Raw genomic sequence first — 57,671 nt, 5'->3', positions numbered from 1 at the left:
GCGAGAACATCCCGGAGCCGGGCGTGCCCGAGTCGTTCCGCGTGCTCATGAAGGAGATGCAGTCGCTCTGCCTGAACGTCGAGGTGCTCGGTGCCGACGGTAACGCCGTCAGCCTGCGCGACAACGACGACGAGGCGCACCGCACCGCCGAAGAGCTCGGTATTAACCTGTCAACCCGCTTCGAGGCAGCCTCGGCTGACGAGATCTAAATTGATCGGCGCCCCGCGATAGCGCGGGGCGCACAGCCGGTCTGATTTTTTTAAGTTTTCATACCAAGGAGAACAATTTGCTCGAGGGTACGAGTTTCAATGAGCTGCAGATTCGTCTGGCGACCGCCGACGACATCCGTGGCTGGTCGTTCGGCGAGGTCAAGAAGCCGGAGACCATCAACTACCGCACGCTGAAGCCTGAAAAGGACGGTCTGTTCGGCGAACAGATCTTCGGCCCCAGCCGCGACTGGGAGTGCGCGTGCGGCAAGTACAAGCGTGTGCGCTACAAGGGCATCGTGTGTGAGCGCTGTGGCGTTGAGGTCACGAAGTCGAGCGTGCGCCGCGAGCGCATGGGCCACATCGAGCTCGCCGCTCCCGTGACCCACATCTGGTACTTCAAGGGCGTGCCGTCACGCCTCGGGTACCTGCTCGACATGGCGCCGAAAGACCTCGAGAAGGTCATCTACTTCGCTGCGTACATGATCATCGACATCGATGAAGAGGGCCGCCACGAAGACATGGCCGAGCTTGAGGCCGAGCTGCGGCTCGAGCTGAAGGCGCTCTCTGACCAGCGCGACATCGCTGTTGCTCAGCGCCAGCAGCAGGCCGAGACCGACCTGGCAGCGCTCGAGGCAGAAGGGGCGAAGGCTGACCAGCGCCGCCGCGCCGAGGCCTCGGCCGAGAAGGACATGACGCTCATTCGCCGCGGCTTCGACGACGACATCGCTCGTCTCGAGCGCGTGTGGGACGACTTCCGCAGCCTGAAGGTTGGCGACCTCAAGCCCGAGGACGCGGTGTTCGCAGACCTCATGGATCGCTACGGCGATTACTTCGAGGCCTACATGGGCGCAGAGGCCATCAAGAAGCGCCTCGAGGCGTTCGATCTTGAGGCCGAGGCCGAGCTGCTGCACCTGCAGATCGCCGAGGGCAAGGGTCAGAAGAAGATTCGTGCGATCAAGCGCCTGAAGGTCGTCAGCGCCTTCCTGCAGACCGGCGCAAGCCCGGCCGCGATGGTGCTCGACGTCGTTCCAGTGATCCCGCCCGAGCTTCGCCCGATGGTGCAGCTCGACGGTGGCCGCTTCGCGACCTCTGATCTCAACGACCTCTACCGTCGCGTGATCAACCGCAACAACCGTCTCCGCCGCCTGCTCGATCTCGGTGCTCCCGAGATCATCGTGAACAACGAGAAGCGCATGCTCCAGGAGGCAGTTGACGCGCTGTTCGACAACGGCCGCCGCGGCCGCCCCGTGACGGGCACCGGTAACCGTGCGCTGAAGTCGCTCTCTGACATGCTCAAGGGCAAGCAGGGCCGCTTCCGTCAGAACCTGCTCGGTAAGCGCGTTGACTACTCGGGCCGTTCGGTCATCGTTGTCGGCCCGCAGCTCAAGCTGCACCAGTGTGGCCTGCCGAAGCAGATGGCGCTCGAGCTGTTCAAGCCGTTCGTCATCAAGCGCCTCATGGATCTCTCGCACGCACAGAACGTGAAGGCCGCAAAGCGCATGGTCGAGCGTTCGCGCAGCGAGGTCTGGGACGTGCTCGAGGAGATCATCCGCGAGCGCCCCGTGATGCTGAACCGTGCACCTACCCTGCACCGCCTCGGTATTCAGGCGTTCGAGCCGCAGCTCGTTGAGGGCAAGGCGATTCAGCTGCACCCGCTCGTCTGTGCTGCGTTCAACGCTGACTTCGACGGCGACCAGATGGCAGTGCACCTGCCGCTGTCGGTCGAGGCTCAGGCCGAGGCGCGCGTGCTCATGCTCGCGTCGAACAACATCTTGAAGCCGTCTGACGGCCGCCCGGTGACCCTGCCGTCGCAGGATATGATCATCGGCCTGCACCACCTCACCACGGTGAAGAAGGGCGCAGTCGGCGAGGGTCGCGCGTTCGGCTCGATCGCTGAGGCAATTCTCGCTATGGACGAGCACACGCTCGACCTTGGCGCGATGGCCAAGATTCGCCTCACCGGGTACACCGACGCTTCGGGCGTTACCTCGGAGAAGCCCGTGCTCGTCGAGACCACGCTCGGCCGTGCGATCTTCAACGAGGCGCTGCCCGCTGACTACGTGTACTTCGAGCAGGTCGCCGACAAGGGCACGCTCTCGACGCTTGTCAACGACCTCGCCGAGCGCTACCCGAAGGTTGAGGTCGCTGCGACCCTCGACCGCATCAAGGACGCCGGCTTCCACTGGGCGACCCGCTCGGGCGTGACCGTTGCGCTGTCTGACATCGTGACCCCGTCGAACAAGGCCGAGATTCTTGCGGCGCACGAGAAGGACGCGGCTGCGGTGCAGAAGCGCTTCGACCGCGGTCTCATCACCGAGCAGGAGCGTCACGCCGATCTCGTGAAGATCTGGACCGAGGCGACCGACGAGGTTGCTCAGGCGATGCGCGAGGCGTTCCCCGAAGACAACACCATCTTCCGTATGGTGTCGTCGGGTGCCCGTGGTAACTGGCTGCAGATCCGTAACATCGCGGGTATGCGTGGCCTCGTGTCTGACCCGAAGGGCGAGATTATTCCCCGCCCGATCATTAACTCCTATCGCGAGGGCCTGTCGGTGGCTGAGTACTTCATCGCGACCCACGGTGCGCGTAAGGGCCTGGCCGATACCGCGCTGCGTACCGCTGACTCGGGTTACCTGACGCGTCGTCTCGTCGACGTCTCGCAGGATGTCATCATCCGCGAGGAAGACTGTGGCACCCGTCGCGGCCTCGATCTGCCGATCGCGGCTGAGGTTGACGGCGTCATCGTGCGCGACGAGAACGTCGAGAACTCGGTCTACGCCCGTACCCTCGCAGCCGACGCAGTGAACGCTGCTGGCGACGTCGTCGCCGCGGCTGGCTCCGATGTTGGCGACGTCGCGATCGACCTGCTCGTCGGCGCCGGCGTCACCGAGATCAAGGTGCGCTCCGTGCTCACCTGTGAGTCGGCTGTCGGCGTGTGCGCGACCTGCTACGGCCGCTCGCTCGCGACCGGTCAGCGCGTCGACATCGGCGAGGCCGTTGGCATTATCGCGGCGCAGTCGATTGGTGAGCCGGGAACCCAGCTCACGATGCGTACGTTCCACACCGGTGGCTCGGCGTCGGCAGACGACATCACGCAGGGTCTGCCCCGCGTGCAGGAGCTCTTCGAGGCCCGCACCCCGAAGGGTGCGTCGCCGATCGCTGAGGCCGCAGGCCGCATCACGATCGAAGACACCGAGAAGAGCCGCCGCCTGATCCTCACGCCAGACGATGGCACCGAGGAGAAGCAGTACCCCGTGCTGAAGCGTTCGACGCTCATCGTCGAAGACGGGCAGCACGTGCAGCTCGGCCAGCCGTTCATTCAGGGCACGCTCGACCCGAAGGACATCCTGCAGGTCGGCGCAACCGAGAACGACAAGCACATTCCGGGCGAGCGTGCCGTGCAGAAGTACCTCGTCGAGGGCGTGCAGGGCGTGTACCGCTCGCAGGGCGTGCCGATCCACGATAAGCACATCGAGGTCATCGTTCGCCAGATGCTGCGCAAGGTCACCGTCGTCGACCACGGCGAGACCGAGCTGCTCCCGGGCGAGCTCGTCGACCGGTCGCGCTACCAGCGCATCAACCGCGAGGCGCTCGTCGACGGCAAGCGCGCCGCGACCGCGCGCCCCGAGGTCATGGGTATCACCAAGGCGTCGCTCGCGACCGAGTCGTGGCTCTCGGCGGCCTCCTTCCAGGAGACCACCCGCGTGCTCACGCAGGCAGCGATGGAGGGATCGAAGGATCCGCTCGTCGGCCTCAAGGAGAACGTCATCATCGGTAAGCTCATCCCGGCCGGCACCGGCCTGGGCGTGTACACCGACGTTGATGTTGCCGCGACCGAGGAGGCTCGTGCAGAGCGCTACCCGAACCGCATGTACGCGGGCGAGGGCACGTTCGACGAGAACGACTTCTCGTTCGTCGACTTCGACACCTTCACCTCTGACGAGTTCAACCCCGGCAACTACAGCTAGCGGGTTCGGCGGCCCGCGAGAGCGGGGCGCCGGTCAGACAGTGGCGCGGGCCTCCACCTTCGGGTGGGGGCCCGCGCTCGTGTGTGCGGGCCTGGCTCAGGCACGGCCTCGGGGCTGCTCGGGCCTGGCTCGGGCACGGCCTCCGGGCTGCTCGGGGGAGGGGGCGGTGTGCGTTGCGGATCCGCACCCCGCGCGCAGCGGCCCTTCGATCGGAGATCTGCGCTCACACGCGCGCACGCCGCGCTGCGGCACCGATAGACGGCAGATCTGCCGGAGTTGCGCAGCGAGCGCCGAGCGGCCCGGCGCGCGGCGGGCAGTTTCGCGCCACACTTCCGCGCGGGATAGCGCATTTTTGACGCATAGCTTGTATCGTGGCGACTGAACGCAAGGCAGTCGAGAGGTAGACCCATGAGCGATGAGCGCGAAACTCCCGTCGATCCCGGCGCGCCGGTAGAAGAACAGGCGGCAAGCGAGGGCCAGGTGCAAGACGCCGTAGACCGGGCGACAGGCATCGTCGACGAGCCCGCGGGCGAGGTCATCGTCGTCGACGCGAGCGGCACCGTGGTCGACCCCGCGCCAGTGAGCGCAGTGAGCGGCGCTGACGCCGATACGACGGCCGTCGCAGCCGGCGCCGAGGCGCTCGCCGAGCGGGCACACCGTGAGCAGGCAGCGAGCGTCGACACCCAGCTCGACCTCGATACACCCGCGGGCAAGGGCCCGCGCATCGCGGCATTTGACGAGACTCCGTCGGCCGCGGCCGAGACCGTTGTCGCTGACGCGGCGCAGCTCGCAGACCCCGCCCGCGACGGCGAGATTCGCATCAGCGCAGACCACCCGATGGCTGCGCTCTACATGCAGTCGCCCATGCCGCCAGACCTCAAGGGCAACCGCGGCGCAGGCGTGCTCATCGCGCTGCTCGGCACGGTCGCGTTCGCGGCGTTGTACGCCGGGCTCATCTCGGCGATGATCGCCCGCGACTTCCCGCCGTCGACGTTTCTCAGCGAGGGGCTGCTGCCGTGGGTGACCTCGTGGGGCTTCATCGCTGGGGTTGCAGCGTTCTTCCTCGGGCTCACCATTCTCGTGCTGATCTTCGGTCGTGCCGGGTGGTGGGCGTACGTGATCTTCAGTTTGTTCGTTGGCGTGATCGTGTGGGTCGCCACGACCGCAACCTTCGCTCTCGCTGGCAGCCCGGTGGCTGACCTCGAGGGCGCCACCGGATTCCTCGCGACCGCGCGCTCGTTGGCCTTCACGCTGCCAACGCTGGGAGCCGCGATTCTGGGGCGCGAGGTCGCGATCTGGTTCGGCGCGTGGATCGGGGCCCGCGGGCGCCGCGTCACCGCGAAGAACGCGGAACTGCTCGCCGAGTACGAGACCGCGCTGGCCGAGGTGCGGGCGAAGCAGTAATGGTCGAGGGCGCGAAGCGGGGAGTCACTCGGGGGTATGTCCTCGGGCTCCTCGGTGCGACCCTGGTCGTGGCCGCCGCCCTCGTCGTCGCCTCGTGGGGCCTGCTGGGCTTCGCGCTCGGGCGCGAGCCCATCGAGACCGAGAACGTTCCGCTGTGGTTCGGCGTGCTGAGTATTGGCCTCGGGCTCGGCATGCTCGGGGTGATGCTGTGGCGGCAGGCGCTGTCGCTGCTGCGCGGTCGGAAGAGCCCAGTTGCCGGGATAGTGCTTGGTGCCGCCTTCGGCATCTACCTGCTCTGGGGCCTCGCGGGCATCGCGGCCGGCCTGAGCATTCGCGAGACGTGGCTGAGCCCGTTCGCGCTGATCTTGATGCCCGTCTGGGCGATCGCCGTGGTGGTGTTCTGGCTCGTGCTCGCCAGGCGCATCTACACCGATCGGCCGACACCGCAGTGGCCGTGGGAGCGGCGCGAGGAGCGGGAGTGAACCTCGTGGGCGTAATCGATAGGCGCGTCAACACCGCGGTTGAGGCGTGGCTTGCATGGCTGCCGAAGTGGGAGCCAGCCGCCTACCGCGCGCGCAGTCGCATCTGCCGCAGGTGCACGGGCTCGCCGGTGCTCGTCGCCTCCGGCATTCCAGACGCCACGCCCCACCAGGTGAAGCACGCGCTCGTTTCGCGGGTGCAGCGCATCGTCGATCGGCTCGTCGATGACTACACGCAGGAGAATTTGCCGATGCTCCACGCGGAATTGACGGGGGCGGATCTGTGGCGCGTTGGCGGCTACGACCCCGCGGCAGGGCTCGACCCCGAGTTCGACGGCCTCGACCCCGACCCTGAGCCGGTGGCCGACGACCAGCCGTTTCTGTTCACGATGGCAGGCCTAGCCGAGGAGTCGAGGCCCGACCCGCCGCTGCCACGGCCGCCCCTCAGCGCCGCTGAGAAAGATCAGTTGCGGCGCGAGATACAGCTTGCCGACCTGCGGGCCGCCGATGTTGGCAACGAGGTCTGTTTCGCGCTCATGGGGCATCGCCCGCGAATCTCGGCGGCGATCGATAGGTTCGTCGAGCCGCAGGTGCGTGCGATGCTCGACGAGCTGTCGCGTCAGCTCGAGCCGCCGGCCTAGCGTGCGGCGCCGGCCTAGCGTGCGGCGCCGGTGCGACCCCCGCGCGGGGGCGCCACCCTTGCGCGGAGGCGCCACAGCGCGTAAAGTTATTCCTTGGTGCACTCCACCTCGTTCGCGCCTGCGCGAATTCGGGGGAGAGCTCCGAGGGTCACTCGCTCCCAGAGCTGATACCCCCACGGCATAGCTGCACTCGGATTCGAAGCCCAGGCCGAGAGTCCAGCAGCTCCGCGCGTGCGCAAGCTCGCGCAAATGCTCGCCCATTTGAAGCATTCCTGTCACCGTGCAGGACTACTAGGAGAATCAGTGCCTACTATTCAGCAGCTGGTTCGCAAGGGGCGGTCGCCGAAGGTCACTAAGACCAAGGCTCCCGCACTGAAGGCGAACCCCCAGCAGCGCGGTGTGTGCACCCGTGTGTACACCACCACCCCGAAGAAGCCGAACTCGGCGATGCGTAAGGTCGCTCGTGTGAAGCTTTCCAACGGAACCGAGGTCACGGCCTACATCCCCGGTGAGGGCCACAACCTGCAGGAGCACTCGATGGTGCTCGTGCGCGGCGGTCGTGTGAAGGACCTCCCCGGTGTTCGTTACAAGATCGTGCGCGGCGCACTCGACACGCAGGCGGTCAAGGACCGCAAGCAAGCTCGTAGCCGCTACGGTGCAAAGAAGGTGAAGTAATGCCCCGTAAAGGTCCTGCTCCCAAGCGTCCCGTAGTTGCCGATCCGGTATACGGCGCACCCATCGTCAGCCAGCTCGTCAACAAGATTCTTGTTGACGGCAAGAAGGGCCTCGCAGAGCGCATTGTGTACAACGCGCTCGAGGTCGTTGCTGAGAAGAGCGGCCAGGATGCCGTGGTCGTACTCAAGAAGGCGCTCGATAACGTGCGCCCCACCCTTGAGGTTCGCTCACGTCGTGTTGGTGGCTCGACCTACCAGGTGCCCGTAGAGGTCAAACCGCACCGTGCGAACACCCTCGCACTGCGCTGGCTGACCAGCTACGCAAAGGCCCGTCGCGAGAACTCGATGACGGATCGCCTCACCAACGAGATCCTCGACGCATCCAACGGCCTTGGTGCCGCTGTGAAGCGCCGCGAGGACACGCACAAGATGGCAGAGTCGAACCGCGCGTTCGCTCACTACCGCTGGTAGTCATCTGAGTGAGGGGCGGGTCGGAACCCGACCCGCCTCTCACTTGCGGGTTCGCCCGCGACCCACACTCTTACATCCCCACCCCGGAGGAGACCCCCGTGGCACAAGACGTGCTCACCGACCTGAGCAAGGTCCGCAACATCGGCATCATGGCCCACATCGACGCCGGCAAGACCACCACCACCGAGCGCATCCTGTTCTACACGGGTGTGAACCACAAGCTGGGCGAGACCCACGACGGTGGCGCGACGACTGACTGGATGGAGCAGGAGAAGGAGCGCGGCATCACGATCACGTCGGCCGCCGTGACCTGCTTCTGGAACAACAACCAGATCAACATCATTGACACCCCCGGCCACGTTGACTTCACCGTCGAGGTGGAGCGTTCGCTCCGCGTGCTCGACGGCGCCGTCGCCGTGTTCGACGGCAAGGAGGGCGTTGAGCCCCAGTCCGAGACCGTCTGGCGTCAGGCCGACAAGTACGGCGTTCCGCGTATCTGCTTCGTCAACAAGATGGACAAGATGGGCGCCGACTTCTACTTCACCGTAGAGACCATCGTCAGCCGCCTCGGCGCGAAGCCGCTCGTCATGCAGCTGCCCATCGGCTCCGAGAGCGACTTCGTCGGCGTTGTCGACCTGCTCACGATGAAGGCATTCGTCTGGGAAGGCGACTCGAAGGGCGACGTGACCCTCGGCGCGAACTACGAGACTCAGGAGATTCCTGCTGACCTCGTGGAGAAGGCCAAGGAGTACCGCGAGAAGCTCGTCGAGACCGTCGCTGAGACCGACGACGCGCTCCTCGAGAAGTTCTTCGGCGGCGAAGAGATCAGCATTGATGAGATCAAGGCCGGCATTCGCAAGCTCGTCGTGAACAACGAGATCTACCCGGTCTACTGCGGCTCGGCATTCAAGAACCGCGGCATCCAGCCGATGCTCGACGCGGTTGTCGACTTCCTGCCGAACCCGCTCGACGTCGGTGCCATCGAGGCACACGACCCGCGCGACGAGTCGGTCATCATTGAGCGCCTCCCGAAGTCGGATCAGCCGTTCTCGGCGCTCGCCTTCAAGGTTGCCGTGCACCCGTTCTTCGGTCGCCTGACCTACATTCGCGTGTACTCGGGTCAGGTCGAGTCGGGCGCCCAGGTCGTGAACTCGACCAAGGGTAAGAAGGAGCGCATCGGAAAGATCTTCCAGATGCACGCCAACAAGGAGAACCCGGTTGACGACCTCATGGCCGGCAACATCTACGCCGTGATCGGCCTGAAGGACACCACCACCGGTGACACCCTCTCAGACCCGAACAACCAGGTTGTGCTCGAGTCGATGACCTTCCCCGAGCCCGTGATCGAGGTGGCTATCGAGCCGAAGACCAAGGGCGACCAGGAGAAGCTCGGCACCGCGATTCAGAAGCTCGCCGAAGAAGACCCGACGTTCCGCGTCAGCCAGAACGAGGAGACCGGCCAGACCGTTATCGCTGGCATGGGCGAGCTGCACCTCGACATTCTTGTCGATCGCATGAAGCGCGAGTTCAAGGTTGAGGCTAACGTGGGCAAGCCCCAGGTTGCGTACCGCGAGACGATCCGCAAGGAAGTTGCGAAGTACGACTACACCCACAAGAAGCAGACCGGTGGCTCCGGTCAGTTCGCGAAGGTGCAGATCTCGCTTGCTCCGCTCGAGGTCGAGGGCGACAAGGTCTACGAGTTCGAGGACAAGGTGACCGGTGGTCGCGTGCCGCGCGAGTACATCCCGTCGGTCAACGCCGGTATCCAGGACGCGATGCAGTACGGCATCCTCGCGGGCTTCCCCGTTGTTGGCGTGCGCGCACAGCTGCTCGACGGCCAGTACCACGATGTTGACTCGTCTGAAATGGCGTTCAAGATCGCGGGCTCGATGGCATTCAAGGAAGCGGCTCGCCAGGCGCAGCCGGTCATCCTTGAGCCGATGATGGCCGTTGAGGTTCGTACTCCCGAGGAGTACATGGGCGACGTGATCGGCGACCTCAACTCCCGCCGTGGCCAGATTCAGGCCATGGAGGATGGCAGCGGTATCAAGATCGTTCGCGCTCTCGTTCCGCTTTCAGAAATGTTCGGGTACATTGGTGACCTGCGGTCGAAGACCAGCGGTCGCGCAGTGTTCTCGATGACCTTCGACTCCTATGCTGAGGTGCCGAAGGCCGTGGCCGATGAGATCGTTCAGAAGGCTAAGGGCGAGTAACATTGCCCCTCGATCTGCGGCGGGGCCAGCCCCGCCGCAGATCACCCGGCTCAGGTCGCGCAGATAGGCCAGAGCTTGTAACATTAAGTACACACCCTGTGCTCGCACCCTCTCGAAACCGTCAAGAGGATTGCAGTGCATGACTGTCCTGAGGAGGACCATAGTGGCGAAGGCCAAGTTCGAGCGGACCAAGCCGCACGTAAACATCGGAACGATCGGTCACGTTGACCACGGTAAGACCACCCTTACCGCAGCAATCTCGAAGACGCTTGCCGACAAGTACCCGTCGGACACCAACGTGCAGCGCGACTTCGCGACGATCGACTCCGCACCCGAGGAGCGCCAGCGCGGCATCACCATCAACATCTCGCACGTCGAGTACGAGACCCCGAAGCGTCACTACGCTCACGTTGATGCACCAGGCCACGCTGACTACATCAAGAACATGATCACCGGTGCTGCTCAGATGGACGGCGCGATCCTCGTGGTTGCCGCTACCGACGGCATGATGGCTCAGACCAAGGAGCACATCCTCCTTGCGAAGCAGGTCGGCGTTCCCTACCTCCTCGTTGCACTGAACAAGTGCGACCAGGTCGACGACGAGGAAATCCTCGAGCTCGTCGAGATGGAGGTCCGCGAGGAGCTCTCGAAGCAGGGCTACCCCGGAGATGACGTTCCCGTCGTGCGCGTTTCGGGCTACCAGGCACTCCAGGGCGAAGAGAAGTGGGTTAACTCCGTTCTCGAGCTCATGGAAGCTGTCGACGCGAGCGTTCCGGACCCGGTTCGCGACCGTGACAAGCCGTTCCTCATGCCTGTTGAGGATGTCTTCACGATCACCGGTCGTGGCACCGTCGTTACGGGCCGCGCCGAGCGTGGCACGCTGAAGATCAACTCCGAGGTCGAGATCGTTGGTCTGCGCGACACGCAGAAGACCACCGTGACCGGTATCGAGATGTTCCACAAGCAGCTCGACGAGGCATGGGCCGGCGAGAACTGTGGCCTCCTGCTTCGCGGCACCAAGCGCGAAGATGTTGAGCGCGGCCAGGTTGTCGTAGCCCCCGGCTCGATCACCCCGCACACCAACTTCGAGGGCACCGCCTACATCCTCAAGAAGGAAGAGGGCGGCCGCCACAACCCGTTCGAGACGAACTACCGCCCGCAGTTCTACTTCCGTACGACTGACGTGACCGGTGTTATCACGCTGCCCGAGGACAAGCCGATGGTTATGCCCGGCGACACCACCGACATGACGGTCGAGCTCATCCAGCCGATCGCTATGGAAGAGGGCCTCGGCTTCGCCATCCGTGAGGGTGGCCGCACCGTCGGCGCCGGCACGGTGACCAAGGTTATTGCCTAGGTTTAAGCCGCGTAGTCTCTGACTACTTCGTAGCCTCGGCTACACCGAGAACCCCGGAGGGAAACCTCCGGGGTTCTTTGCGTCTCACGGGGCGTGCAGCCCGTGCGGCCCTTGCCGCGCGCTATCCTTGAGGATGTTCATAACGTTCGGGTTACGCCGGGCGTTCCGGGGCGAGGGCCCAACCAAGCGAGGGAGAGCGCGTGCGGAAGCCTGCGAGTGGCAGATTTGCACACTTCGTCGAGACCTACGGAGGGCTGTACCTGCTCGACGTGATGGCTTGGGCAGTCGGCATCATCATCGCGCTCGTGCTGCGCTTCGACTTCGTCTACACCCGCATTCACTGGGGGTGGACGCTCGCGGTGATCGGTGTTGCGGCGGCGCTTCAGTTGCTGTTCGGCTGGCTGTTCTGGCTCTATCGCAGTCGCTATCAGATCGGCAGCTTCGACGAGGTGCGCACCGTCGTATTCGCCGTCACCGCGGTGACGCTGGTGACGTGGGTCTTCGCGTTCTACGCCGGGTACGGCAACGGCATCCCGCGATCCACCCTGGTCATCGCCGCCCCGATTACGTTCTCGTTCATGGGCGTCGTGCGCTATCTGCTGCGCACTCTCCAGGAGCGCAGCCTCAAGCCGGCGAAGGCTGAACGCGTGCTGCTCTACGGCTCCGGCTATCTCGGCGTGCAGACCGCGAAGCGCCTGCTCACCGATGCGAAGTCGGAGTACCTGCCCGTTGGCTTTCTCGACGACGACCCGGCCAAGAGTAACCAAGAGGTGCGCGGGGTGAAGGTGCTCGGCGGTATTCAAGACCTCGAGCAGGCGGTTCGCAAGACCGGCGCAACCTCCATTCTCGTGTGCATCGGCGACGCCGACGCTGGCATGCTGCGCAGGCTTGATAGCGACGCCGACAAGCTGGGTCTGAACGTCATGGTGCTGCCGCCGCTCAACCAGCTGCTCGATAACTCCGCTGCGATCTCGAACGTGCGAGAGCTCTCGATCGAAGACATCATCGGCCGTCACCCCGTGCGGCTGAGCACCGAGTCGATCGCCGACTACCTGCAGGGCAAGCGGGTGCTCGTCACGGGCGCCGGGGGCTCGATCGGCTCAGAGCTCTGCCGGCAACTCGTGAACTTTGCGCCGAGCGAGCTCATCATGCTCGACCGCGACGAGACGGCGCTGCAAGAGGTGCAGATCTCTATCGCTGGGCACGGCCTGCTCGACACGAACGACGTCGTGCTCGCAGACATTCGCGACGCGGAGTCGCTCAGCGAGATCTTCCTTGAGCGAAAGCCCGAGGTCGTGTTCCACGCCGCCGCGCTGAAACACTTGCCCATGCTCGAGCAGTACCCTGACGAGGCGTGGAAAACAAACGTGCAGGGCACGCTCAATGTGCTCAACGCCGCACGCGCCGTGAACGTCGGAACGTTCGTGAACGTGTCGACCGACAAAGCTGCGAACCCGACGAGCGTGCTCGGCCACTCCAAACGCGTCGCCGAGAAGCTCACCGGGTGGATGGCGGAGCAGACGGGTGGCAGGTACCTGTCGGTGCGGTTTGGCAACGTCATCGGGAGCCGCGGCTCGATGCTACCGACGTTTCGCAACCTCATCGAGAAGGGCGGCCCGATCACGGTCACCCACCCCGAGGCGACCCGGTTCTTCATGACTATTCCGGAGGCCTCGCAGCTCGTCATTCAGGCGGGGGGCATCGGCCGGCCCGGCGAGGTGCTCATTCTTGATATGGGGGAGCCGGTGCGCATTCTCGACGTTGCAAAGCGGCTCATCGCCCAGTCTGGCAAAGATATCGAGATCGTCTACACGGGGCTGCGCCACGGCGAGAAGCTGCACGAGGTGCTCACGGGTGACGGGGAGGGCAACGAGCGGCCCTTCCACCCGAAGATCTCGCACGCCCACATCGGGGTGATCAGCCCCGACATTCTCGACCACGACGGCTGGGTCGCCCGGCTCGACCTCACCCGCGAGGCCGAGGGGCGCGTGCAGTGACCGCGCTCATTGGTGCGGCTGCGCTCGCGCTCTCGCTCGTGCTGCCGTTCGCGGTGAAGCCGCTGCTCGTGAAGCTCGGCGTGATGGATGTGCCGAACGAGCGCTCCTCGCACGAGAAGCCCGTGCTTCGCGGTCTCGGCCTCTCGGTGCTGATCGCCATCGTCGTGGTAGAGACGGTAGCGGTCGTCAACGTGTTTGCGGTCGACTCCGAGAGCTTCTCGTGGAAAATGCTCCTCGTCATTCTGCTCGGCACGCTCGCGGCTGGGCTGCTTGGCCTCGGCGAAGACCTCAAGGGCGTGAGTGTGCCGGTGCGTAGCGCGCTCCTGCTTGTCATCGCGGCATCAACCTCGGTCGCGCTGATCTGGGTCGTGCGCGCTTACTTTGGCGCGGGCCCCTACTTCGGGTGGAATGCTTCGCAGGGAATGCCAGCACAGGTGCCGTGGGTGAGCCTCATGCCGGCGTGGGTGCTCGTGCTGCTCGCGGTGTACGGCGTGCTGTTCATCTCGAGCTATATCAACGTCGCAAACTTCATGGACGGGCTCAATGGCATCAGCGGGCTCCACGGCGTCATCGCAGGCCTAGCCTTCGCCGCGGCCGGCTACTTCTGGATGGGCGGGGGCTGGCTCACCATCGCCGGCCTCGTGCTCGCGGCCGGGTTTGCCGGCTTTCTGCCCTGGAACCTCACGAAGCCCGGAGCGTTTCTCGGCGACGTCGGCAGCTATCTCCTCGGCGGCGCCGTCGCGGTCACGAGTTTCGCAGCGTTCATCGCCGGCGTCCCGGTGCTCGCCGCTATCGGCCCGACGATCATCTACTTCGGCGATGTCGGGGTGACCCTCGTGAAGCGAGTGCGCAACGGACACAAGTGGGACGAGCCACACAAGGAGCACGCCTACCAGCGGCTGCACCAGCTCGGCATGCCCCACATCGCCGCGTCGGGCATCAACGCTGCGTTCACGCTCGCGGCGTCGCTGCTCGGGCTCGCGTCTATCTTCGTCGCGCCGGTCTGGTGGCTCGTGCTGCTCGTGCTCGGCCTCGCACTCGTGGTCGCGTACCAGCTGCTGCCCGGCGCGCTCGGGCGACGCAGGGCGTCCCGCTAGCGCCCGGTGGCGCCCGCGAGCGCCCGCTAGCGCCCGCTAGAGCCCGCTAGCGCCCGCTAGAGCCCCGCGCACGCCCGGGGCTGAGCGCCGTGAACCCTTGCCTCACCTCCGAGATCGGCACCTGTTTCGCGATGCGAGTGGGTGTTCTCGGAGGCAAGGGTAGGGAAGACGGGCGTGCCGCGGGCCCGAGACCCCGGGCAGCGTGCCTCTATGATGAACCTGTGAGCGAAACCAGGGGATCAGTTTCAGAGCGCCTCGACGCGCTGCCGTTTACCCGCAAGCACCTGCGCGTGCTATCTGGCTCGGGCCTGGGCTGGGCGCTCGACGCGATGGATGTCGGGCTCATCTCGTTCATCATCGCGGCGCTCACGCAGCACTGGGGGCTGACGAAGGGCGAGGGCGGGCTCATCGCCTCGGTCGGCTTCCTCGGCATGGCGATCGGCGCGAGCCTCGGCGGGCTCCTCGCCGATCGCATCGGGCGCAGGCAGGTGTTCGCGCTGACGCTGCTGATCTATGGGCTTGCCACCGGCGCGAGCGCCCTCGCCGGTGGGCTCGCGCTGCTGCTAATCTTCAGGTTTGTCGTTGGCCTCGGGCTGGGTGCCGAGCTGCCTGTCGCGTCAACCTACGTGTCGGAGTTCGCCCCGGCGCGCATTCGCGGCCGCATCATCGTGATTCTCGAGGCGTTCTGGGCTGTCGGCTGGACGGCCTCGGCGATCATCGGGTACTTCGTCGTGCCCGCCTCCGAGAACGGTTGGCGCTGGGCCTTTGTCATCGGCGCGGTGCCGGCGATCTACGCCCTGGTCGTGCGCCTGGGCCTACCGGAGTCGCCGCGCTGGCTCGCCGCGCGGGGGCGCACCGCCGAGGCCGAGAAGATCGTCGCGGGCTTCGAGGCGTCAGCGGGGCTTTCGGCACCCGGCGGCAAGCCGGCGGGTGCGCTCAGGCCCGAAGGCGGCGCGGCCGCGGGCGGTGGCGGATCCGCAACTGCTGTCGGATCCACCGCGGCCGTCGCATCGACCGCGGGCGCGCAGGCCCCCGTTCGCAACCGGCTCGCGGCGATCTGGGCGCCGGAGTACCGCACGCGCACCGCCGCGATCTGGGCGGTGTGGTTCTGTGTGAACTTCGCCTACTACGGCGCGTTCATCTGGATCCCGAGCATTCTCGTCGACGCGGGTTTCGGCCTCGTGCGCTCCTTCGGGTTCACGCTGCTCATCACGCTCGCGCAGCTGCCGGGGTACGCCGTCGCCGCCTGGCTCATCGAGAAGTGGGGCCGCAGGCTGACGCTCTCAGTGTTTCTCATCGGATCTGCGGCATCGGCGATCGCCTTCGGCACAGCGACCACCGAGGGCGCGATCATCGGCGCTGGCATGGCGCTGTCGTTCTTTAACCTGGGCGCGTGGGGCGCGCTGTACGCGGTGACACCGGAGATCTACCCGACCTCGCTGCGCGGAACCGGCGCTGGCTGGGCTGCCGGCTTCGGCCGAATAGCGTCGATCATCGCACCGCTGCTCGTGCCGGTGCTGCTCGGCGCCGGGGGAGCCGGGCTCACCTTCACCGTTTTCGCCGTGTTCTTCATCGTGGCCGCCGCCGCGGCCTGGGGGCTCGTCGAGTACCGGGGGAAGACACTCGACGAGAGCTGAGCTCGGCGGGGTTCGACCCGCGGTCGGGCCGCCGGCGGTCGGTCGATCGCCGCGGGTCTTCAGCCGGGGCTCGCTAGCGGCGGGTCGCCGCGTCTCACGTGACCGGACGCGTTACCCGCGAACCGCCTCGAAGGTGACGACGCGCGTGCTCTCGCTCGGGGCACTGTCGCGCTCGTAGTCGGCGTGCACGCGCACCTCGGTGAACCCGACGGCTTCGAGCAACAACAGCATCTCATTGACGCCCCAGAGCCTCAGCGCGAACTGCTCGAGCTCGGTCTCGGCGAGCGCGCCACCGTGCCAGCGCTCGTACCGGAGCTGCGACATCGTCGTCTGCGCGGCCACGTCGACCGACTCGGTGACGGTCGTCAGGGTGAGCAGGTCGTCGCCGTCTCGCCAGGAGCGCGCGCCTGGTGCAGTCTCGGCGAGCGCGTGCAGCGAGTCGAGGTCGAATATCAGGCGGCCGCCGGGCATGAGCGCCGTGCAGAAGCCCGCAAGGATCTCGCGCGTCTGCGCCGGGTCGAGCACGAGTTGGATCGACCCCGCCGGAACGATGATGGCGGCGTAGCGCGCCTCTGGATCGACGGTGTCGAAACGACCAAGCTCGAGCCCGACCGACAGGCCGCGCGCATCGCACTCGGCGCGGCAGCGATCGAGCATGTCTGCGGAGGGGTCTGTGCCGACGAGTTTAAGCCCGGCCTCGGCGAGCGGCACGAGCACGCGACCGTTGCCTGCGGCCGGCTCGAACACGGGGCCTGTGACGCCGCGCAACAGCTCGGTGTAAAGCTCGACGTCTCCGAACGAGCGGCCGATGGGTTTATCGGCGGCGTACACCCGCGCCGCCAGGCTCCGGTAGCGGTTCACCAGTGAAACGTCAGTCATGCTCTCAGGGTAGCGCGCCCCGTGCTGCCACTGGTGCACCGTGCGGCAGCTCGAGCGACCGGTTTTAGGCGGCAGACAGCTGCTCCCGCACGGGAGTGCCTGCCCCGTGCCCTGCGAGCGATTGCTCATGAAGATCACGACCGCCGCGCCCGTCACGGCGAGGAGTATCGGGCCGCCGAACATGAGCGCCACCTGCGCAGACCCAAGCGCCACCGCGCCTTCACCGGTGCCGGCAAATGAGGCGTTCGTGGTTGCCATGACCGTGTACAGCCCGCCAAGCACCGCGGTACCGGCGAACAGTGGCGTCACCGAAGCAGTGGAACGGCTGAGGTGGTACCTGGCTTCGTGCCTGGCGAGGTACCACGCTGTCGACGCGCGGGCCGGCAGCACCCCCGTCCACGCGCGCAGCAGCACCGCGTAGATTGCAGGGCCAGCTGAGGCGACGACAGCGGTGAGCACCGCTGGAACGAGCGGTGCGAACGTGAAATACTGCTGCCGGTTGGTGACGTTCAGCAGTGAGGCTCCAAACCACGCCGCGAGCGCGCAGACGCACGCAAACACGATCCACCGCCACCACCGCATCGGCTTGGCACGCGGCTCCGGTTCGCGCAGCGCCGACAGCGGCGGTGTGCGCCCGGCGGAACGCGCCGCGCGAGCACCACCGAGGAGCGTGAGTGCAACGGTGCTGCCGACAGTGACAACCGCGGTGAGCGGGCCGGAGATAATCGGTATTTCGGCGAGTTCGCCCGCCCCCTCATCAAAGGCTGCGCGGATGACGGGCTCAGCGATCACCGCCGTCAGGGCGTAGCCGAACGTGCCTCCGGCGAGCCCAACCGCAGCGACCTGGGTGAGCACGATCAACCCGGTTTGCGCGGGGCCAACACCTGCAAGCTGCCAGCGCGCGTAGGCCGCGCGGCCCAAATCGACGGCGAGACGGGCGGCCGCCGCGGTCACCGCGACCCCTGCTGGAGCGCTGAATATGAGCACAGCTGAGGCGCCGCTGGCAAACGCCTCGAGGGTGCCGCCCCCAGCATGCAGCCCGGTCTCGATCATGCTCACCATTTCACCCGGGCTGACCGCGACACTGACCCCGGACAGCACGGTGAGTGCCTCACGCTTACCTACCGGGTAGCGCTTCGTGATGCCGTGAGCTGAGAGATAGTTCATAGTCTTATTGCATCGTGCGGGCCGAGCGAGACACAGCTGCAGCGAGCGAGATCACCGGTAGCGCTGGCGCTACTCTTTGCCGCTCGGGTGACGCGAAGCGCGCCAGGCACCGTAGCCTAGACGCATGACTTCGCAGACGGTGTGGCAGGCGCTCGTGCTGCCGCCGTGGCGGTTTCTCGCGTCGTGGTGGCCGTGGCGAGCCCTGGCATTTGTTGCGACGAGCGCAGTGATGGCGCCGGTGCTCGTCGCGGTGCTCGCCGTGACGATTCTGCTGCTGCCAATCTGGGCGATCTTGGTCGCGTCGGTTGATCGCCGCAGGCTCAGACTGCTCGGCCTGCCACTGCTCGCCAGCGGGCACGTGCGAGTGCCTCCGGGGGAGCGCCAGAACTGGCTCGGGGTGAGGCTCACGGAACCCGCCACGTGGCGGGAGCTCGTGTCGCTCATCGCCGGGTTGGTGTTCGGTGCGGTGTCGCTCCTGGTGCTGTTCGGCCAGGGGCTCACCCTCACCATGATCGTTGGCGTCGCGGTGATGGCGCGCCAGCGCGAGGGCACTATCCACTTCTTCAGCGATTTCGCCGTGCACCTCGGCCCGGAGAACTGGTGGCACCCGCTGCCGCTACTTGTCATCGCGCTGCCGGTGTTCGCCTACATCACCGCGCTGCTCGCCGCCCTGCACGGGGCGTGCGCCCGCTGGCTCATCGCCGCACGCGTGGCCGAGATCGACGAGCGGGTCACCCGGCTCACGCGATCGCGCGCCGCGATCGTCGCCGCGAACGAGGCCGAACGCCGCAGGCTCGAGCGCGACCTGCACGACGGGGTGCAACAGGAGCTCGTCGCGATCGCGGCGCGCCTCGGCATGCTCGAACTCGAGCTCGCGGCCGGCGACGCACGCGCGACCCGTGCGGCGCTCGACGCCGCCCATGCCCAGACCGAACGCGCGCTGGGCGCGCTGCGCGACACCGTGCGCGGGATTCACCCAGCGGTGCTCTCCGACCACGGTGTGCCTGCTGCGCTCAGCGAGCTTGGCGGGCGCAGCGCGATGCCGCTGCGTGTGGTGGATCGCGGCTTCCCCCGCCTCACCCCGGAGCGTGAGGCCGCAGCCTACTTCTTCGTCGCCGAGGCGCTCACCAACGCGGCAAAGCACACCTCGGCGCCGTTCGTGCGGGTGACCCTCGCCTGCGACGGGGGCTCCGCCACAGTCACCGCGACGGACAGCGGGCACGGCGGCATCGATGAGGGGCGCGGGAGCGGGCTGCGCGGGCTCGGGGAGCGTGCCGATGCGCTCGGCGGTCGACTCCTCGTACACAGCCCGGTTGGCGGGCCGACGACGCTGACGCTCGCGTTTCCGTACGTGGAACTGGGGATGCATGCAGAGGAGGACAGTCGTGCGCATTCTGCTCGCTGACGACGCGGCGCTGTTGCGCGAGGCGCTCGGTGCGCTCGTCGAGCGGCTGGGGCACGAGATCGTTGCAACCGCCGCAGACGCCACCGAACTGGTTGCCGTGTACCGCGGCCTCGCGGTCGCGCCAGATCTCGTCGTCACCGACGTGCGCATGCCGCCGACGAGAACCGACGATGGGTTGCGGGCGGCGCTTGAGATTCGCGCGCTTGCCCCGACACAGCCCGTGCTCGCGCTCTCCCAGTACGTCGCCGACAGGTATGCCCGCGACCTGCTCACACTGCCAGAGGGCGGTGTCGGCTACCTGCTCAAAGAGCGGGTGAATCGCGTCGCAGACTTCGACGCAGCGCTCGCCGCAGTCGCCGGTGGGGGTACGGTCATCGACCCAGAAGTGACGCGCTTTCTGCTGCGGCAGCGCGCGCCCGGGCCGCTCGACACGCTCACCGCGCGCGAGCGGGAGGTACTCGAGCTAATGGCCGAGGGTGCCTCGAATGCCGAGATCGGGGCGCGGCTCTTCGTCACCGACGCTGCCGTGCGGAAACATATCGGCAGCATCTTCACACGGCTCGGGATGCAGCCGAGCGACGAGAACCGGCGCGTGCGGGCGATACTGATGTATCTGCAGGCCCGGTAGGGGGTGGGGCTGGGGCTGGGGCTTGGGCTTGGGCTTGGGCTTGGGCTGGGGCTTGGGCTTGGGCCGGTGCTGCGGTAGATCGCCAATCTGCAATAGATAGGCTTCAACGGGCCCGTAGCGACCAGTCTTGTGCAGAACGCTTGTGCTGTGCATTTGGGGAATGGCGGCCCCTGCTGAGGTCTGCTGCGCTCGATCTGATATCTGCGGTGCCAAGGCTGTGAACCCCGTGTTTCGTGCTAGCTGGTGCGGATTGCCTAGCGGACGCCGGGACGCGAGACCGGTGCTGTCAGACGCGTCGGGAACGACAGAGCGGGCAGCTGGCCTGGCTCGAGGCGGCGGTCTGGGAGACCGGCGAGGAAACAATGGGGAGGTCGCTCTGCTGCGAGACTCGGTGGAGGAACTCCCGGTGCGACTCGGTCGCTGCCGCGCCGGGCTGGGCAGTTGGGCGGGGACCGGGAACCGGAGGCACCCGAACCTCTGGCTTTTGCAAAGCTACTATGGGCGGTCAAAGGGCGAGAACAGCTCGCACGCTCCTTTGACGAGTGCTGCGACCTCGGCGTGGTCTCCGTCAACGGCCGCGCTATTGATATGGATTCGTTCCTCGGGCACAGGCACGGCTTGGAAAAACCTGCCTGGATGCACGGCTATCCCCTGTTGACTCAGGCGGGCACAGACTGAATGGTCATCAGGAACCGCTAGCCAGATCGAGGGGCCCGGCGTATTCTCGACGAGGAAGCCATGCTCTCGGAGGGCGGAAGCGAGGAGGTCGTGGCGTTCACGCATCGCCGCAATGAGTGAATGCAGCTCTTGAGTTGCCTGGGCGTCTTGAAGCAGAAAAGCGAGTGCGCCCTGGAGTAGCCGACTCACGAACCGGGTTGAATAGGTTAAGCGCATCCACATGGCGTCGAGCAGTTCCGAGGTGCCGCCGATCACCGCAATGCGCATGTCAGCGCCAAAGAACAGATTGTACGCACGGATTTGCGTGACCTGCTCTGGTAGTACGGATCCCAATGACAGCTGCGAATCGTGAAGGAGCGACAGATGCGACAGCTCGAGTACCGGGAGCGTTGGCGGAATGATCGAGGCGGCAGCGGCTATCCACTTGTCATCTACTGAGCGCCCGGAGGGGAGCGACGCGCCTGGCTGGTAAATGAAGAGCACTGGCTTGCTAATGAGCGCTCGTCGCAGCTCGTCGAGGTCTGGGCCACTCTCGCCATAGTGCACGGGGATAACTCGCGCGCGCAGCGATTCAAGTACATCGAGCACTCTTCCCTGCGTCGGCGTTTCGACAGCTACAGCGTCGCCTGGCTTGACGAGTAGCGAGAGCGCCAGCTCTATGCCGTCCATCAGCCCGTGGACAGTGATGAACTGTTGAGGGTCAAACGACCAACCTTTCTCCATCACGCGCTGGAGTTCGGGTGTGATTGGTGCGGTGAAAGGTTCGTGGAGGTGAGGCTGGCTGACGGACCAAGTGAGAGCACGGGTCAGATCTGGGTAGGTGAGCGAGTCGGTTCGCGTATTCGCGAGGTCTCTGACGCCGGAGAAGGTGCTGCGGATCATGCTCTCGTATCTGATGGCTCGAGGGGTTGGGGGCTTGCCGAGCACGACCGTTCCGCCTCGTTGACGGGTTTCGATCAGTCCTCGCGCACCTAACTCGCGCCAGGCCTCTCCGACGGCCGAGCGGCTCATGCCGCACTCCTGTGCGACCTCACGAACTGTGGGAAGACGATCCCCGTGTGAGAGCAAACCGGCGGTGATCATGTCGGCAACCGTCTGAGTGAGAGCCGAGGTTGTGCGCAGGGTCATGCGGCTGCTGAGGAGTTCGAGGGCGGTGATGCGTGTCATACTGCTCCTAAATGTCCGGGGACATAAATGGCTTGTAAAGCCTCTTTGGCTGATCATATGATCCGTAGCAGGATCAGCCAAGTCCTAACATTTTCCGAAGTCTTGGTCCCAATGACGTAACCCAACTAGGAGAAGTCCATGTCAACAATCCGAGCACCGCGTCCCCGGCGCAGGGTGTCTGCTATCTCTGCCGCAGCGGTCGGCCTCGCCGTCACGATCTCCGCCTGCGCGCCGATGAGCCCGACAGGCGGGGGAGCAGACCCCGCTCCGGTCGCCGAGGTAACCGACGGTGGCACCATTACGATGGCAGCGACATCACCGATCGAAGACTGGAACCCGCTGTCGGCGGCGGGCGATACGACCGGGCAACGCCAGCAGCAGTGGCCGATGTACCCGCATACCTTCCTCAGCCAGCCCGATACCTCAATCGTGCTGAACGAGGCGTTGCTCGCATCAGCAGAGGTGACGAAGACCGACCCCATGACCGTTGTCTACGAGATTCAGGACGAAGCGGTGTGGTCGGATGGGACCCCAATTACCGCCGACGACTTCATCTATACCCAGGCAGTGCAAGACCCTGACAGCTGCGGCGATTGCATGGCCGCCTTCACCGCGGGCTACGACTCGATTGAGAGCATTACTGGTAGCGAAGACGGCAAGACAGTGACCATGGTCTACCGTGAGCCCTTCTCGCAATGGCGTGCTTTGTTCAATTACATTCTCCCCTCCCATGTGGCTACGAAGTACGGCGACCTGGCCACATCATTTAACGAGGGTTTTAGCCGAAACGTGCCTGAGGTTTCTGGTGGCCCCTACCAGGTGAAGGAATACACGGAGGGCATTTCGCTCACGCTCGAGAAGAATCCAAAGTGGTATGGCGACCCCGCGCACCTCGACGAAGTGATTATTCGCTACATTAAGGGCCAAGGCGAACAGGTCACCGCGCTGCAAAGCGGCGAAGTGCAAATGGTGTACATCAACCCAACGGTCGACACCGTTGAGCAGGTGAAGTCGATGGCTCAGATGACCTACTCGATTGGGCCCACACTCACCTATGCGCACCTCGGTATGAAGACGACTGGCGATGTGATGAGTGACAAAGCGCTTCGCCAAGCGATTTACACTGCCATGAATTTCCAAGACATGTATGCTCGCACCGCGGGTCAAGCCGCGCCAGACGTTCCGCTGATGCAGAGTGCTGTGTACGTTCCCGGACAGAAAGTCGAGGGCATCGACGCCTATCGGCCGAACACTGAGAAAGTCGGTATGGGAACCGGGGACGTAGCTGCAGCGACTGCAATTCTCGAAGACGCGGGCTACACAATCGTCGACGGAAAACTGATGCTGCCTGACGGGTCGCCACTGCGCGATCTCACGTTCCTAACATACTCCGCAGACCAGACCCGTATGGATCTCGCGCTGATCGCGCAGCAGCAATTGAAAGAAATCGGCGTCACGATCGTGATCGATCCGGCGGATGCCGCCCGCTACTCGCCGGCGCTGCGTGAGGGTGCATTCGACATCATGGCTACGGGGACGGCGTTGGATCTGGGGCCGTTGTCGCTACAGCAGTGGTACGGTACCGGGGCTGCCCGTTCGTTCGGCTACAGCAACCCCGAGGTGGACGAGTTGCTGGCGCAGGCTGGTGCAGAACTCGATCCCGAAAGACACGTTGAGCTGATGAACGATCTCGACGAACGGTTGCTTGAAGATGGCGTGGTGATGCCGCTGTTTGCCTATAGCAACATGGCTGCCTACGACGCTAAGTATCGCAACATTTATGTCGATCCGAGTAAGTACGGCGTCACCATGAACATCGAACAGTGGGGGATCGCCGGATAGCACCCCTGGGCCGGGCGAGGTCTCGCCCGGCCCCTCAGAGGGGGCGACATCGTGCGCCACCCGCCCTTGGCGACTTCTTGTTACGCGCAGCGACTTCGACGCTGCCTCTCGCAACCTTGCCCAATAATGAAAGGAAATCCGTGTCTACTGATTTCATCGTCGTGACACCCGACGACGCAGTCGAGTTCAACGATGTGTACCGCAACGTGACCGGGAGTGCCGGTTACATCGCATCGAACAACATCTACAGCAGGCTCGTTCTGAACGAGTGGAGCGACATTAATGCCCACCCCGATCTTGCGACGCATTGGGAGTGCCTCGATGGTGCTCGACGGTGGCGCTTCCATCTCAACCAGGCCGCGCGCTGGCACGACGGAACTCCACTCACGGCCCACGACGTCTATTACACGCACACGCACGCGATGGCGCACGGGTACACCGGTGGGCGCATGTTGAAAGACGTTGCGCACATCGAGATCATCAACGATTACACACTGGACTATCACCTCAAAGGGCCGAACTCCGGGTTTCTGGTCATGCTCGGTAACTTCGTCTGGACGCATATTCTCCCGGCTCACCTCTACGAGGGCACCGACTGGGCCACGAACCCGCATAACCTCAACCCCGTTGGCTCCGGCCCGTTCCGCTTTGCCGAGTGGATTCCCGGCGAACACATCATCATGGAAGCGGTCAAAGATCACTGGGGGCCGCGGCCCGAGATCGACCGGTTGATCATGAAGATCGTCCCCGATCGCGACGAGTGCGTTCGTATGCTCGCTCGCGGCGAGGCGCACTACTTCCCGCAAGACACTCTGACTAAGGGAAGGCTGCCGCTTCTGGACGGCGCGACCGCAAATATCGAACTCATGCTCGATCGCGGGCCGGGGCAGGCGCTGCTTGACTTCAATCAAGCCCAGGAACGTTGGAAAGATGTACGGGCTCGTCGGGCGATTGCCCAGGCGATCGACCGTACGGAGATCGACACGCTCGGCGATCCGGGTATCTCGCAAGCCTGGGACCACTTTCTGCTCGCAAGCACCGACTGGGCCTTCAACGCTGAGGCGAAAGCCCCCGCCCACGATCAGGCCAGCGCGGAGGCGCTGCTCGACGAGGCCGGCATGACCCGTGGGAATGATGGCAGGCGCGGGTCGCTCAATATGTACTACATGGATACCTTCGACGGTCACCGGCCCATTGCGCAGATCGTATCCGACCAGCTAGGGCGCATCGGCTTCGATGTTGCCTGGGAAGGCCTCAGCTCAGTCGACTGGGCCGAGAAGATCACGAAGAATCGCGACTTCGACCTCATCATTATCGGCGGGGCGATGACACCTGACCCGGAGATCATGTCGACCAAGTATTCGACGGGCGGCGACAACAATGTCGGCGGGCACGCAAACTCAGATGTCGACGCCGCGTTCCAACGTGCGCGGGAAGCCACGACACTCGCCGAACGTGGGGAGCACTACCGCGAACTACAAAACGTGTTTGCACGGGACGTGGAGTATGTGCCGCTGTTCTGGTACGGCACCTACTTCGCCCGCAGCACGGACTTCTTCGGCTGGTCCGATCAAATGGCGTATACAGTGCCGTGGTGGCACTGGGGCCGGATTCGCCCCGTGACTAGCGTAAACAAGGCGTGACGCAGTGATCGGGACTATTCTGCGTCGGCTGGGCAGCGCCGTGATGGTGCTGTTTCTCTCCACAATGGTGATTTTTATCATTGTTGGAGTCTCGGGCGACCCGCTCGCCGAACTGCGAGACCGGCAACCGCCCGTTTCTGAGAGCGTCATTGCAGCGGAAGAGCAGCGGCTCGGATTAGATCTCCCGATCACCCAGCGATACGTCGACTGGCTTGGCGGGCTGTTCCGGGGGGACTTTGGGCCATCCGTGCAGCCCGCCAGGGACATTGGCGTGGAGCTTGGCAGCCGCATTGGGGTCACCCTGCAACTCGTGAGCACAGCCGTCATCATCGCAATTGTGCTCGCCGCACTGGCCGGAACCATCTCAGCCCTTCGGCAGCGCCGATGGCCAGACGTATTTCTCACACCGACGGCCTTCGTGTTGCTCGCGCTTCCTTCGTTCTGGCTTGCAGTGCTACTCAAGCAGTGGGGCATCGGCATCAACGAAGCGACGGGCTATCAGGTCTTCGCGACAGTCGGGGCCACCTCCATACCCGCGCCGACCGAACCGCTCGCGGCGTTTCTCGACACAGCGGCGCACATGGTGCTTCCGACAATCGTTCTCATCCTGGTGCACTACGCGGTTTGGAGCCGTTATCAGCGAACGGCGGTCGTTGAGAGTCTCGGCAGTGATCACGTGAGGTTTGCGGTGCTGCGCGGTCTGCCGCGGCGCACGGTTGTCTGGTCGTATGTGGTGCGCCCGTCACTCGTGCCCATTGTGACGATCGTCGCGCTCGACCTGCCGGCGCTCTTTTCTGGCGCCGTGATCACGGAAACCGTGTTCCAGTGGCGCGGAATGGGTGTGTTCTTGCTCGAATCCATCACGCTTCGCGACACGAACGCTGTGATGGCTTGGCTGCTCGTCGCTGCCACCGCGGTGGTGCTGTTTAACCTCATCGCCGATTTGCTCTACCTCGTCCTCGACCCAAGGGTGCGCAATGTCTCTCACTGAGAAACCACACTTCCGGCCTAGAACCGAAGCTATTTCCATCGCCGGTGATGGAGTCGGCCAGTTCCGCATCGTGCTGCGGCGCTTCCTCCGACATCGCACGGGCGTTGTTGCCCTCGCGGTGCTGGTCGCGCTGATTCTCGTGGCCATCATCACCCCAAACTTCTGGCCGTATCAACCAGGCGAGATTACTCCCGATCTCTCGGTCAGCCCGAGCCTGCAACACCCTATGGGCACCGATGCGCTCGGGCGCGACCAGTTCGCGCAGGTCCTCCGTGGGCTGCAACAATCCCTGATGATTGCCTTCAGCGTGACCATCGTGGCCACGCTCATTGGCACGGTGCTCGGAGTGATTGCGGGCTACTTCGGGGCGCTGGTTGATGCGAGCATCATGCGCCTGGTTGACCTCGCGCTCACTCTCCCCACTCTTGCGATCGCTGCGTTCCTCGGCTCGGTAGTGCCGGCCGGTGGAGTCTCGTGGGTCGCACTCTCGCTTGTGCTCGGGGTGCTGATGTGGACCTCAATGGCCCGCCTCGTTCGCGGTGTGGTGATGGGGCTTCGGAAACTCCCTTACGTGGATGCCGCGCGCACGATGGGAGCGCGATCTTTCCGTGTGATGTTTAGACATCTGGTTCCGAACGTGGCGGACCATATCATTGTCGCGTCGACGCTGCTGTTCGGAGCTGCCATCCTCGCGGAGACGGGGCTCTCGTTCCTCGGGTTTGGCGTGCAACCGCCCGACACCTCGCTGGGGCGTCTCGTAGCAGACTCGCAGTCTGCCGTGCTTACGCGGCCGTGGTTGTTCTACTTTCCCGGTCTACTGATCATTCTCTTGGTGCTCTCGGTGAACTACATTGGCGAGGGGCTCCGGGACGCGGTGAATCCCAAGTCTGCTCCGGTGAACCCGCTCGATGCCAGGTCGATGAGGTCGGCTCGTGGCGTGCGTTCACGCGCCATGGGCGCAAGCCACCCGGCAACAAGCCCGCGGAATCAGGAGTCAACTGTCGAAGTCAGCACGGGGCGCCCGGATTCGCTCGTTGAAGTTCGTGACTTCTCCGTGAAGTTCGCTGGCCGGCCAGCCGTAGACGGCATCTCGTTGAGCCTCGCGCCGGGGAGCGTGACCGCGCTCGTCGGCGAGTCTGGTTCGGGTAAAACGATGACCGCACTGTCTTTGGTTGGTTTGCTGCCGCCAAAAGCCGAGGCGTCGGGTTCACTCGAATTTGACGGGACCGATCTGATGTCGCTGGAGTTCGAAGACTGGCGGAAGCTACGCGGGCGGCGAATCGCAATGGTGCTGCAAGACCCGTCGACATCGCTGAACCCGGTGCTGTCTATCAAGCGACAGTTCGCAGACCAACTGAAGATGATTGGGCTGCGTGGCCAGGAGATACGCACGCGCGCCGCAGCGCTGCTCGAGGGAGTTTCGATCCGCGAACCAGACAGGGTGCTGAACGCATACCCGCATCAGCTGTCGGGCGGTATGCGCCAGCGCGTCGTGATTGCGATGGCGATGGCGATGGACCCCGACCTGATCATCGCAGACGAACCCACCACGGCACTAGATGTTACGGTCCAAGCGCAGGTGATGAAGACCCTGGCAGCTGCGCGAGAGCGCACTGGCGCCGCAATGCTGTTTATCACCCATGATCTCGCACTCGTGGCAGGTGTGGCGGATCAGGTCATCGTCATGCAAGCCGGGGCGATTGTCGAGCGGGGTGACGTCGAGACCATCTTTTCGCGACCAGATCACCCGTACACGAAGAAGCTGTTGTCGCTTGCCCCTGACCTGAGCCAGTACGGCAGCTCGACATCTCACAGTGAGGGAGGAAAGTGACATGGAACGACTCAGTGAGAGCCCCACGACGACCGCTACGGGCGGCGAAGTGCTGCTGGAAGTGACTGATCTTGTCACGCATTTCCGCGCAAAGCGACGGTCTCCGTTCATCCATGCGTTGTGCGGTGTATCGCTCGAGCTGCGTGCTGGTGAGACGTTTTCAGTCGTGGGCGAGTCTGGATCGGGAAAGACCACGCTGTTGCGGACGATCCTGGGGCTGGAGCGTGCGACGTCGGGGCGGGTTCGCTTCCGCGGTGAAGATGTCACAGGGCTCAAGGGCGGTGCGGGCAAGCGGTTCCGCACCGCGGCATCAGTCGTGTTCCAAGACCCCTACACCTCGCTCGATCCGCGAATGACGGTGGGCAACATCCTGCGTGAGCCCCGCGCGATTCAGCGCGCCCAGCGCAAACCGGGGCAAATCGCAGAACTGCTCGAGCAGGTGCGCCTGCCGCCTGATTCCGCTGACCGCTTTCCGCATGAGTTCTCCGGTGGGCAGCGCCAACGCATCGCAATTGCTCGCGCGCTCGCGGTGGATCCTGAACTCATCATTCTGGATGAGCCGGTGTCTGCGCTTGACGTATCAGTGCAAGCGGAAATCCTTGCGCTCCTCAAAGAACTGCAGCGCACCCGCGGCGTCGCCTATTTATTCGTGTCGCACGACATGGGAGTGGTCGCAGAGATATCAGATCGCATCGGAGTGATGCACGGCGGACAGATGATCGAATCCGGCAAAGCAATGGATGTCATTCGGTCGCCCGAACACCCGTACACTCGCGCACTGCTCGCGGCCGTGCCCGTGCCCGACCCAGCCGCTCAGAAGCAGCGAATGCTGCGGCCGCTCCCGACCTGGCCGACGCTGGACAGCCCGGCGCGGCCGTGCCCAGCTGAGGCATAAACCGTACGGGGCGGGGGCACAACTCCCGCCGCGTATTCGAGAAAGCCCGACGCAGCCGCACCGGGCTCCCACAAAGGAGGACAATGACTGTCGACTTTATCGTGGCTACGCCCCACGATGCTCTGGAATTCAATGACGTCTACCGGAATACGACTGGCAGCGCAGGCTACCTTGCCTGCAACAACATCTATAACCGGGTCGTGCTCAACGAGTGGTACGAGATCAACCCGTTCCCCGACCTTGCGACGCACTGGGAATGCCTCGACGGTGCTCGTCGCTGGCGGTTCCATCTGAACAAAGCGGCACGCTGGCAAGACGGCGTCCCGCTTACCGCCCATGACGTGGCCTACACGCATACCCACGCACAGCAGATGGGGTACACGGGCGCGATGTTCTTGCAAGACGTTGTGCATATCGAGGAGGTGAACCGGCACACCGTGGACTACCACCTGTCGCGCCCTAATTCGGGATTCCTCGTGATGCTGGGAAACTTCATCTTCAGCCACATCTTGCCGGCGCACCTGTATGAGGGAACAGACTGGGCGACGAACCCGCACAACCTCAAGCCCGTTGGTTCGGGCCCATTCCGGCTGGTGGATTGGACCCCTGGCGAGCATGTAATCATGGAGGCCGTGGCAGACCACTGGGGGCCACAGCCCGAAATCGATCGCCTCATTCTCAAGATTCAGCCGGACCGAGACGAATGTGTGCGGATGGTGGCGCGTGGCGAAGCCCACATTGTGCCGCAGGACACGCTCACGCTCGACCGGCTGCACCTCGTGCCGGAGGACTCTGAAGCGGACATCATGACGCGGCAGGGGCCGGGTATGGCGCTGCTCGATTTCAACCATCGCCAGGGCCGGTGGCAAGACGAGCGGGCGAGGCGCGCAATCGTGCACGCTGTCGATCGCAGCGAGATCGAGAAGATCAGCGACCCAGGAGTATCGCAGGCTTGGGATCACTACCTGCTGGGAAGCAGCGAGTGGGCATTCAACGAAGACGCGAAGGCGCCAGGCCACGATCGGGCGCTTGCGGAACAGCTACTTGATGAGGCTGGTTTGCGGCGCGACGCACAGGGGAGTCGGGGTGTTATTCGGCTGTACTACATGGATATGTTCTTCGGCCACAAGCCGCTCGCCGAGATTGTGGCGCGCCAGCTCGAGGCCGTTGGTTTTGCCGTGACCTTTGCCGGGCTCTCGTCGCCAGACTGGAACTCGACGGTACGCAAGGGCGGTGAGTTCGATCTCATCATCGTCGGGGGCTCTATGGCACCCGACCCAGAGATCACCGCGACAAAGTACTCGAGCGATGGCATGAATAATATGGCGGGCCACGCGAACCCCGACGTCGACGCCGCGTATAAGGCCGCCCGTGAAGCGCTGACGCTCCCCGAACGCGGTGCGCACTACCGACGGCTCCAAGAGGTGTGGGCCCGCGACACGGAGTGGGTGCCGCTGTTCTGGTATGGAATGTACTACCCCCGAAGCAAGAATTTCTTTGGTTGGGCCGATCAAATCGGGTTCTCAATCCCGTGGTGGCACTGGGGCCGTATGCGTGAGATCGAGCAGCGCTCGTAGGGTCGCTCGATCTCGCTGCGACGGCAGAGATTCCAGGAGTGTGTGCCCGCCCGCGGGCCGACGCTCGGATGCGATTCTCTGCCGTCGCGCGCCCCACTTGTTTGCAGGGTCTTTAGCGGGGTGCCGAATCGTCTGGGTGTGCCTCGTTCGTGTGCGGGATGATGCGGTCTTCGAAGAAGAACTGCGCCAGGCGCAGCCGAAATCGCTGAGAAACGGATCGCTTGGGCTCGGAGCCTGGTGCGGGGCTGAGCAGTCTGTAGTCGCTGTGATCGGTAAGGCGCCAGTGTTCGTAGGCGTCTACTTCAGTGTGCCGTTCGACATATTCCCCTCCCGGCAGTCGCACAATCCTCCCGGTCTCGCGGCCGTGCAGCAGTACGGACCGGTCCTTCCGTCGCAGCGCTATGCAAATTCGTTGGGTGAGCACGAACGCGATGACGGGCCCGAGCAGCAGCCCGGCCTGCAACGACGTCACGACCGATTCAACAGCGAGCTGAAAGTGCACTGCGATGATGTCGGAGCTTGCCGCGGCCCACATCACCGCGTAGAAGGTCACTCCGGCCGCGCCGAGGCCGGTGCGTGTTGGGGCATTGCGGGGCCTGTCTAGTATGTGGTGTTCTCGACGGTCGCCAGTGATCCAACCTTCTAGCAGCGGATACACGGCTACTGCGCTCAGAAACACGACAAGCACCAGCACCGGAACCAGCATGTTCCACGACCAGGTGTATCCGAGCCACTCAGACTCCCAACCCTGCGGCACGAGCCGCAGTATGCCATCGATGAAGCCCACGTACCAGTCTGGCTGGGTGCCGGCCGACACCGGAGACGGGTCATAGGGGCCGTATCTCCAGACCGGATTGATGCCTACCCAGGCGGCGAGCGCGATGATGACGCCAAAGACGATAAAGAAGAAGCCGCCGGCCTTCGCGGCGTAGACCGGCAACACCGGAAACCCGATCGCATTCCCCTCGGTGCGGCCGGGTTCCGGGTATTGCGTGTGCTTGTGCAGAACGACGAAGACAAGGTGCAGCGCGATCAGCACCACTATCAGTGCGGGAATGATCAATACGTGCAGAATGTACAGCCGGCCGACAATTTCGGTGCCCGGGAATTCGCCGCCGAACAGCAGGAACGAGGCATACGTTCCGATCACCGGGATCGACTTCGCCACGCCATCGGCGATCCGTAGTCCGTTGCCCGAAAGGGTGTCATCGGGGAGCGAATATCCAGTAAACCCCTCCGCGATGGCGAGCACAAATAGTACGAATCCGACGATCCAATTCAATTCCCTCGGCCTGCGAAACGCGCCCGTGAAGAACACTCGAAGCAAGTGCAGCGCGATTGCCGCATTGAAGAGGAGCGCCGCCCAATGGTGCGTTTGGCGCATGAGCAAGCCGCCCCGCACGCTGAAGGAGATGTCCATCGTTGAGAGCATCGCGGCTGACATCTCGACTCCTTTGAGTGGGACATAGGGCCCTGAGTACACCTCTTCGACCATCGACGCTTGAAAGAACAGCGCGAGGAAGGTGCCCGTCAACAGCAGCACAACGAAGCTGTACAGTGCGATTTCGCCAAGCATAAACGACCAATGATCAGGGAACGCCTTGCGCCCGAGGGCTCTGACGCCCGCGGCAATCTTCGTCCGGTCGTCGAGGAACTTCGCGACAGCATGTGTGACCCGGTCACTGCCCGGTCGCTGCGTGACCGGCGGTGTGGTCATAGCTCGAAAGCCTCGACAAGGCTGAATATGCCCGGTTGCGCGCGCGCGATGGTCGCAGCCTGCCTCACTGTCTCGGCAACTGCAGGGTCATGCTGAGTCGCGCGCGCAGCCTCTGCCGTCTCCCACACTACGGCCACAACGACTCGGGTGCGGTCGCTGCTCTCAAGGATTTGCCCAGATACGAAACCAGGTCGCTGAGAAATCGTCGTCGCGATTCCTGTACGCAGAAGCGTGAGTAAAGTTCGCTCCTGCTCAGGCGCGACCTCGAAGAGATTGAAAAAATACGCGTGGGTTGACATACGGTACTCCTGACGGTTGAGGGCTGCGTGGGCCGAGCTGTGCCGGCATGAGAGATGACGACGTAGCCCGGCGTAGCGTGAGGTCTTGCAAACGATGGGGCTCAAAACTCACACTTGTAGGGGCTGCTTCGTCTTTCGTAGCGAGAGGCAGGCTGGCAGGCGCACTCGCGGCTGTGTTCAGATCGTTTCCCTAAGAACTCGGAGTCGGTGTCTGCCACTAGACCGGAGGTACTCATGAGCCTGCAACGGCACGAGACGGTGGCTAACAAGACGGGTGTCGAACCGGCAATCGCGCACCGTCAGTTATTGCTCGCAATGAGTTACCGAATGCTCGGGTCGCTTGCCGACGCCGAAGACGCGACGCAGGAGGCCTACGTCCGTTGGTTGAGACTGAGTGGCCTCGAGCGAGCGGAGGTCGTATCACCGCGGGCGTGGCTCTTGAAGGTTGTTGGACGAATCTGCCTAGACATGCTGACAAGCGCGCGGGCGCGACGGGAACGCTATGTCGGTGAGTGGTTACCTGAGCCGGCTCCTGCCGGGGTCTGGACGAGTCACGGAGCAACGCCGCAGAGCGACCCCTCTGACAGAATCGAGGTTGCCGAGGCGGTTTCGATGGCCCTTCTGGTTGTGCTCGAAACCATGACGCCAGCGGAGCGAGTGGTTTTTGTGTTGCACGATAGTCTCCAGTTCACTTTCAAAGAGATCGCTGCAGTTGTTGGCCGGAGCCCTGCGGCCTGCAGACAGCTGGCAGCCTCTGCGCGTGCACGCACTCATTCATCGCGCCGCTCCGAAGTGTCGGCGCGTGACCTCAAAGAGGCCGTCAGGGCCTTCACCGCCGCCTGGGAGACTGGAGATGTCTCGAGGTTGGTAGCGGTGCTCGACCCGAAAGTCGCACTCGTCGTGGATAGCGGTGGTCGGGTCAGCGCGCCCTCTTCGGTTGTTCATGGCGCGACCGACTGTGCCCAAGCTCTTTGCAGCGTGTTGGTACGTCAGCCAGATGTGCAGTTCGAGCTTCGCAGTGTGAACGGCGCGCCTGGGGTGCGCGCAGCGGGAGCAGACGGCAGCTCGCTTGCCGTGGTGTCTTTCGGGATTGATGCCCGCCATGCCCTCGACGTGATCTGGGTGATGCGGAACCCGGCCAAATTGGTCTACTGGAACTAGGCAACCGCCCCGCGAAACAGTTGCCTGCAGCGCCGTTGCGGGCTGCAGTAGATCGTGGATCTGCCGTTGATAGGGCTGGTGAGGATGGTTTGGGGCGATTGGCGGCAGAATTGCTACGGAGCGCAGGCGCGAGCCGGGTGGCGCGGGCCGGGTGGCGCGGGCCGGGTGACCGAGCCGGGGTAGCCGGCCCAGCGCAGGCAGCAGCGCTAGAGTGCGTCGTGCACGAAGCGGCCGTCAACGATGGTCGCTGCGATCGCAATAGTCGGGAGCTCGTCGGGGGTGGCCGCGATGGGGTCGGCAGCCCAGACAGTGAGGTCGGCGAGCGCGCCGGGCGCGAGCACGCCGCGATCGGAGTGCCCGCGCGCGAGTGCAGGCCACAGCGTGTAGGCAAGCAGGGCCTCCTCGCCGGTGAGCCGCTGCTCTGGCTCGAAGACCGGCGCGCCGGCGACGCCCGGGGTGCTGCGACCGCGCGCCCACGCCATGCCAATGCGTGGATCGTAGTGCGCAACCGGCCAATCGGAGCCGAGCGTGACCCTGGTGCCGGTGTTCAACACGTCGCGCACTCGGTACCCGGTCGCCGCCCGTGAGCCGAGCCGCGTGGCCCAGTTGTCGCTGTCGTCGGCAGCGCGCCACTGCATGTGCAGCGGCTGCATCGACGCGGTGACGCCCGAGCCGGTGAGCTTCACGAGATCTTCGTCAGCGAGCACCTCGAGGTGCTCGATCGAGTGGGCGCGGCCATCGGCCCGCTCTGGCAGCTCGGCGTAGACGTCGAGCACCCGGTTCACGGCGAAATCGCCCACCGCGTGCGTCGCGATGATCATGCCGGCATCGTGGTAAGCGCGCACGACCTCGCGGTAGCGGCCCCAGTCTGGCCAGAATGCGTGCGTGCCGTCGCCGCACGAATCGGGTGAGTGGAGCCAGGCCGTGCCGGTGTCGATCACGCCATCGCTGAACAGCTTGATGCCGTCTGCCTCCCACAGCCTCCCCGCGCGCCCCTTGGCCGCGATGACGGCCGCCACGGCGGTATCGTCGTCGGTGACGGCGTGCCAGTGGTGCACGACGAGCCGCTGGTCGAGCTCGCCGCGCTCCTCGAGCTCCTCGATGAGGTCGACGGTGGCCTGCTTCCCGTCCATAATCGCGCCGCCGGTGAGGCCGGCAGCTGCGAGCGTGCGGAACATGTCGCGCAGCGCGTCTCGCTCGGCGTCGTGCGACCGGGCGGGCACAGCGTCGAACACGAGCTTGTAGGCGCTCGGTTCGCGCAGCTCTCCCGTCATCTCGCCTTCGCCGTCGACGACGACCTCCGAGAGGTCATCGAAGACCGGGGGAGCGCTCACGCCCGCGGCGGCGAGGGCCGCCGCGTTCGCAAGCCCCGAGTGCAGGTCATAGAACATCGCCGCGAACGGCCGCCCGGCGGCCGCCTCGTCGAACAGGTCGCCGCGAACGCCTGCCTGCTCGAAGGGTTCGAACTCGAGGTTCCAGGCGAGCACCCACTCGCCGGGCCCGAGCGTGGCGGCGTAGGCGGCAACGGCCTCTTGCAACTGCTCAACCGTGGTCAGACCCCCGAGATCGACCCCGCGCGTGACGTCGGCTGCCCAGTGCGGGTGCGTGTGCGAATCAAACAGGCCGGGAGTGACTGACGCGCCGCCGACATCGCGCACCGGCCACCCAGCGGCGGCGGCGACCGCGGCGATCTCGGTGTCGTCACCGATCGCGGCGATGCGACAGTGCTCGACGAGCAGTGCGGTCGCGCCGGCGTGCAGATCGGAGTTCGTGATGAGGTGTGCGTTGATCAGCGCGAAGCCGCGCGGGGTGGTGCCAGTCATGGCTATCGTCCTTTGAAGCGGTGCGGAGGTTACGCGGCGAGGCGAGCGGCGGGTGCGCGCCACATCATCGCGGTGCCGACGGCGGCACCGTCGAGCGTGCAGTGCGGTGCGAACCCGAAATCAACGTAGCGCTCGACGTGCTCGGGCGTGCGCGCCTCGAGCGAGGCGAGGCAGCCAGTGCCGTCGATCTCGCGCAGTCGGTGCGCGATGAGCGCGGCCTCGACCTCGGGGACCGGTGTAGCCGGGGTGCCGGGGGAGTGGCGCCGCGACGTGCCAACGCCAATGAGGTGCCAGTGCGGCTCGTCTGGGTGCAGATCGGCCACCGCGGCGGTGTGAGCCTCGAGCACTCTCAGACCGCGCAGCCCGACGCCGCGCAGCACCCCTGGCTTGGCTGGGAGGCCGGGGAGCCAACGCGAGACGTGCCCGGGCGGGCGCCAGAGCGCCACGCCGACAATTGTTTCGTGGTGCGGATCGACCGCAACGTCGACCGTGCGCAGCCCGGTGTGGCGCATATTCCAGACAAAGTAGTCGGCAATTTTGCGCTGCCGGTGCAGCGTGCCGAGCGGCACCATCTGGGTGATGAGCGGTTCGTCGGTGAAGGCTTCGGCGAGCACACGGGCCGCCTCACGCACCCGTTTTGACTCGAGTGTACGAATCTCCAACAATCTCCCCCTCCGCTGACCCGCCATTGGATCGAACCGACGTTCGCCACCATGCTACTGCGAACCGCCCTGAGAGCAACTGTATGCCGCGGCACGGGGCCCGAAAAACAAGCGCCTGCGGCTCGGTGGTGGTGCTGCCACGTCATGGAAGGGGCAGCACCACCACCAAGTGGCTCGGCGAGCTTACTCGGGAGTCGCTGCGCCCCGACGACGCACAACCAGGTAAGCTCCCGCGCCGATGACCGCGGTCGCCACAAGCGCGATTGCTGGGAGGCGGCCGCCAGTTGCGGCGAGGGCCGGCGCGCCGCCAGCACCCGAGCCAGCGTCGCCGGAGTTGGAGCCAGCAGGAGAACCGTTGCCGGTGCCGGTGCCGGTGCCGGTGCCGGTGCCGTTGCCGTTGCCGGGAGTTTCCGTGCCCGTGCCGGGGGTTTCGCCCCCGGTGCCGGGTGCGGCAGTGACGGTGAGCGGCTTACTCAGCTCGCTGCCGTCGGCACGGATTACGACGACCGTGTGTTCGCCCCCCTCGGCGCCAGCCGGAATCGTGAGCTCGGTCGAGATAGCGCCGGCAGCGTCGGCGGTGGCTGCGCCGAGCGGCTGCGGGGCTGACCGCAGTTCGAAGCGGAGCTCTTCGGCCGCGCCGAAGCCGGTGCCGGTGAGGGTGATCGACGAACCCGCGGCGACCGAGCCCGCGGAGAGGGCGAAGTTGGCGGGGGCCGCGGGTGCCTCGCCCTGGCTGACGCGCACCTGATCGACGGCCCAGAACGCGGAGTTGTTGCCCGCGTACTCGAAGTGCAGGCTGGCCGTCGTCGGGAGCTCGCCGGCAGCGTTTCGGGGCAGGTCGAGAGTGAAGCGTTCGATCTTGTTGACGGGGTTCTGCCTGGTGCCGGCGTCGGGGTAGGAGACCAGGTTGAACGGTTCGATGCCCGAGGTCTCGTCGAACGCGACCCAGACCGCTGCCTTCTGGGGGCCGTCGACGGCGTAATCCGAGACAAAGGAGACCTCGAGCTGAGGGTTGCCATTGAGCTCGTATGCCGGGCTCTTCAGCGTCGAATCAAACATGTTTCCGCCGCGCGGGCTGACGTCTGCCCACTCGTCGGAATCGGCGACCGCGAAGACGTTACGCGAGTACACGTTGTTCTCGCGGAACTGGCCGAGCTCGACATTCGAAAAGAAGTCATCGGTCATGAAGCTCCAGCCGCTGAACTCGGGGGCCCCACCCGACGGCATCCGCGAGTTGTCGATGCTCCAGCCCGTTGGTGCGGTCGTCGTCCAGCCGAGCAGACCCTCGGGCCCCTTTTCCTGAGCGGCCTGCTTGAGCTGCGGGCGGAGGGAGTCGAAGTCGTCGGGCACGATGTCGTTGATCACGGAGCCGTCGAGATCCCACTCGGGGGCGTTAGCGAGCCCGAGGTGTGCGAGCACTGTCGGCGCGATGTCGGTGACCTTCACGTCGTGGCGTTCTGTGCCGGGGGCAAACGCGCTGCCGTTGGCCGCGACGAAGGTCTTGCGTTCGAGCTTCGTCGAACCGCCGTGACCACCGGTGGGGGTGTGGCCGTGATCTGAGGTCACGACGATGAGCCAGTCTTCTGCCTGGTAGGTCGGGCGCTGCTTGATGGCGTTCACCATCTCACCGATCTGCCCGTCGGCCTTCTGCAGCGCGTTGCGGTATGCCTCGGAACTCGAGCCCGAGGAATGGCCTGCGCCGTCGACCTCGTCGAGGTGTACGAAGACGTCGTCGGTCGCGGGCGCCTGGAGCGCGCTCACGACGTTCTGCGTGGTGAGGGTGTCGTTGCCGAAGCGGGCGCGGCTGTCGACTGCCGGCCCGAAGATGGTGGTCGAGATCGGAGCCCAGGTGCCAATGACCGAGGTCGTGCGGTCGGGCAGCTGCTGTTCGACTCGAGTGAGGTAGTCGGGGTACTGGGAGTAGTTCGGGTTTGAGAAGTTGTTATCGGTGACCCGGTGCTTCGGTGCCCAGACTCCCGTTGCAATGGTCGACCAGCCGGGGCCCGACACCGTCGGAGACATGGGGCCTCCAGGCAGGTTACTCGTTGCGGTGAGGCCGCCGGCGCGGAGCGCGCTCACCGTGGGCGTGAGGCTCTCGGCCATCACATCGAATGAGGCGCCGTCAACCCCGACAACCAGGGTCTTGGGGGTCTTTGCGGTCGCGGTAGCTGGCGTGGCGGTTGCGGGTGCTTCGGCGGTGATCGGGGTGGCGCCCGCGGGAGCGGCTGCGACGCCGAGGCCGGTGGCCCCGAGGAGCAGAGCGGCTGCCGTGGCCGCGATGGGGGTGTGCTTCACGTGTGTCTCCTGGTGGTCGGTCGGGCCGGCTCGGTAGCCGCCCGCTCATCGAGTTTTCCCTGCGCAAGTTGTCAATACAACAGCCTCGCCAGTTCGACCGAAAGTCTTCAGGAAGTGGTCACGGTGCGTTCGTCTCTGGTTGGGTGCACGGTTACTTAGCGCCGGAAAAACTTCAGCAGCACGGGTTGCGCGGTACCCCTGGGGGGTATATGGTTGCAGTGTTGAAGATACCCGGATGGGGTATGACGAACTGAGAGGAACGCGCTATGGCTACGACCGAGTACCAGGTAACCGGAATGACCTGCTCGCACTGCGAGATGTCGATTCGCGAAGAGGTGAGCGAGATCGCCGGCGTCTCTGACATTCAGGTCAGCGCCGCAACCGGCAAGCTCTCGGTAACCGGTGACGACACCGTCAAAGAGGCAGCGGTACTCGCCGCGGTCGAGGAGGCTGGCTACGCGGCGGTGCGTTCGGCATGAACGCGGGAGCCAAGCTCGCCCTCTACGGGGCGGGCCTCGTCGTCGCCTTCGGCGCATCGTACGGGCTGGCGAGCGTAATCGTGCCAGCGAGCTTCGTCGCCGACTGGGTCGCGAGTGGGGAGACGCACGCAGTCAACGAGCCTGGCGAACACCCCGAGTAGTCCGAAGCCGCGCAGCGGCCCGACACCGCGCAGCGGTCACTGGGCTCGCCCTGATCCGCCGCCTGACGCGGCGATGAACTAGAGCAGAAACGAAGGAACACGAAATGAGCACAGCAGCGCTTCCCGGCGCACACACCGGCGTCGAACTCGAAATCGGCGGTATGACGTGTGCCTCGTGCGCGAACCGTATTGAGAAGAAGCTCAATAAGCTCGACGGCGTCGTCGCGACCGTGAACTACGCGACGGAGAAGGCAAAGGTCACCGTGCCCGACGGTTACGACCCCGCGCTGCTCATCGCCGAGGTCGAGAAGACCGGCTACTCGGCCGCACTTCCCGAGCCCAAGCGCGCGAAGCCAGGCGCGGCCGGCGGCGAGGGCGAGCAAGAGGACGCCGAGCTCGTTTCGCTCAGGCACCGCCTCATCGGGTCAGTGATTCTCACCGTTCCCGTCATCGCGATGGCGATGATCCCAGCTCTCCAGTTCACGTACTGGCAGTGGGCATCGCTCGCGCTCGCCGCCCCGGTCATCGTGTGGGCGGCCTGGCCGTTCCACAAGGCCGCCTGGGTGAACCTCAAGCACGGCGCCGCGACGATGGACACGCTCATTTCGATGGGCACCTCTGCGGCGTTCCTGTGGTCGCTGTACGCGCTCTTCCTCGGCACCGCTGGCGTGCCAGGCATGACGCATCCCTTCGAGTTCACGCTCGCCCCGTCTGACGGTGCGGCGAACATCTACCTCGAGGTCGGGGCCGGCGTGACGATGTTCATTCTCGCGGGCCGCTACTTCGAGAAGCGCTCGAAGAAGCAGGCGGGCGCCGCGCTTCGGGCGCTGCTCGAACTCGGGGCGAAGGAGGTCGCGGTGCTGCGCGGCGGCGTCGAGACGAAGATCGCGGTTGAGGATCTCGCGGTCGGCGACGAGTTCATCGTGCGCCCCGGCGAGAAGATCGCAACCGATGGTGTGGTCGTCTCGGGCACGAGTGCCGTCGACGCCTCCATGCTCACCGGTGAGGCCGTGCCTGTCGAGGTCGCCGAGGGCGACACCGTCACCGGGGCGACGACAAACGTCGGCGGCCGCCTGGTCGTGCGGGCAACGCGCATCGGCTCCGACACGCAGCTCGCGCAGATGGCGAAGCTCGTCGAGGACGCGCAGACGGGCAAGGCCGAGGTGCAGCGCCTCGCCGACCGCATCTCCGGCATCTTCGTGCCGATCGTCATCGTCGTAGCGGCAGTCACGCTCGGCGGCTGGCTCGGGGCGGGCTTCCCCGTCTCCGCGGCGTTCACCGCGGCGGTCGCCGTGCTCGTCATCGCGTGCCCGTGCGCCCTCGGGCTCGCAACCCCGACCGCGCTCCTCGTCGGCACCGGCCGCGGCGCTCAGATGGGCGTGCTCATCAAGGGGCCCGAGGTGCTCGAGTCGACGCGCAAGGTCGACACCGTCGTGCTCGACAAGACCGGCACGGTCACGACCGGCAAGATGACCCTCGTCGACGTCGTGCTCGAGCAGGGGGCGGATCGCGCGGAGCTGCTCCGGCTCGCCGGAGCCCTCGAAGACGCCTCCGAACACCCGATCGCCCAGGCCATCGCGAAGGGCGCGACCCAGGAGGTCGGCGCGCTGCCTACCGTCGAGGGGTTCGCGAACATCGAGGGTAAGGGTGTGCAGGGCGTCGTCGACGGGCACGCGGTGCTCGTCGGGCGCGAATCGCTGCTCGCCGAGTGGTCGCTTTCACTCAGCCCGGAACTCGCCGCAACGAAGGCGCGCGCCGAGGGCGAGGGCAAGACCGTCGTCGCCGTCGGCTGGGACGGCCAGGCCCGCGGCATCCTCGTCGTCGCAGACACCGTGAAAGACACGAGCGTCGAGGCGATCCGAGAGCTCAAAGCCCTCGGGCTGTCACCCGTGCTGCTCACCGGCGACAACGAGGCGGTCGCCCGCCACATCGCCGCCGAGGTTGGCATCGACGAGGTCATCGCCGAGGTGCTGCCGAAGGACAAGGTCGACGTAGTCGTGCGGCTGCAGCGCGAGGGCAAGGTCGTCGCGATGATCGGTGACGGCGTGAACGACGCACCCGCGCTCGCGCAGGCCGACCTTGGCCTCGCGATGGGCACGGGAGCCGACGTCGCGATCGAGGCATCGGATATCACGCTCGTGCGGGGCGACCTACGCAGCGCCGTCGACGCGATCAGGCTGTCGCGCAAGACCCTCAGCACGATCAAAACCAACCTGTTCTGGGCCTTCGCCTACAACGTTGCGGCCATCCCAGTCGCGGCCCTCGGCATGCTCAACCCGATGCTCGCCGGCGCGGCGATGGCGCTCTCGAGCGTGTTCGTCGTCGGCAACAGCCTGCGCCTGCGCGGCTTCAAAAGCGTCGCGCGCTGACCGCCCCACCCAGGCTCACCCACCCACATCAAGAATCACACGAAGGGATCACCACGCATGACTGAACAGCCAGAGGCAGCGTCGAGCTGTTGCGGAGGCGGCGCAAAGGCCGCGAACACCGGCGGAAGCATCGACGCGGGTGGTCGGGCAGATCTGCTCGGCGGAGCCGGAGCGGACACAGCCGCCGATATGACGACCTGCCCCGTGATGGTCGGTAGCCCGGTCGACAAGGAGAAGGCCGTCGCGGCGGGCCTGTTCCGCGACTTCGAGGGCGAGCGCTATTACTTCTGCTGCGCAGGGTGCGGGCCGGCCTTCGACTCCGACCCCGCAAAGTACGCCGCAAACATGGCATAGGCGCCCCACCAAAAGAGCCTGTGGATACACAGGCTCTTTTGTGTGTGCTGCGCGAGACTGGCGTCAGGGTTCGGGTCTTCTGCCCGAACCGTGTCACGGGGAGGGGAGCCCATGAGCAGCACGGCCAGTAACACCAGCACAGCCAGTAACACCAGCACGGCCAGCGCAGCGAGCACCACGACCGACTACGACCTCATCGTCATCGGCGGCGGGCCCGTCGGCGAGAACGTCGCCGACTACGCCACCAAGCAGGGCGCCCGAGTCGCGATCGTGGAGTCAGAGCTTGTCGGCGGCGAGTGCTCGTACTGGGCCTGCATGCCCTCGAAGGCGTTGCTGCGCAGCGGCAACGCGATCCGCGCGGCGAAGCGCCTGCCCGGCGCGCGCGAGGCGATCACCGGCGACATCGAGGCTGGCGCGGTGCTCGCGCGGCGCGACGAGTTCGTGAGCGACTGGCGAGACGACGGGCAGGTTGAGTGGCTTGCTGCTGCGGGCATCGACCTCATTCGCGGCTTCGGAACGCTCACCGGTGCGGGGAGGGTCTCGGTTGACGGGCGCAACTACTCCGCGCGGGCCGTTGCCCTGGCAACGGGGTCGGTGGCCGTCGTGCCGCAGATCCCAGGGCTCGCCGAGGCCCGCCCGTGGGGAACGCGGGAAATCACGTCGGCCGATCACGTGCCGCAGAGCCTGATTATTCTCGGCGGCGGCGTCGCGGGTGTCGAGATGGCTTTCGCTTTCGCCGCGCTCGGCAGCCGTATCACCGTGCTGTCGCGCGGCTCGCTCCTCGGGCGCGAGGAGCCGTTTGCGGGGGAGCTCGTCGCCAATGCGCTCGCCGCAGAGGGCGTCGACGTGCGCATCGGCGTCTCGCTGACCCGAGTCGATCGGGGTGGCGACGGCAACGTCGCCGTGACACTGGATAGCGGCGACACGCTGCACGCGTCGGAAATGCTGGTCGCGACCGGCAGAAAGCCCGCGATCTTGGGGCTCGGCCTCGAGGGGCTCGGCATCGACCCGAAGCTGCCGGTCGACGACACGATGCGGGTCGACGGCGCCGACTGGCTGTACGCCGTCGGCGACGTGAACGGCCGCTCGCTGCTCACGCACCAGGGCAAGTATCAGGCGCGCGCGGCTGGCGAGGCCATCGCGGCCAGGCTGCGGGGGGCGCCCGTGCACGACGCGGCTTGGGGGAGGCACGTCGCGACGGCGGATCATGCCGCGGTGCCGCGCGTCATCTTTAGTGACCCCGAGGTGGCGGCGGTTGGGCTCACCGAGCGCCAGGCGCGCGAGGCCGATGCCGAAGTGTCGACAGTCGAGTACGACCTCGGCAAGGTCGCGGGGGCGGCGCTGCACGCCGACGGCTACGCCGGGCGCGCGAAGCTCGTGATCGACGAGGCACGCGGCGTGCTCGTCGGCGCGACGTTTGTCGGCCAGGACGTCGCGGAGTTGGTGCACTCGGCGACCGTCGCGATCGTCGGCGAGGTGCCGCTCGACCGGCTCTGGCACGCGGTGCCGTCATACCCCACGATGAGCGAGGTCTGGCTGCGGCTGCTCGAGACGTATCGGAGCGAGCGGGCCGCACTCTGACGCGCCGGGATCGGTGCCCGTGCCGGTGCCGGTGCCGCTGCTTCTGTCGGGCCTGGCCCAGGCCGAGCCGCGCATGCTGGGAGCGAACGCAGCCGCATTTTATACCCTCTGGGGGTATGCTGTGGGTGAATGATCTCCGTCGTCCCCGAGCGTGTAAGGAAATGACATGACCAGCACACCCGCCTCGCATGAGGGAACCCACGGCTACATGAGCGACAAAGACAAGTACCTCAAGCGCCTGAAGCGCATTGAGGGGCAGGCGCGTGGCATCTCGCGCATGGTCGACGAAGAGAAGTACTGCATCGACATTCTCACCCAGATCAGTGCACTGACGAGCGCGCTGCAGGCGGTGGGGCTCGGGCTGCTCGATGACCACCTCTCGCACTGTGTCATCGATGCGGCGCGCAAGGACGGGCCAGAGGCGCAGGAGAAGCTCAAGGAGGCGAGCGATGCGATCGCGCGCCTCGTGAAATCCTAGGCCGAGCGCGCAGCAAGACCGGTTTCGCACAGTGAGTGCGGAGCCGGTCTTGCTGTATGCGCGGGCGCGCGGGCGGATCGGTGGAGCGGACCGGCGGGTGGGCTGGCGGGGTGGATCGGAGTCGCCGATCCACCCCACGCGCTCATCGCGCCGTTCGCGTTGCCGCGCCGCTGGAAGCCGCGCGCAGTTCGAATTACTGCGCCGTCGTGACGCCCGAGGGCTTCATTGCGACGGCGGTGACCGCGGCACCCGCGGCGGCGAGGATTGCTGCGCCGACGAACGCGGCCGAGTACCCGGCCGTGAGCTCGAGCTTCGACGGCTCGACGCCCGCGACCCCGTACGCGACCGCGGTGAGGATCGCGAGGGTGAGCGCCGAGCCAATCTGGTAGCTCGTGCTCACAAGGCCCGAGGCGACGCCGGTCTCTGCCGGGGGAGCGGCGTTGATGGCCGTGCCGAGCGACGGGACGAATGTGAGTGACATGCCGAGTGCCGAGAGCAGCGAGGCGGGGAGCACGTCGACCGCGTAGCTGCCGTCGGCCCGAGCGAACGACATCCAGAGCAGGCCCGCGGCGAGAATGAGCAGACCGACGATGATGAGTGGCTTCGCGCCGAACCTGGCCTGCAGCCGCGGCGCGAGGGTGATCATCACGATGACGACGAGGCCGGTCATCGGCAGCAGGGCAGCGCCCGCTGCGAAGGCTGATGCGCCGAGCACCTGCTGCAGGTAGAGATTGAGGAAGAACCACATCGAGACCCAGGCGCCGCCGAGCACGAGCTGGGCGCCGTTTGCCGCTCCGAGTAGCGGCGCGCGCAGCAGCCCGAGCCTGAGTAGCGGATTCTTGCTGCGCGACTGGATGACGAAGAACGCAATGAGGAGCGCCGCCCCGACGCCGAGTGCGCCAATCGTCGTCGCGGTGAGCCAGCCGACCTCGGGGGCGGTGACGACGCCGTAGACGAGGGCCGCGAGGCCGGCCGTGGCGGTGACGGCGCCCGCGACATCGATGGAACCCTTCGCGCCGCGCGTCGTGCGCGGCAGCGCGGTCGCGGTGAACGCGAGCACGATGAGGGCGACGGGGATCGTGGCGTAGAACACCCAGGGCCAGCTCGTGTATTCGGTGAGCACGCCGCCGATGAAGACGCCGGCGGCGCCGCCGATTGGGGCGGCCGCCCCGTAGATGGCGAAGGCCTTCGGGAGGTCGGAGGTGCCGCCGAAGAGCATCATGAGGAGCGTCAGGGCAGCCGGCGCGATGAGGGCCGAGCCCGCGCCCTGGATCGCGCGCCCGGCGATTTCGGCGCCGACCGACCCTGCCGCGCCCGCGACAGCTGACCCGGCGATCAAGATGATCCAGCCGAGGGTGAAGATCTTTCTCGCCCCGAACGCGTCGGAGAGGCGCCCGCCGAGCAGCAGTAGCCCGCCGAAGGCGACGACGTAGGCGTTGAAGACCCACGACAGTGACTCGGGGGTGAAGCCGAGGTCGCGCTGCATGTCGGGGAGGGCGACGCCAACGATTGACGTGTCCATGATGACGATGAACTGGGCAGTGGCGATGAGCGCGAGCCCGAGCCACCTCTGTGCGGGTGATTGTGCTGTCTGCGAGGACATGGTGAGTGCTCCTAAGAATGTGCCGGTGGATCCGGGTCTTTCGGTAGCATATACCCCTAGGGGGTATGGGTATGTAATTTTGTGTAATGCTTCGCCTGCGGTGACTAAGCTGGGCGCATGTCAACCAGGGATGTGCCCGAGCGGGTGGGCGACCTGCCGAAGATCGGCAGGCCCGCAACCTCCGCGCTGCTGCAGCTCGGCGCCACCACCCTCGCGGAGGTCGCGGGATTCTCCCGCGCCGAACTGCTCGCGCTGCACGGCGTTGGACCCAAGGCCGTGCGCATTCTCGAGGAGGCGCTCGCAGCGGCCGGGGCCGGGCTGCGAGATCCGGGCCCGGCGCCGGGGGCCTAGTCGCGAGTGAGGATGTCGCCCGGGAGGCAGCCCAGCGCCTCGCAGATCGCGTCGAGCGTCGTGAAGCGCACCGCCTTCGCGTGATTGTTTTTCAGGAGCGAAAGGTTCACGACGGAGACGCCGACGAGCTGGGAGAGTTCGGTTAGGGTCATGCCGCGGGCCTCGAGGGCCTCGGAGAGTGTGACACGAATTTTCGTCTCGCTCACTACACGACTCCGTCGGCTTCGGTGGCGAGCTTGCCAGTGGTGCGCAGTGCGATTCCCAGTGCAGTCGCGCCGAGCCCTACAGTGACCGGAATGAAGTTGATGCCTGCCAGGAATCCGGGTTCGAGCCAGGGCGAATTCCCCGCGTAGAGCCAGATCGACAGCTCTTCGGCGGCCGTGGTTGCGAGCGACTGGGCTGCGAAGGATCCGACGGCGAGCGTGGTGCCGCCCGCGATGGTGAGGCTGGCGAGGGTGTTCCACCGTAGCTTGCCCGCGAACAGCGCCACTGCCGCGATGAGCGCGAGCAGTGCGACGATCGTCACTGTCGCGGAGTCGGTGAGCGAGGCCATGCGAAACGCTTCGATGAGGTGCGATGGGGCGCCGTTGACGGTGACGTCGGCGAAGCCGCCGGTGACCGAGTCGATGTCGCCCTCCCAAGTGCGCGACATCGTGTCGAGCGCGCCGTTATCGAGTGGGATTGCGGCGCTGATCCGCCCGGCCGAAAGTTCTTGGGTTGCGGCGTTCAGCCCCGTGATGGCGAGGGTGGCTGAGCCGATCGCCCCGAGTGTGGTGAGCGCCGCGGCGGTGACGCTCGCGTGGGTTCGGGCAATGCGAGGCGAGGCTTCTTTATGATTATCGTAATGCTTTTGCATAACGATAATCATAAAGAAGCCTCGCCTGGGAGACCGTTCAGCAAGCGAACGTGGGTGGGCCGCGCTGCTGACCTGGCCGGGCGCGCTCTCGTGGCCAGAGCGTAGCCTTTGCTAGCCAACTTCGGGTGGCGCGAACCGGCGTACCTGCTCGCGTCGAACGAAGCCGAGGCGCTCGTAGAGTCGCTCGCCGTCGGGCGACGCGGTGAGGATCGCGTGGTCGGCACCAAGCTGGCGCCCCACAGCGAGCGCCGCGGCGGTGAGCTGACTGCCGATGCCCCGCCTGCGGTGCGACGGCGAGGTGACGATGTGTTCGACTGCGAGCGCCGCCCCGGTCACCACGGCCGCGCCGCACCCTACGGCGACGCCGTCGATTTCGGCGAGGAGGTGGTGGACCGTTCGATCGCTGCCAAGCCCCGCAGCGGCAAGTGCGCTGAGCGTTGCGGGGTTCGACTCCTCGCCTGACCAAATCTCCTCCCACGCGGCTAGATCAGGTGCGGTCTCGACGCGGCGGATGCACGCGGGGCCAGCGGACTCGGTGACCGAGGCAGCTGCGGAGCGCGCGAGCGACATCACCATCACCGGTTCCTCCTCGACGAAGCTGAAGCCCCGGGCGCGAAGCTGCGCCTCGATGTCGAATTCAGGCCGCTCGGGCCACGAGTGCCAGAGCGCCGCGACTCCCGCGAATTCGACTACAGCGTCGCCAACGGCCGCCGCCGTCGCATAGAGCACGCCGTTGAGCTCCTCGTGCGGGGCGCCGGTGCGAAACCAGGCGAGCTCGTTAGACCGGTGCGCGTCGTTCGCGCGGGCGATGTGGGTAGCGACGTAAAGCGAGAGCGCGTCGGAGGAGCTGATCACGGGCACCTTCCTTTCTGAGGCAGTGTACCTGGGCGGCTGCGAGGGCCGTGAGCGCCGCGACGGGAGCGTCCGCCCGCTACCGCAGAAACTCGGCGCGGTTCAGCGCGTTGCTGTCGCTCGAGGTCGCGACCTGAAACGTGACCGTGTCTGGCAGGTAGCGGTCTTCACCGAACTCGATTGGTGCGCCGCCGCGCGTGAAGCTCACGCGCCGCACCCGGAGGAGCGGGCTGGAGCGGCGAATTCCGAGGAGCTCGGCGTCAGAGCTTGACGCGGGGATTGCGTCGATTGAGTGCTCGGCGTGGGCGGTGATGACGCCGAACTGCGTGCGCAGCGTCTCGACGACGGAAGCCTCATCGTCGGGAATGCTGGCAACCCTGTCTGCGATCCACTCCGGGTAGCAGGTGCGCTCGAGCATAACGGTGCGGCCGTCGAGCGAGCGTGTGCGCGTCACCCGGATCACGCGCGAACCCGCAGCCACGCGGAGGCTGCGCGCCTCGCTCTGGGAAGCCTCGCCGAACGCCGCGAGGTGCACGAGGCCGCCAGGCTCCATGCCCTTGCCTCGCGCCCACTGCGCGAACGATCGAAGCTCGGCGAACGACTGGTTCTGTCTGCTCGAGCGAACGAGCCAGCCCGACCCCTGCACCGGGGTAACGAGGCCGCGCCCCTCGAGGGCTGCGAGCGCGTTGCGCACCGTGCCGCGGGCGGCCCCGTAGTGCAGGCTGAGTTTCGACTCCGAGGGCAGAGCCGTGCCAGGGGCGAACTCGCCGTCGACGATGCGCGCGAGCAGGTCGCGCATGATCGCCGCGTGGGGGCGGGTGGAGTCGGCCGTCATGCTGCCAGGGTACGCCCGAAAGGCGGGGTTGATGGACAGCCGTTCACAGCTGTCCCGCCCTGCGGCGCCTGGGCCCCCAGTGTTCAGCTCTCGTTCACCATCTCGTTGGGAGTTGCATACCCGAACGCGGGGTAATAATCAGGTGATTCAGCAGCCAACCTTCCAGCACACCAGCGCCGCGCTCGGCGCAGCCCTGTTCGATCTCGACGGCACGCTCGTCGACAGCGAGCGCAGCTGGCTCGACGCTATCCGAGCCGCGCTTGTCGCGACCACGGGCGAGGCCGCTGACGAGCTCGTTGCGACCTTCGAGGGTGTTGCCGTTGACGAGGCTGGGCGTCGCCTTGTCGAGGAGCACGGCCACGAGGGCACGCCCGCTACCGTTGCCCGCCTGCTCGAGGAGGGCGCTATCGCGGCCTTCGACGGGCAGCTGCGCTGGCTCGCCGGAGCGGCCGAGACGCTGCACCGGCTGCGCGTCGCCGGCATGCCGCTCGGGCTGGTGACGAGCTCGACGCGCGAGTGGGTCACGGCGGTCGATGGTCTCACGGGCCTTGGCGCCTTCGACACCGTCGTCACCGCAGACGACGTGCCAAAGACGAAGCCCGAGCCCGCGCCATACCTCCGCGCCGCCCGCGCGCTCGGCGTGCACCCCGCACGCTGTGTTGCGTTCGAGGATTCCGAGGTCGGGATCCGCTCAGCACGATCCGCCGGCTGCACCGTTGTGCGGGTGGGAACACCGCGCCCCGACCTCGATCGTCTCGCAGACGCGACAATCGCGAGCCTTGAGGGCATCACCACCGACTGGATCACCGCGCTCCCGCCACACCACCGACCCACAGACTCCATCCGACTCACCCCGATTCACACCCACTCGCTTTGAAAGGCACACCGTGAAGAAGAACACACTCACCCGCGGGCTCGCGCTCGCCGCAGGCATCACGCTCATGGGCACCCTCGCCGCTTGTTCGACGGGCCCCGCGGAGGGCGGCACGAGCGCATCCGAGGGCTTCGCGAAAGACGCAGACACGCTCGTTATGGGTATGGTCCCTGACCAGCAGTCGGTCGAGAACACCTTCCAACCGCTCGTCGACTACATCGCGGCGAAGACCGGCAAGAAGGTCGAGCTCATTCAGTCGACCGACTACGCCGCGCTCGTCGAGGCGTCGATCGCCGGCCGCATCGACATTGGTAGCTTCTCGGGTTTCACCTACGTCGCGGCGACGAACGGTGGCGCCGAGCTCGAGCCGATCGGGGTGACCGTCACGAAGCAGGGCGAGGAGCCCGGCTACGAATCGCTCACAGTCGTGCCGAAGGGCTCAGACATCGCCTCGATTGCCGACCTCAAGGGCAAGAAGGTCTGCTTCGTTGACCCGGGCTCGACCTCTGGCTACCTCTACCCGAGCGCCGAGCTTCTCGCGGCCGGCATCGACCCCGAGAAAGACATCACGCCGATTATGGCCGGCGGGCACGACGCCTCCGCCCAGAAGACCGCGCAGGGCGTCGAGTGCGACGCAGGGTTTGCCGAGGACGCCGTCGTGGAGAAGACGGGCATCGCCGACGGCCTGTTCGCCGAAGGTGACCTCGAGGTCATTAACCGCGTGACCGTGCCCGGCGCACCGATCGTGATGTCGACGAAGCTCCCCTCCGAGACGCAGCAGGAGCTGCAAGAGGTCATGAAAGACCTGACGCTCGCCGACATCGAGGCCGAGGGCATCGAGGTCACCGACGCGTTTAAGGCGTTCTTCTACGAGCTCGTGCCCGTCGAAGACTCCTACTATGACAGCGTGCGCAAGGTCTGCGAGCAGACCGGCGCGGCGCAGTGCCAGCCGTAACACCCCGCTGGGGTTCGGCCAACTCCGGCCGAACCCCGCCCCCGCCCGCCGCGTAGCTTCTGGAGTGAAACCCTCATGCATCATCCCGCCGCCATTCAGCTCGACAGCCTGACGAAGCGCTACGGCGACACCGTCGCGCTCGACGACGTCACCCTCGATATCGCCCCCGGGGAGCGGACGGTTCTGCTCGGCCTCTCTGGCTCGGGGAAGTCGACGCTGTTGCGACACCTGAACGGGCTCGAGCAGCCTGACTCGGGCAGCGTCTCCGTGCTTGGCGCCCCCGTCGCGACGGCCCGGGGGCGTGAGCTGCGGCAGCTACGCAGCCGGGTCGGCTTCATCTTTCAGCAGTTCGAGCTCGTCGGCCCTCGCACGGCGCTCGAGAACGTGCTCACAGGTGCCCTGTCTGAGCTTCGCGGCCCGCGTCTCGGGCTGCTCGCCTACCCTAAGGCGCTCCGGGTTCGCGCTGCCGAGCTGCTCGCCGAGGTCGGGCTCGAAGAGCGAGCGTTTCAGCGCGCCGACACGCTCTCGGGCGGGCAACAGCAGCGCGTCGCGATCGCCCGCGCGCTCATGCAGCAGCCAGAGATCTTGCTCGCCGACGAGCCCGTCGCATCGCTCGACCCCGAGTCGTCACAGCAAATCATGGCGCTCATCAGGGAGCTCGCCGAGCGGCGCGGCCTCGCGGTTGTCTGCAGCCTGCACCAGGTCGAGCTCGCGCTCGGCTGGGGGAGCCGCGTCGTCGGCCTGCGGGCTGGCAAGGTCGTGCTCGATGCCCCAGCGCATTCGCTCGACGAGTCGGCGGTCATGGCCATCTATCAGCGCGCCGGCGACGACAGCGTCGCGCCGCCCGCTCGCCAGCTCGACCTGAACGGGGCAGCTGCGTGACCGCAACGATCACCCCCGCCCGCGTCGGAGCGCGACCGGGGGAGAAACTGCCCCTCCCGTCGCGGAACGCGCTCACCGCCGCGGCGCTGCTGCTCGCGCTCCTCGGCGTCGCACTCTGGTCGCTGTCTGGCGTCGGGCTGTCGTGGCAGCAGGTGACCCGCGGCATCGAGTACGCGGGCAGCTTTCTCGCGCGCGCGGTGCCATTCGTCTGGCCGACCCTGCCCGAAATTCTCTGGCTCTCGGCACTCACGCTCGCGATCGTGTTCTGCGGCACCGCGATGGCGGCGATCCTCTCCATTCCCGTCGCCTACCTCGCCGCCCGCAACACGACGCCGACGCGCTGGGGCGGAGCCCTCGGCAGGTTCCTCGGCGTGGCCACCCGCGCGGCACCCGACGCGATCATGGCGATGATCTTCGCGATGGTCATCGGCCAGGGCGCGCTCGCAGGCGTGCTCGCGCTCGGGATCCACTCGGTGGGCATGATCAGCAAGCTCACCGCCGATGCGATCGAGCAGGTACCCGAGGGGCCCCGCCTCGCGCTGCGCGCTGCGGGTGCGACGAAATCTCAGGAGTTCTGGGGCGCCGTCTGGCCACAGGTGCTCCCGGCGTTCATCGCGATCGTGCTGCATCGAGCCGACATCAACCTGCGAGTGTCGGTCATTCTCGGGTTCGTGGGCGTCGCAGGGCTCGGCCATCAGCTGAGCATCGCGATGCAGACGCTGAACTATCGCGAGGCGTTGCCGTTCGCGATCATCATCTTCGTGCTGTGCGTCGCGTTCGAGATCGTCTCCGCGCTCATCCGCCGGTTCCTGCTCGGCGCCCCCGTCGCCAGGCGCACGCTCGCGCACCGGCTCGTCCGCGCGCTGCCGGGCGGCGCTGGCGCGGGAGCTGGCTCAGGCGCCGGCGAGGCTGCTGGTGCAGTCGGAGCGGCTGCGGAGGGCAACTCGTTCGGTCGCGCGGCGTTCGCCGGTCGCGTGCCGTGGACCGCTGATCGGCTGAAGTCTTCGGCACTCCTGTGGGGCACCGCGACACTCCTCGGGGCATCGATCGCCCTCGCGGCGACGCAGGAGAGCAGCTTCGCGAACTTCTGGAAGAACCTCGGCATCGCGGCGAGTCGGCTCTGGCCACCGTCGCTGCCGCCCGCGAAGTGGGAGGCGACGGCCATCGCGCTCACGGAGACCGTGCAGATCGCCTTCGCGGCGACGCTGCTCGCGCTCGCCGGATCACTGATCCTCGGCGTGTTCTCCGCGCGAAACGTCGCCCCGAGCCCCGCCGTGCGCGGCGCCTCGCGGTTTCTGCTCGTCGTGATTCGCGGGCTGCCGGAGCTGCTGCTTGCGCTCTTCTTCATCATCCTCACGGGCTTAGGCCCCGGCGCGGCCGTGCTCGCGCTCGCCATCGGGGGCGTCGGCCTGCTCGGCAAGCTATTCGCCGATTCGATCGAGGAGGTCGACCGCGGCCCTGAGCGTGCCCTCCACGCAGTCGGCGCGACGCGCACGCAGGTCTTCACCGCGGCGACGTTTCCGCAGGCAACGCCCGCGCTCGTGGGGCACACGCTCTACCTGCTCGATACGAACATTCGCTCTGCGACGGTGCTCGGCATCGTCGGCGGCGGCGGCATCGGGTACATGCTGTCGAGCGCCGCGCGCATCAACCAACACGAATTGCTCGCGCTGCTGCTGTGCGTGCTCGTGATCGTGTTCGCCGTCGAGGGCCTGGCCTCCTGGATCAGGCGGCTCATCGCCTGACGCCGCCCGCGCACCCGCCCGCGCATCCGCCCGCACCACCCTCCCGCATCACTCTCCCGCATCACCCTCCCAGGTGGTGGGATCCCGCATGCCCGCCACACCCCTGAAAGGATCCTCACGTTGAACCCCACCAGCACCCCGACCGCGCCCGCGTGCCTTGCCCGAGGCCCGCGCCGCGCACTGCTCGGCAGCGCTATCGCAGCGATAACCGCGGCCGCGCTCCTCGCCCCGGCGATCCCCGCCCAGGCGGCGCCGCACGGTGAGCGCACCGGCACCCCGCAGGCCGCGGCGGCGCCGGCAGAGGCGATGACGCAGGCGCGCATCGACGCCGCAAACGACGCCTACAACGGGGCCGCGGCTACCCTCGAGTTCATCACGATGTCTGACACCGAGCTCGGCGGCACCGCGACCGCTGAGAAGACCTCCGAGCAGATCGCGTACGAGGGCATCAAACCCCACTTCGAGAAGCTCGCCGGCTGGGCCTCCCAGAAGGGCTTCGACCCGCAGGCGATCGTGAACAACGGCGACGTCGTTGGTGCGAACGACCCGGAGTACGCCGCCCACCTCAAGGGCGACTCCGAGAAGGTCGCAGGCTGGTACCGCGCCGTCGAGCGAGTCATGCGCGAGAGCTTCCCCGAGGCGCAGGTGCTCATGACCCAGGGCAACCACGACATCGCCGACCTTATGGGGAAGACGCTCGACGAGGCCCGAGCCGAGCGCGCGGGCGCGAACGCGCCAGACTGGTTCTACCCGAGCGCCGAAAGCGACTACGTCGGCAACTTCCACACGACGATCGAGGGCATCGACTTCATCGGCCTCGACTACAACGGCAAACACACCTTTGGCTACACCGGGCAGCGCACCGGGTACCAGGAGTACCTCACGAAGACCCTCGCCGACATCGCGGCGAAGCCAGATTACGACCCGAAGAAGCCGATCTTCGTGTCGATCCACAGCGGCTACTCGGGCACCACACTCGGCGGCCCGTTCCACGGTGACTACGACATGGCTGGCCCCGACCTGCAGCGCATCCTCGCGCAGTACCCGCAGGCGGTGCTCGGCTCCGCGCACACCCACTTCTCGTCGAACCCCGAGACGAGCATCTATCAAAAGGACTTCACGGTCTACGAGAACGCGTCGATGAACTACATCTACCAGGATGTACCGGGGGACTTCATCGGGGGCGGCTACTTCGAGGGCAACCAGGGAGACGCCGCGAAGGGAGTGCCGCAGAAGAGCGCGAACTTCGTAACCGTGCTCGAAGACGGCAGCACCGTGATTCGCCGCTTCGACGTCACTCACCAGCGCTGGCTCGGCATGCCCTGGGTCGTCGACACGACGAAGGGCAAGGCCGGCTTTACCTACACGAGCGACAAGCGCAGCAAGATCGCGCCGTGGTGGGACGGCGCGGCCGTGACCGCCCGCGACGTGACCGAGACGTCGGCGACGATCGGGTTCGAGCAGGCGAACGATGACGAGCTCGTCAACTACTACGAGGTGCAGATCTCTGACCAGGCGGGCAACCCCGTCGCGTTCACCGCGAACCAGGTGCCAGACTTCGGGGCGAACAAGCCGAAGGCGTTCACCGGGAACTTCAAGGCCTATTCGCGGTTCTACATGACCCCGAGCACGATGGGCTTCGACATCGGCGGGCTCGATGCCGCGAAGACGTACGCGGTGCAGGTGTTCGCGTACGACGATTTCCAGAACAAGTCTGAGGCGCTTGCTGGTACGTTCCGCACCGCGGGCACGCTCGTGTTCCCCGACTACCCAGAGGCCGGGGCAGAGGTGCCGGGCGGCGAGTTTCTGAGTCTCGCGTTCGAGGGCGACCTCAGCGACTCCGGGAGCGCCGCGGCCACGAGCCCGAAGCCGGCGCCGGTTGGCGCGGTCAGCTACGTGGCTACAGACCGCACGGGTGCCGCCGGGCAGGCCGTGCGCATCGGCAACGGTGCCGGCAGCTACGTCGACCTGGGCTCGCGGCCAGAGTTCGACCTTGGCACCGACAAAGACCTGACGATGAGCTTCTGGGCGAAGGTCACGGGCGTCGGCGGGTACGGTGCGATCATCAGCAATAAGAACTGGAGCAACTACTACCGCTCGGGCGTGAACCTTGCGCCGCAGGGAGGGGACACGGGCAAGCTCGAGTTCACGGTGGGTGACGACAAGAACGGCGTCTACGCCACCGGTGACGTCACGAACTACAAGAACTCCTGGCACCACATGGCCGTGACCGTCGACCGCGAGCGCAACATGGCGAGCACGTATATGGATGGCGAGCTCGTGAAGGAGACGAGCATCGCGTCGATCGGGAGCCTGACGAGCGGGTTGAACATGCTCGTCGGTGTCGACGGCGGAAAAAGCTACGGCGTAGGCCTCGACATGGACGACCTGAAAATGTGGGATTCCGCGCTCACCGCCGACGAGATCGCCGCGCTGCACGGCGCCGACGACGCTGGCGCGGAGATCGACGCACTGGCGAGGGCCGTCGAATACGCCTCCGAGCTGCTCGCGGCGAACGAGGTTGAGGCGGCAAACGGTCGGGTGTTCGACAATGCGCTCACGGGTGCGCTCGCAGCAGCAATCGAACAGGGCAGAGCGACGCTCGGAGCTGCGGCCCCCGTCGAGGCCGAGCTGCGCGCGGGCTACGACGCACTGCGCGCGGGCGTCACCGCTGTGGAGGAGCAGGCGGTGCGATTCAGCTACGCCGCGCGTGCGACCAATGGTGCTGTGACGCCGGCCGAGGGCGTCGCGGAGCTCGGTGGTGAGCTGCGACTCGCGCTCGCTCCCGCCGCAGGGTACACGGCGGTCGACGCGGTGGTGTCGGCCGTGGGAGCCGAGAGCTTCGCTATCGAGGGCGACGAACTCGTGCTGCGAAACGTTGCGGGGCGCGTCTCGGTCGAGGTCGAGTTCGCGAAGGTCGCGGACGGTGGCCCTGGTGACGGCGGCCCTGGCGACGGCGGCCCTGGCACGGGCGGCCCTGGTGACGGCGGAAGCGGCTCGGTGAGCGGCGGCGGGTCGGTCGCACCGGGTGCAGGGGGCGACACCCGAGAGACCATCGCTGCGACCGGTGGCAGCGCGCCAACAACCTGGGTTGTCACCGCGCTCGCCTCGGCGCTCGCCGTCGCTGCGGGCATCGCGCTCGCGATGCGGGCGCGCATGCGGCGACAGTAGGCGGCGCGCGCGAGGGTGCGGTGGGGCGGATCCACGGCGCACCCTCGCGTTCCGGCCCGTGCGGGGTGCCCCAATTGACGCCAGCCAGCCGGCGTGCGCCAGCCGGCGTGCGCCTGGCTGTTCGCCCACCGCCGAATTAAGTTGCACACCTATGTGCAGGTATCGGGTACACTGTTGCGGTGCGGCAAAGTTGGAAGATCTTTCGAAGGGACGTTGGGCGGCTCGCCCGCGTGCGCAAGAGCTGGGTTATCGTCATCGGTATCCTCGTCACCCCTGCCCTCTACGCGTGGTTCAACATCAACGCTTTTTGGGACCCGTACGCAAACACCGCGAACGTGCACATCGCCGTCGCCAACCTCGACTCAGGCGCGGAGTCCGAGCTCACCGGCGCGGTGAACATCGGCGACCAGGTCGTCGAGCAACTCAAGGCCAACGATCAACTCGGCTGGCAATTCATGGGCGAGGCGAACGCGAAAGAGGCGGTGCAGCGCGGCGATGTTTACGCGGCGATTGTCATTCCCGAGGGGTTCAGCGACGACCTGCTGAGCATGACAAGCGGTGAGTTCACGCAGCCCGCGCTGCAGTACTACGTCAACGAGAAGGCGAGCGCGATCGCCCCCAAGATCACCGACGTTGGCGCGTCGACCCTTGACAAGCAGATCACGAGCGCGTTCAAGGAACAGGTCGCGAAAGCTGCGACGGAGGCAGTGAAAGACGCGGGAGACTCGGTCGAGCTGCGGCTGCTCAACGCCCGCAGCGACGCCCTCAACGCCTTCGACCAGACAACGAAAACCCTCGACGAGGCGGCCCAGAACGTAGCCTCGATGCGCGACGGCATCGACTCATCTCGCGACTCGCTCGCCTCGGCGCGTGGCACGCTCACCTCGGTAGGTGCGACCCTCGGAGACGTGCGCACCGCGGTGGGTCAGGCGCAATCGATCATCACCGAAACACAGCAGCAGGTTATTGCGTTTGGTGACGCCGCGACGTCTGCCTACCTCACCGGAACGACGCTCTTGGCCGACGCAGCGGCGTCGGCCAACGCCTCCGTTGCAGAGGTCACGCAGCAGCTGAACCAACTCGGCGGGCGCATCGACAGCTCAATCGCCGACGTGACTGCCCTGGTCGACGCAAACGCGGCAACCATGACTCAGCTGCAGCAGCTTCTCGCGCAGGCAGAACCTGGCTCGCCGGCCGCGGCGCAGCTCGAAACCGCGCTGCAGGCACTGCAGCAGCAGAACGCAGAGCACCAGAAGGTGCTCGCGGCGCTCTCACAGGCGAACACCGACGCTTCGGGGGCGGTGCAGGCCGTCGCCGA

General features: G+C 66.0%; 46 protein-coding genes (1 of these 46 cut by a window edge). 34 read left to right on the top strand and 12 right to left on the bottom strand.

Annotated elements, in window-relative coordinates; genetic code table 11:
- The 12 genes from rpoB to ABD115_RS01935 form a co-directional block, all read left to right on the top strand.
- Positions 1–209, top strand: the end of a protein-coding gene (rpoB, locus tag ABD115_RS01990) for a DNA-directed RNA polymerase subunit beta (RefSeq protein WP_343957684.1). The gene continues 3,307 nt to the left of window position 1, outside the view; the window shows 209 of its 3,516 coding nt (coding positions 3,308–3,516); its start codon lies off the left edge, out of view; the stop codon is at positions 207–209.
- Between the two features lie 77 nt (positions 210–286).
- The gene (locus ABD115_RS01985; protein ID WP_343957682.1) at positions 287–4,177 is read left to right on the top strand and encodes a DNA-directed RNA polymerase subunit beta'; all 3,891 of its coding nucleotides are present in this window, start codon (positions 287–289) and stop codon (positions 4,175–4,177) included.
- Positions 4,178–4,585: 408 nt separating this feature from the next.
- Positions 4,586–5,581, top strand: coding sequence for a hypothetical protein (locus tag ABD115_RS01980; protein WP_343957680.1), 996 nt, complete (start codon positions 4,586–4,588; stop codon positions 5,579–5,581).
- The gene (locus ABD115_RS01975) at positions 5,581–6,063 is read left to right on the top strand and encodes a hypothetical protein (RefSeq protein ID WP_343957678.1); all 483 of its coding nucleotides are present in this window, start codon (positions 5,581–5,583) and stop codon (positions 6,061–6,063) included. The genes ABD115_RS01980 and ABD115_RS01975 overlap by 1 nt, the downstream gene beginning before the upstream one ends.
- A gap of 5 nt (positions 6,064–6,068) precedes the next feature.
- Positions 6,069–6,701, top strand: a complete 633-nt coding sequence (locus tag ABD115_RS01970; RefSeq protein ID WP_382388816.1) for a spermidine/putrescine ABC transporter substrate-binding protein — start codon at positions 6,069–6,071, stop codon at positions 6,699–6,701.
- Between the two features lie 303 nt (positions 6,702–7,004).
- A complete protein-coding gene (gene rpsL, locus ABD115_RS01965; protein WP_343957675.1) occupies positions 7,005–7,376 on the top strand; it encodes a 30S ribosomal protein S12 in 372 nt (123 codons plus the stop codon).
- Entirely contained in the window at positions 7,376–7,846 is a 471-nt protein-coding gene (gene rpsG / locus ABD115_RS01960; RefSeq protein ID WP_042544729.1) for a 30S ribosomal protein S7, read from the top strand. The genes rpsL and rpsG overlap by 1 nt, the downstream gene beginning before the upstream one ends.
- A gap of 98 nt (positions 7,847–7,944) precedes the next feature.
- The gene (fusA, locus tag ABD115_RS01955) at positions 7,945–10,059 is read left to right on the top strand and encodes an elongation factor G (protein WP_343957673.1); all 2,115 of its coding nucleotides are present in this window, start codon (positions 7,945–7,947) and stop codon (positions 10,057–10,059) included.
- A gap of 163 nt (positions 10,060–10,222) precedes the next feature.
- Positions 10,223–11,416, top strand: a complete 1,194-nt coding sequence (gene tuf / locus ABD115_RS01950; protein WP_343957671.1) for an elongation factor Tu — start codon at positions 10,223–10,225, stop codon at positions 11,414–11,416.
- Positions 11,417–11,616: 200 nt separating this feature from the next.
- Entirely contained in the window at positions 11,617–13,413 is a 1,797-nt protein-coding gene (locus tag ABD115_RS01945) for a polysaccharide biosynthesis protein (RefSeq protein ID WP_343957669.1), read from the top strand.
- On the top strand, positions 13,410–14,510 hold the full coding sequence (locus ABD115_RS01940) for an MraY family glycosyltransferase (protein ID WP_343957667.1): 1,101 nt from the start codon (positions 13,410–13,412) through the stop codon (positions 14,508–14,510). Before ABD115_RS01945 ends, ABD115_RS01940 begins: the two co-directional genes overlap by 4 nt.
- Positions 14,511–14,731: 221 nt before the next feature.
- Positions 14,732–16,147, top strand: a complete 1,416-nt coding sequence (locus tag ABD115_RS01935; protein ID WP_343957664.1) for an MFS transporter — start codon at positions 14,732–14,734, stop codon at positions 16,145–16,147.
- A gap of 111 nt (positions 16,148–16,258) precedes the next feature.
- On the opposite strand, the gene ABD115_RS01930 is transcribed toward ABD115_RS01935, so the two are convergent.
- A complete protein-coding gene (locus ABD115_RS01930) occupies positions 16,259–18,193 on the bottom strand; it encodes a methyltransferase domain-containing protein (protein ID WP_343957662.1) in 1,935 nt (644 codons plus the stop codon).
- A gap of 124 nt (positions 18,194–18,317) precedes the next feature.
- Between ABD115_RS01930 and ABD115_RS01925 the strand changes: the two genes are divergently transcribed.
- Entirely contained in the window at positions 18,318–19,598 is a 1,281-nt protein-coding gene (locus tag ABD115_RS01925) for a sensor histidine kinase (protein ID WP_343957659.1), read from the top strand.
- On the top strand, positions 19,579–20,226 hold the full coding sequence (locus ABD115_RS01920) for a response regulator transcription factor (protein WP_343957657.1): 648 nt from the start codon (positions 19,579–19,581) through the stop codon (positions 20,224–20,226). Before ABD115_RS01925 ends, ABD115_RS01920 begins: the two co-directional genes overlap by 20 nt.
- 495 nt (positions 20,227–20,721) lie before the next feature.
- Here ABD115_RS01920 and ABD115_RS01915 read toward each other — a convergent pair whose 3' ends face one another.
- Positions 20,722–22,071 (bottom strand): aminotransferase class I/II-fold pyridoxal phosphate-dependent enzyme, encoded by a 1,350-nt coding sequence (locus tag ABD115_RS01915; protein ID WP_343957655.1) that lies wholly within the window; start codon positions 22,069–22,071, stop codon positions 20,722–20,724.
- Positions 22,072–22,209: 138 nt separating this feature from the next.
- Between ABD115_RS01915 and ABD115_RS01910 the strand changes: the two genes are divergently transcribed.
- The 6 genes from ABD115_RS01910 (at position 22,210) to ABD115_RS01885 (ending at position 30,850) form a co-directional block, all read left to right on the top strand.
- On the top strand, positions 22,210–23,913 hold the full coding sequence (locus ABD115_RS01910) for an ABC transporter family substrate-binding protein (RefSeq protein WP_343957653.1): 1,704 nt from the start codon (positions 22,210–22,212) through the stop codon (positions 23,911–23,913).
- 140 nt (positions 23,914–24,053) lie between these two features.
- Positions 24,054–25,556, top strand: a complete 1,503-nt coding sequence (locus ABD115_RS01905; RefSeq protein ID WP_343957651.1) for an ABC transporter substrate-binding protein — start codon at positions 24,054–24,056, stop codon at positions 25,554–25,556.
- A gap of 4 nt (positions 25,557–25,560) precedes the next feature.
- On the top strand, positions 25,561–26,547 hold the full coding sequence (locus ABD115_RS01900) for an ABC transporter permease (RefSeq protein ID WP_343957649.1): 987 nt from the start codon (positions 25,561–25,563) through the stop codon (positions 26,545–26,547).
- Complete coding sequence (locus ABD115_RS01895; RefSeq protein ID WP_343957647.1) at positions 26,534–28,378, top strand: dipeptide/oligopeptide/nickel ABC transporter permease/ATP-binding protein; 1,845 nt, start codon at positions 26,534–26,536, stop codon at positions 28,376–28,378. The genes ABD115_RS01900 and ABD115_RS01895 overlap by 14 nt, the downstream gene beginning before the upstream one ends.
- A 1-nt stretch (position 28,379) precedes the next feature.
- Positions 28,380–29,273 carry an ATP-binding cassette domain-containing protein gene (locus ABD115_RS01890; protein ID WP_343957645.1) on the top strand — a complete coding sequence of 298 codons (894 nt, stop codon included), beginning with the start codon at positions 28,380–28,382 and terminating at the stop codon, positions 29,271–29,273.
- An 83-nt stretch (positions 29,274–29,356) separates the two neighbouring features.
- On the top strand, positions 29,357–30,850 hold the full coding sequence (locus ABD115_RS01885) for an ABC transporter substrate-binding protein (RefSeq protein WP_343957643.1): 1,494 nt from the start codon (positions 29,357–29,359) through the stop codon (positions 30,848–30,850).
- A gap of 112 nt (positions 30,851–30,962) precedes the next feature.
- On the opposite strand, the gene qcrB is transcribed toward ABD115_RS01885, so the two are convergent.
- Entirely contained in the window at positions 30,963–32,567 is a 1,605-nt protein-coding gene (gene qcrB, locus ABD115_RS01880; protein WP_343957641.1) for a cytochrome bc1 complex cytochrome b subunit, read from the bottom strand.
- A complete protein-coding gene (locus tag ABD115_RS16590; RefSeq protein WP_382388778.1) occupies positions 32,564–32,866 on the bottom strand; it encodes an antibiotic biosynthesis monooxygenase family protein in 303 nt (100 codons plus the stop codon). The genes qcrB and ABD115_RS16590 overlap by 4 nt, the downstream gene beginning before the upstream one ends.
- Before the next feature lie 234 nt (positions 32,867–33,100).
- Here ABD115_RS16590 and ABD115_RS01875 point away from each other — a divergent pair, with 234 nt between their 5' ends.
- Positions 33,101–34,027, top strand: coding sequence for a sigma-70 family RNA polymerase sigma factor (locus ABD115_RS01875; protein WP_343957639.1), 927 nt, complete (start codon positions 33,101–33,103; stop codon positions 34,025–34,027).
- Between the two features lie 206 nt (positions 34,028–34,233).
- Here the strand turns inward: ABD115_RS01875 and ABD115_RS01870 are convergent, their stop codons facing one another.
- From ABD115_RS01870 to ABD115_RS01860, 3 genes are all read right to left on the bottom strand, one after another.
- Entirely contained in the window at positions 34,234–35,850 is a 1,617-nt protein-coding gene (locus tag ABD115_RS01870; RefSeq protein ID WP_343957636.1) for an amidohydrolase, read from the bottom strand.
- Between the two features lie 29 nt (positions 35,851–35,879).
- Positions 35,880–36,512 carry a hypothetical protein gene (locus ABD115_RS01865; RefSeq protein ID WP_343957634.1) on the bottom strand — a complete coding sequence of 211 codons (633 nt, stop codon included), beginning with the start codon at positions 36,510–36,512 and terminating at the stop codon, positions 35,880–35,882.
- Positions 36,513–36,695: 183 nt separating this feature from the next.
- Positions 36,696–38,807 (bottom strand): alkaline phosphatase family protein, encoded by a 2,112-nt coding sequence (locus ABD115_RS01860; protein ID WP_343957632.1) that lies wholly within the window; start codon positions 38,805–38,807, stop codon positions 36,696–36,698.
- Between the two features lie 266 nt (positions 38,808–39,073).
- Between ABD115_RS01860 and ABD115_RS01855 the strand changes: the two genes are divergently transcribed.
- The 6 genes from ABD115_RS01855 to ABD115_RS01830 all read left to right on the top strand — a co-directional run bounded on the left by ABD115_RS01855 (position 39,074) and on the right by ABD115_RS01830 (position 44,229).
- Entirely contained in the window at positions 39,074–39,286 is a 213-nt protein-coding gene (locus tag ABD115_RS01855) for a heavy-metal-associated domain-containing protein (protein ID WP_343957631.1), read from the top strand.
- Positions 39,283–39,447, top strand: a complete 165-nt coding sequence (locus tag ABD115_RS01850; RefSeq protein WP_343957629.1) for a hypothetical protein — start codon at positions 39,283–39,285, stop codon at positions 39,445–39,447. Before ABD115_RS01855 ends, ABD115_RS01850 begins: the two co-directional genes overlap by 4 nt.
- Positions 39,448–39,551: 104 nt before the next feature.
- The gene (locus ABD115_RS01845) at positions 39,552–41,816 is read left to right on the top strand and encodes a heavy metal translocating P-type ATPase (RefSeq protein ID WP_343957627.1); all 2,265 of its coding nucleotides are present in this window, start codon (positions 39,552–39,554) and stop codon (positions 41,814–41,816) included.
- Between the two features lie 57 nt (positions 41,817–41,873).
- The gene (locus ABD115_RS01840) at positions 41,874–42,170 is read left to right on the top strand and encodes a YHS domain-containing protein (protein WP_343957624.1); all 297 of its coding nucleotides are present in this window, start codon (positions 41,874–41,876) and stop codon (positions 42,168–42,170) included.
- A 111-nt stretch (positions 42,171–42,281) separates the two neighbouring features.
- Complete coding sequence (locus tag ABD115_RS01835) at positions 42,282–43,751, top strand: dihydrolipoyl dehydrogenase family protein (RefSeq protein ID WP_343957621.1); 1,470 nt, start codon at positions 42,282–42,284, stop codon at positions 43,749–43,751.
- A gap of 166 nt (positions 43,752–43,917) precedes the next feature.
- Positions 43,918–44,229: a metal-sensitive transcriptional regulator gene (locus tag ABD115_RS01830; protein WP_343957619.1), complete on the top strand. Its 312-nt coding sequence runs from the start codon at positions 43,918–43,920 to the stop codon at positions 44,227–44,229.
- A 193-nt stretch (positions 44,230–44,422) separates the two neighbouring features.
- Here ABD115_RS01830 and ABD115_RS01825 read toward each other — a convergent pair whose 3' ends face one another.
- A complete protein-coding gene (locus ABD115_RS01825; RefSeq protein ID WP_343957617.1) occupies positions 44,423–45,832 on the bottom strand; it encodes an MFS transporter in 1,410 nt (469 codons plus the stop codon).
- Between the two features lie 117 nt (positions 45,833–45,949).
- On the opposite strand from ABD115_RS01825, the gene ABD115_RS01820 reads away from it, so the two are divergent.
- Positions 45,950–46,183 (top strand): helix-hairpin-helix domain-containing protein, encoded by a 234-nt coding sequence (locus ABD115_RS01820; protein WP_343957616.1) that lies wholly within the window; start codon positions 45,950–45,952, stop codon positions 46,181–46,183.
- Here ABD115_RS01820 and ABD115_RS01815 read toward each other — a convergent pair.
- From ABD115_RS01815 to ABD115_RS01800, 4 genes are all read right to left on the bottom strand, one after another.
- On the bottom strand, positions 46,180–46,389 hold the full coding sequence (locus ABD115_RS01815) for a helix-turn-helix domain-containing protein (RefSeq protein WP_343957614.1): 210 nt from the start codon (positions 46,387–46,389) through the stop codon (positions 46,180–46,182). The genes ABD115_RS01820 and ABD115_RS01815 overlap by 4 nt on opposite strands.
- Positions 46,389–47,039, bottom strand: a complete 651-nt coding sequence (locus ABD115_RS01810) for a hypothetical protein (protein WP_343957612.1) — start codon at positions 47,037–47,039, stop codon at positions 46,389–46,391. The genes ABD115_RS01815 and ABD115_RS01810 overlap by 1 nt, the downstream gene beginning before the upstream one ends.
- A gap of 111 nt (positions 47,040–47,150) precedes the next feature.
- A complete protein-coding gene (locus tag ABD115_RS01805) occupies positions 47,151–47,894 on the bottom strand; it encodes a GNAT family N-acetyltransferase (protein ID WP_343957610.1) in 744 nt (247 codons plus the stop codon).
- Between the two features lie 76 nt (positions 47,895–47,970).
- A complete protein-coding gene (locus ABD115_RS01800; RefSeq protein WP_343957609.1) occupies positions 47,971–48,726 on the bottom strand; it encodes a GntR family transcriptional regulator in 756 nt (251 codons plus the stop codon).
- Positions 48,727–48,868: 142 nt separating this feature from the next.
- Between ABD115_RS01800 and ABD115_RS01795 the strand changes: the two genes are divergently transcribed.
- The 6 genes from ABD115_RS01795 to ABD115_RS01770 all read left to right on the top strand — a co-directional run.
- A complete protein-coding gene (locus tag ABD115_RS01795) occupies positions 48,869–49,603 on the top strand; it encodes an HAD family hydrolase (RefSeq protein WP_343957607.1) in 735 nt (244 codons plus the stop codon).
- Positions 49,604–49,613: 10 nt separating this feature from the next.
- Positions 49,614–50,555, top strand: a complete 942-nt coding sequence (locus tag ABD115_RS01790; RefSeq protein ID WP_343957605.1) for a phosphate/phosphite/phosphonate ABC transporter substrate-binding protein — start codon at positions 49,614–49,616, stop codon at positions 50,553–50,555.
- A gap of 75 nt (positions 50,556–50,630) precedes the next feature.
- Positions 50,631–51,437, top strand: a complete 807-nt coding sequence (gene phnC, locus ABD115_RS01785) for a phosphonate ABC transporter ATP-binding protein (RefSeq protein WP_343957603.1) — start codon at positions 50,631–50,633, stop codon at positions 51,435–51,437.
- Complete coding sequence (gene phnE / locus ABD115_RS01780) at positions 51,434–53,182, top strand: phosphonate ABC transporter, permease protein PhnE (protein ID WP_343957601.1); 1,749 nt, start codon at positions 51,434–51,436, stop codon at positions 53,180–53,182. The genes phnC and phnE overlap by 4 nt, the downstream gene beginning before the upstream one ends.
- Before the next feature lie 120 nt (positions 53,183–53,302).
- Entirely contained in the window at positions 53,303–56,353 is a 3,051-nt protein-coding gene (locus ABD115_RS01775; RefSeq protein ID WP_343957599.1) for a LamG domain-containing protein, read from the top strand.
- A gap of 179 nt (positions 56,354–56,532) precedes the next feature.
- Positions 56,533–57,671, top strand: a 1,139-nt coding sequence (locus ABD115_RS01770; protein WP_343957597.1) for a YhgE/Pip domain-containing protein, incomplete at its 3' end; no start/stop codon positions are given.

This window comes from Leucobacter albus (genome assembly GCF_039528015.1).
GTDB classification, from domain to species: Bacteria; Actinomycetota; Actinomycetes; order Actinomycetales; family Microbacteriaceae; genus Leucobacter; species Leucobacter albus.
This window is presented reverse-complemented; position numbering and strand designations above follow the sequence as displayed.

Excerpts from the sequence above, each read along its gene's own strand:
- ABD115_RS01810 (WP_343957612.1), bottom strand. The coding sequence starts at position 47,039 with ATGCAAAAGCATTACGATAATCATAAAGAAGCCTCGCCTCGCATTGCC.
- ABD115_RS01855 (WP_343957631.1), top strand. The coding sequence starts at position 39,074 with ATGGCTACGACCGAGTACCAGGTAACCGGAATGACCTGCTCGCACTGC.
- ABD115_RS01800 (WP_343957609.1), bottom strand. The coding sequence starts at position 48,726 with ATGACGGCCGACTCCACCCGCCCCCACGCGGCGATCATGCGCGACCTG.
- ABD115_RS01845 (WP_343957627.1), top strand. The coding sequence starts at position 39,552 with ATGAGCACAGCAGCGCTTCCCGGCGCACACACCGGCGTCGAACTCGAA.
- qcrB (WP_343957641.1), bottom strand. The coding sequence starts at position 32,567 with ATGACCACACCGCCGGTCACGCAGCGACCGGGCAGTGACCGGGTCACA.
- ABD115_RS01980 (WP_343957680.1), top strand. The coding sequence starts at position 4,586 with ATGAGCGATGAGCGCGAAACTCCCGTCGATCCCGGCGCGCCGGTAGAA.
- ABD115_RS01850 (WP_343957629.1), top strand. The coding sequence starts at position 39,283 with ATGAACGCGGGAGCCAAGCTCGCCCTCTACGGGGCGGGCCTCGTCGTC.
- ABD115_RS01895 (WP_343957647.1), top strand. The coding sequence starts at position 26,534 with ATGTCTCTCACTGAGAAACCACACTTCCGGCCTAGAACCGAAGCTATT.
- ABD115_RS01885 (WP_343957643.1), top strand. The coding sequence starts at position 29,357 with ATGACTGTCGACTTTATCGTGGCTACGCCCCACGATGCTCTGGAATTC.
- phnC (WP_343957603.1), top strand. The coding sequence starts at position 50,631 with ATGCATCATCCCGCCGCCATTCAGCTCGACAGCCTGACGAAGCGCTAC.
- ABD115_RS01890 (WP_343957645.1), top strand. The coding sequence starts at position 28,380 with ATGGAACGACTCAGTGAGAGCCCCACGACGACCGCTACGGGCGGCGAA.
- ABD115_RS01975 (WP_343957678.1), top strand. The coding sequence starts at position 5,581 with ATGGTCGAGGGCGCGAAGCGGGGAGTCACTCGGGGGTATGTCCTCGGG.
- ABD115_RS01925 (WP_343957659.1), top strand. The coding sequence starts at position 18,318 with ATGACTTCGCAGACGGTGTGGCAGGCGCTCGTGCTGCCGCCGTGGCGG.
- ABD115_RS16590 (WP_382388778.1), bottom strand. The coding sequence starts at position 32,866 with ATGTCAACCCACGCGTATTTTTTCAATCTCTTCGAGGTCGCGCCTGAG.
- ABD115_RS01870 (WP_343957636.1), bottom strand. The coding sequence starts at position 35,850 with ATGACTGGCACCACCCCGCGCGGCTTCGCGCTGATCAACGCACACCTC.
- ABD115_RS01835 (WP_343957621.1), top strand. The coding sequence starts at position 42,282 with ATGAGCAGCACGGCCAGTAACACCAGCACAGCCAGTAACACCAGCACG.
- ABD115_RS01915 (WP_343957655.1), bottom strand. The coding sequence starts at position 22,071 with ATGACACGCATCACCGCCCTCGAACTCCTCAGCAGCCGCATGACCCTG.
- ABD115_RS01840 (WP_343957624.1), top strand. The coding sequence starts at position 41,874 with ATGACTGAACAGCCAGAGGCAGCGTCGAGCTGTTGCGGAGGCGGCGCA.
- ABD115_RS01910 (WP_343957653.1), top strand. The coding sequence starts at position 22,210 with ATGTCAACAATCCGAGCACCGCGTCCCCGGCGCAGGGTGTCTGCTATC.
- ABD115_RS01825 (WP_343957617.1), bottom strand. The coding sequence starts at position 45,832 with ATGTCCTCGCAGACAGCACAATCACCCGCACAGAGGTGGCTCGGGCTC.
- rpsG (WP_042544729.1), top strand. The coding sequence starts at position 7,376 with ATGCCCCGTAAAGGTCCTGCTCCCAAGCGTCCCGTAGTTGCCGATCCG.
- ABD115_RS01830 (WP_343957619.1), top strand. The coding sequence starts at position 43,918 with ATGACCAGCACACCCGCCTCGCATGAGGGAACCCACGGCTACATGAGC.
- ABD115_RS01820 (WP_343957616.1), top strand. The coding sequence starts at position 45,950 with ATGTCAACCAGGGATGTGCCCGAGCGGGTGGGCGACCTGCCGAAGATC.
- ABD115_RS01875 (WP_343957639.1), top strand. The coding sequence starts at position 33,101 with ATGAGCCTGCAACGGCACGAGACGGTGGCTAACAAGACGGGTGTCGAA.
- ABD115_RS01930 (WP_343957662.1), bottom strand. The coding sequence starts at position 18,193 with ATGAACTATCTCTCAGCTCACGGCATCACGAAGCGCTACCCGGTAGGT.